The 57,671-nt window shown below is 55.4% G+C and carries 45 protein-coding genes (2 of these 45 only partly in view); 17 read left to right on the forward strand and 28 right to left on the reverse strand.

The genetic code is table 11. From position 1 onward, the window contains the following. The 4 genes in view from pqiB to rlmKL are tightly spaced (at most 14 nt apart) and all read right to left on the reverse strand, a layout consistent with a single transcriptional unit that may run on beyond the window. Positions 1-1,490, reverse strand: the 5' portion of a protein-coding gene (gene pqiB / locus ROR01S_RS20225; RefSeq protein ID WP_004860144.1) for an intermembrane transport protein PqiB. Its footprint begins 148 nt before the window's first position; 1,490 of the gene's 1,638 nt are visible here — the first part of the coding sequence; its start codon is at positions 1,488-1,490; its stop codon lies beyond the left edge, outside the window. Next, entirely contained in the window at positions 1,480-2,748 is a 1,269-nt protein-coding gene (gene pqiA, locus ROR01S_RS20230; protein WP_064359831.1) for a membrane integrity-associated transporter subunit PqiA, read from the reverse strand. Before pqiA ends, pqiB begins: the two co-directional genes overlap by 11 nt. A 14-nt stretch (positions 2,749-2,762) precedes the next feature. Beyond that, complete coding sequence (locus ROR01S_RS20235) at positions 2,763-4,670, reverse strand: ABC transporter ATP-binding protein (RefSeq protein WP_004860139.1); 1,908 nt, start codon at positions 4,668-4,670, stop codon at positions 2,763-2,765. A gap of 12 nt (positions 4,671-4,682) precedes the next feature. Further along, positions 4,683-6,788 carry a bifunctional 23S rRNA (guanine(2069)-N(7))-methyltransferase RlmK/23S rRNA (guanine(2445)-N(2))-methyltransferase RlmL gene (gene rlmKL / locus ROR01S_RS20240; RefSeq protein WP_015584713.1) on the reverse strand — a complete coding sequence of 702 codons (2,106 nt, stop codon included), beginning with the start codon at positions 6,786-6,788 and terminating at the stop codon, positions 4,683-4,685. Positions 6,789-6,886: 98 nt separating this feature from the next. Here rlmKL and ROR01S_RS20245 point away from each other — a divergent pair, with 98 nt between their 5' ends. Beyond that, the gene (locus ROR01S_RS20245; protein WP_004860135.1) at positions 6,887-7,996 is read left to right on the forward strand and encodes a YcbX family protein; all 1,110 of its coding nucleotides are present in this window, start codon (positions 6,887-6,889) and stop codon (positions 7,994-7,996) included. A gap of 6 nt (positions 7,997-8,002) precedes the next feature. Here ROR01S_RS20245 and zapC read toward each other — a convergent pair whose 3' ends face one another. Then, entirely contained in the window at positions 8,003-8,545 is a 543-nt protein-coding gene (zapC, locus tag ROR01S_RS20250; protein ID WP_004860132.1) for a cell division protein ZapC, read from the reverse strand. 167 nt (positions 8,546-8,712) lie between these two features. Beyond that, positions 8,713-9,723, reverse strand: a complete 1,011-nt coding sequence (pyrD, locus tag ROR01S_RS20255) for a quinone-dependent dihydroorotate dehydrogenase (protein WP_004860131.1) — start codon at positions 9,721-9,723, stop codon at positions 8,713-8,715. Positions 9,724-9,973: 250 nt separating this feature from the next. Between pyrD and ssuE the strand changes: the two genes are divergently transcribed. From ssuE to ssuB, 5 genes are read left to right on the forward strand one after another with little or no spacing between them, the layout of a single operon-like run. Beyond that, positions 9,974-10,549, forward strand: a complete 576-nt coding sequence (gene ssuE / locus ROR01S_RS20260) for an NADPH-dependent FMN reductase (protein ID WP_004860128.1) — start codon at positions 9,974-9,976, stop codon at positions 10,547-10,549. Further along, positions 10,542-11,504 (forward strand): sulfonate ABC transporter substrate-binding protein, encoded by a 963-nt coding sequence (locus tag ROR01S_RS20265; protein ID WP_004860126.1) that lies wholly within the window; start codon positions 10,542-10,544, stop codon positions 11,502-11,504. Before ssuE ends, ROR01S_RS20265 begins: the two co-directional genes overlap by 8 nt. Continuing rightward, positions 11,501-12,646, forward strand: coding sequence for an FMNH2-dependent alkanesulfonate monooxygenase (gene ssuD, locus ROR01S_RS20270; protein ID WP_064359832.1), 1,146 nt, complete (start codon positions 11,501-11,503; stop codon positions 12,644-12,646). Before ROR01S_RS20265 ends, ssuD begins: the two co-directional genes overlap by 4 nt. A 10-nt stretch (positions 12,647-12,656) precedes the next feature. Then, a complete protein-coding gene (gene ssuC / locus ROR01S_RS20275; protein WP_004860122.1) occupies positions 12,657-13,448 on the forward strand; it encodes an aliphatic sulfonate ABC transporter permease SsuC in 792 nt (263 codons plus the stop codon). Next, a complete protein-coding gene (ssuB, locus tag ROR01S_RS20280) occupies positions 13,445-14,218 on the forward strand; it encodes an aliphatic sulfonates ABC transporter ATP-binding protein (protein WP_004860120.1) in 774 nt (257 codons plus the stop codon). Before ssuC ends, ssuB begins: the two co-directional genes overlap by 4 nt. 110 nt (positions 14,219-14,328) lie before the next feature. Here ssuB and pepN read toward each other — a convergent pair whose 3' ends face one another. After that, positions 14,329-16,944 (reverse strand): aminopeptidase N, encoded by a 2,616-nt coding sequence (pepN, locus tag ROR01S_RS20285; protein ID WP_004860118.1) that lies wholly within the window; start codon positions 16,942-16,944, stop codon positions 14,329-14,331. Positions 16,945-17,274: 330 nt separating this feature from the next. Between pepN and pncB the strand changes: the two genes are divergently transcribed. From pncB to aspC, 4 genes are all read left to right on the forward strand, one after another. Then, complete coding sequence (pncB, locus tag ROR01S_RS20290; protein ID WP_004860115.1) at positions 17,275-18,477, forward strand: nicotinate phosphoribosyltransferase; 1,203 nt, start codon at positions 17,275-17,277, stop codon at positions 18,475-18,477. A gap of 177 nt (positions 18,478-18,654) precedes the next feature. Continuing rightward, positions 18,655-20,055, forward strand: coding sequence for an asparagine--tRNA ligase (gene asnS / locus ROR01S_RS20295; protein WP_004860113.1), 1,401 nt, complete (start codon positions 18,655-18,657; stop codon positions 20,053-20,055). Positions 20,056-20,646: 591 nt separating this feature from the next. Continuing rightward, entirely contained in the window at positions 20,647-21,729 is a 1,083-nt protein-coding gene (locus ROR01S_RS20300; protein ID WP_004860110.1) for a porin, read from the forward strand. A gap of 183 nt (positions 21,730-21,912) precedes the next feature. Continuing rightward, positions 21,913-23,103 carry an aspartate transaminase gene (gene aspC / locus ROR01S_RS20305; protein WP_004860107.1) on the forward strand — a complete coding sequence of 397 codons (1,191 nt, stop codon included), beginning with the start codon at positions 21,913-21,915 and terminating at the stop codon, positions 23,101-23,103. 65 nt (positions 23,104-23,168) lie between these two features. On the opposite strand, the gene ROR01S_RS20310 is transcribed toward aspC, so the two are convergent. The 7 genes from ROR01S_RS20310 to cmoM all read right to left on the reverse strand — a co-directional run bounded on the left by ROR01S_RS20310 (position 23,169) and on the right by cmoM (position 33,775). After that, the gene (locus ROR01S_RS20310) at positions 23,169-23,816 is read right to left on the reverse strand and encodes an MBL fold metallo-hydrolase (protein ID WP_004860106.1); all 648 of its coding nucleotides are present in this window, start codon (positions 23,814-23,816) and stop codon (positions 23,169-23,171) included. Between the two features lie 13 nt (positions 23,817-23,829). Next, positions 23,830-24,381 (reverse strand): peptidoglycan L,D-endopeptidase MepK, encoded by a 552-nt coding sequence (gene mepK, locus ROR01S_RS20315; protein ID WP_015584788.1) that lies wholly within the window; start codon positions 24,379-24,381, stop codon positions 23,830-23,832. A gap of 180 nt (positions 24,382-24,561) precedes the next feature. Beyond that, positions 24,562-26,352, reverse strand: a complete 1,791-nt coding sequence (gene ldtD / locus ROR01S_RS20320; protein ID WP_044349110.1) for a L,D-transpeptidase — start codon at positions 26,350-26,352, stop codon at positions 24,562-24,564. 184 nt (positions 26,353-26,536) lie between these two features. Further along, on the reverse strand, positions 26,537-30,985 hold the full coding sequence (mukB, locus tag ROR01S_RS20325; protein ID WP_004860100.1) for a chromosome partition protein MukB: 4,449 nt from the start codon (positions 30,983-30,985) through the stop codon (positions 26,537-26,539). After that, on the reverse strand, positions 30,985-31,689 hold the full coding sequence (mukE, locus tag ROR01S_RS20330) for a chromosome partition protein MukE (RefSeq protein WP_004860098.1): 705 nt from the start codon (positions 31,687-31,689) through the stop codon (positions 30,985-30,987). The genes mukB and mukE overlap by 1 nt, the downstream gene beginning before the upstream one ends. Next, positions 31,670-32,992 (reverse strand): chromosome partition protein MukF, encoded by a 1,323-nt coding sequence (mukF, locus tag ROR01S_RS20335; protein ID WP_004860096.1) that lies wholly within the window; start codon positions 32,990-32,992, stop codon positions 31,670-31,672. Before mukF ends, mukE begins: the two co-directional genes overlap by 20 nt. Positions 32,993-32,995: 3 nt before the next feature. Then, entirely contained in the window at positions 32,996-33,775 is a 780-nt protein-coding gene (gene cmoM, locus ROR01S_RS20340) for a tRNA uridine 5-oxyacetic acid(34) methyltransferase CmoM (protein WP_032695666.1), read from the reverse strand. A 121-nt stretch (positions 33,776-33,896) separates the two neighbouring features. Between cmoM and elyC the strand changes: the two genes are divergently transcribed. Further along, the gene (gene elyC / locus ROR01S_RS20345; RefSeq protein WP_064359833.1) at positions 33,897-34,676 is read left to right on the forward strand and encodes an envelope biogenesis factor ElyC; all 780 of its coding nucleotides are present in this window, start codon (positions 33,897-33,899) and stop codon (positions 34,674-34,676) included. On the opposite strand, the gene ROR01S_RS20350 is transcribed toward elyC, so the two are convergent. From ROR01S_RS20350 to ROR01S_RS20410, 13 genes are all read right to left on the reverse strand, one after another. Next, positions 34,653-35,546 (reverse strand): YcbJ family phosphotransferase, encoded by an 894-nt coding sequence (locus tag ROR01S_RS20350; RefSeq protein WP_015584791.1) that lies wholly within the window; start codon positions 35,544-35,546, stop codon positions 34,653-34,655. The genes elyC and ROR01S_RS20350 overlap by 24 nt on opposite strands. 141 nt (positions 35,547-35,687) lie before the next feature. After that, positions 35,688-36,434 (reverse strand): 3-deoxy-manno-octulosonate cytidylyltransferase, encoded by a 747-nt coding sequence (gene kdsB, locus ROR01S_RS20355; RefSeq protein WP_004860088.1) that lies wholly within the window; start codon positions 36,432-36,434, stop codon positions 35,688-35,690. Next, positions 36,431-36,613, reverse strand: coding sequence for a Trm112 family protein (locus tag ROR01S_RS20360; RefSeq protein ID WP_004860086.1), 183 nt, complete (start codon positions 36,611-36,613; stop codon positions 36,431-36,433). The genes kdsB and ROR01S_RS20360 overlap by 4 nt, the downstream gene beginning before the upstream one ends. 101 nt (positions 36,614-36,714) lie before the next feature. Continuing rightward, a complete protein-coding gene (locus tag ROR01S_RS20365; RefSeq protein ID WP_064359834.1) occupies positions 36,715-37,944 on the reverse strand; it encodes a winged helix-turn-helix domain-containing protein in 1,230 nt (409 codons plus the stop codon). A 55-nt stretch (positions 37,945-37,999) separates the two neighbouring features. Next, positions 38,000-38,980 (reverse strand): tetraacyldisaccharide 4'-kinase, encoded by a 981-nt coding sequence (gene lpxK, locus ROR01S_RS20370; RefSeq protein ID WP_048023150.1) that lies wholly within the window; start codon positions 38,978-38,980, stop codon positions 38,000-38,002. After that, positions 38,977-40,725 (reverse strand): lipid A ABC transporter ATP-binding protein/permease MsbA, encoded by a 1,749-nt coding sequence (gene msbA / locus ROR01S_RS20375; RefSeq protein ID WP_004860079.1) that lies wholly within the window; start codon positions 40,723-40,725, stop codon positions 38,977-38,979. Before msbA ends, lpxK begins: the two co-directional genes overlap by 4 nt. A 36-nt stretch (positions 40,726-40,761) precedes the next feature. Next, on the reverse strand, positions 40,762-43,026 hold the full coding sequence (locus ROR01S_RS20380; RefSeq protein WP_064359835.1) for a ComEC family protein: 2,265 nt from the start codon (positions 43,024-43,026) through the stop codon (positions 40,762-40,764). A gap of 209 nt (positions 43,027-43,235) precedes the next feature. After that, a complete protein-coding gene (gene ihfB, locus ROR01S_RS20385; RefSeq protein ID WP_004100704.1) occupies positions 43,236-43,523 on the reverse strand; it encodes an integration host factor subunit beta in 288 nt (95 codons plus the stop codon). Between the two features lie 151 nt (positions 43,524-43,674). Further along, on the reverse strand, positions 43,675-45,348 hold the full coding sequence (gene rpsA / locus ROR01S_RS20390; RefSeq protein WP_004860074.1) for a 30S ribosomal protein S1: 1,674 nt from the start codon (positions 45,346-45,348) through the stop codon (positions 43,675-43,677). Between the two features lie 136 nt (positions 45,349-45,484). Continuing rightward, positions 45,485-46,168 carry a (d)CMP kinase gene (gene cmk, locus ROR01S_RS20395; RefSeq protein ID WP_004860072.1) on the reverse strand — a complete coding sequence of 228 codons (684 nt, stop codon included), beginning with the start codon at positions 46,166-46,168 and terminating at the stop codon, positions 45,485-45,487. Between the two features lie 204 nt (positions 46,169-46,372). After that, complete coding sequence (gene aroA, locus ROR01S_RS20400) at positions 46,373-47,674, reverse strand: 3-phosphoshikimate 1-carboxyvinyltransferase (RefSeq protein ID WP_064359836.1); 1,302 nt, start codon at positions 47,672-47,674, stop codon at positions 46,373-46,375. A gap of 72 nt (positions 47,675-47,746) precedes the next feature. Next, a complete protein-coding gene (serC, locus tag ROR01S_RS20405; RefSeq protein ID WP_004860069.1) occupies positions 47,747-48,835 on the reverse strand; it encodes a 3-phosphoserine/phosphohydroxythreonine transaminase in 1,089 nt (362 codons plus the stop codon). A gap of 187 nt (positions 48,836-49,022) precedes the next feature. Further along, the gene (locus tag ROR01S_RS20410; RefSeq protein ID WP_064359837.1) at positions 49,023-49,715 is read right to left on the reverse strand and encodes a DUF421 domain-containing protein; all 693 of its coding nucleotides are present in this window, start codon (positions 49,713-49,715) and stop codon (positions 49,023-49,025) included. 115 nt (positions 49,716-49,830) lie between these two features. Here ROR01S_RS20410 and ycaO point away from each other — a divergent pair, with 115 nt between their 5' ends. The 4 genes from ycaO to pflA all read left to right on the forward strand — a co-directional run bounded on the left by ycaO (position 49,831) and on the right by pflA (position 56,109). Continuing rightward, the gene (ycaO, locus tag ROR01S_RS20415) at positions 49,831-51,591 is read left to right on the forward strand and encodes a 30S ribosomal protein S12 methylthiotransferase accessory factor YcaO (RefSeq protein WP_004860065.1); all 1,761 of its coding nucleotides are present in this window, start codon (positions 49,831-49,833) and stop codon (positions 51,589-51,591) included. A 385-nt stretch (positions 51,592-51,976) separates the two neighbouring features. Then, the gene (focA, locus tag ROR01S_RS20420; protein WP_004860063.1) at positions 51,977-52,834 is read left to right on the forward strand and encodes a formate transporter FocA; all 858 of its coding nucleotides are present in this window, start codon (positions 51,977-51,979) and stop codon (positions 52,832-52,834) included. A 51-nt stretch (positions 52,835-52,885) separates the two neighbouring features. Continuing rightward, positions 52,886-55,168, forward strand: a complete 2,283-nt coding sequence (gene pflB / locus ROR01S_RS20425) for a formate C-acetyltransferase (RefSeq protein WP_004860061.1) — start codon at positions 52,886-52,888, stop codon at positions 55,166-55,168. Positions 55,169-55,368: 200 nt separating this feature from the next. After that, entirely contained in the window at positions 55,369-56,109 is a 741-nt protein-coding gene (gene pflA / locus ROR01S_RS20430; protein ID WP_004860059.1) for a pyruvate formate lyase 1-activating protein, read from the forward strand. 89 nt (positions 56,110-56,198) lie between these two features. Here the strand turns inward: pflA and ROR01S_RS20435 are convergent, their stop codons facing one another. After that, positions 56,199-57,047 (reverse strand): MurR/RpiR family transcriptional regulator, encoded by an 849-nt coding sequence (locus tag ROR01S_RS20435; RefSeq protein ID WP_064359838.1) that lies wholly within the window; start codon positions 57,045-57,047, stop codon positions 56,199-56,201. Between the two features lie 122 nt (positions 57,048-57,169). Between ROR01S_RS20435 and ROR01S_RS20440 the strand changes: the two genes are divergently transcribed. After that, positions 57,170-57,445 carry a PTS sugar transporter subunit IIB gene (locus ROR01S_RS20440; protein ID WP_015584798.1) on the forward strand — a complete coding sequence of 92 codons (276 nt, stop codon included), beginning with the start codon at positions 57,170-57,172 and terminating at the stop codon, positions 57,443-57,445. Between the two features lie 17 nt (positions 57,446-57,462). Beyond that, on the forward strand, positions 57,463-57,671 hold the 5' end (the start) of the coding sequence (gene ulaA, locus ROR01S_RS20445) for a PTS ascorbate transporter subunit IIC (RefSeq protein WP_015584799.1). 1,057 nt of this gene lie beyond the right edge of the window; 209 of the gene's 1,266 nt are visible here — the first part of the coding sequence; it begins with the start codon at positions 57,463-57,465; its stop codon lies beyond the right edge, outside the window.

The raw sequence follows: 57,671 nt of genomic DNA on the forward strand, positions 1-57,671 counted from the left end.
GCCGCCGAGCCTGGCTGGAAGCCCTGCATACTGCGGTTCAGTTCGCGCAGCGTATTCTGCATATCGCCAGGAAGCTGCTGCATTGACGGGCTTGCCGCTATCTTGTTCAGGCTATCCAGCGTGGTCTGAACATGCTGCATCGTTTTTTCACTTTGCGCCAGCGTGGTGGTCGCTTGTTCCAACAGCGGATTTATCGGCAGGTTGTTAATCTTATCCAGCGCTTCCATCAGGCGCTGCTGGATCTGCGCCAGACCACCGCTGATTGTTGGAATGATCGGATAGGATCCAAACTCCTGAATCTTGCCGCGCGGAGGCGCCTTCGGATAGAAGTCGAGATCGATATACAGCGCACCGGTCACCAGGTTCCCTGTTTTCAGCGATCCCCGCAGGCCACGATTAATCAGATCATCAATATGCGTACGGATATTTGGATCGCCGCCGAGCTGACTGATCAGCCGTTCTGGTTCAATACGAACCTCTACCGGGATACGATAGTCTTCATTCAGGTGCTGATACAGTCCTGGAATAAAGAACGGCACTTTACCGACGGTACCCAGGCGGATTCCACGGAACTCGACCGGAGCCCCCGGCTGCAGTCCGCGCACCGAGTCTTTAAAGAACATGACGTAATCAATATGCTGGGTAAAGACGGAATCCTGAATGCTCTTCTGATCGTCAAACAGATGGTAACCCGTTTTGTTCGCCACCGGCTCGCCCATATCCAGACCTTCCGGGATATCAAAGCTGACGCCGCCGCCGAACAGGGTCGCCAGCGATCCCATCTCCACGCGCATCCCGGATGAGGAGAGATCGACCGCAATACCGCTGTCTTTCCAGAAGCGGACGTTGGTTGTTACCAGACGATCGTTGGGCGCATTGATAAACAGCTGATAGGTGATGCTGCGCTTTTGGGCATCAAAGGAGCTGGTTTCCACCGATCCAACGCGATAGCCACGGAAGAGTACCGGATCGCCAGGCGACAGCTGACCCGCTTTATTACTCTCCAGCAGAATACGGATCCCTTTTGCATCCGGCGAAGCCAGCGGCGGAGAGTCCAGCAGCGGGAAACGGGCGGGCTCCCCGCCTTTCGTCCCCGGCTGCAGTTCAATATATGCTCCGGACAACAGCGTACCGAGTCCGCTGATCCCTTCACGTCCTACCTGCGGTTTGACGACCCAAAAAACGGAATCTTCATGCAACAGTTTCTTCATGCCGGCGTTCAGCCGGGCTTTAATCTCTACGTGGGTCAGATCGTCGGTCAACGTGGCGCTCTCGACGACCCCCACATCCACGCTGCGGCTTTTAATCCGGGTTTTCCCGCCTTCAATCCCTTCAGCGTTGGTGGTGATCAGCGTCACTTCCGGCCCTTGATGGCTGTAGTGATAAAAAAGAATCCACGCGCCGATTAGCACAGTGACGATGGGGAAGATCCACACGGGTGACCAGTTCTTCACCTTTTGCACTTTCGCTTCTCCGCTCTTATTTTCCATGCTGCTGCATTTCCTCATGGCTTGAATCTGGTTCACGGTCCCACAACAAACGAGGGTCAAAGGTCATGGCTGAGAACATTGTCATGACAACAACGAGCGCAAACATCACCGCCCCTATCGCAGGATAGATACTCATCAACCCTCCCATGCGCACCAGCGCCGAGAGCACAGCGATGACAAAAACATCAATCATTGACCAGCGGCCAACAAACTCCACAATTTCGTAAATCAGGTGCATGCGCTCCGAGTCGCGCTGTCCATTACCGTTAGCGTTCCAGCACAGCCAGGCAATGGCGAGCATTTTCAGCGTCGGCACCATAATACTGGCGATAAATATCACCAGCGCCACCGGGTACGAGCCTTCACTCCACAGCAGGATCACCCCCGCCATGATCGTTGACGGCAATTTATCGCCCAGTAAATCGGTAATCATGATCGGCATGATATTGGCGGGCAGATAAAGGACGCATGAGGTCAGCAGCAGGGCCAGCGTCCACTGCAGGCTATGCTTGCGTCGCGCGGTACCTTTTGTCTGACAGCGGGGACAAACGGCTTCATCAGCGGGCAAAACCGCGGTACAGCACGAACATGAACGTAGCCCCTGGCGGATCCCCGTCACGCCGATCTTCAGCGGCTGCGTCACCGCCGGCATCGGGACAATATCGTCCCACAACCAGCGCCGGTCTACGCACTGCAGCGCACGCAGCTGCAGCATGCAGAACAAACACCAGGGAACAAAGCTTAAGCCGACGCCGATATCACCGTATGCCATCAGCTTGACGAAGCTCACCAGCACCCCGGCGAGGAAAATCTCCGCCATTCCCCAGGTTTTAAGGTGAAACAGAATGCGCGCCAGAAACGCCTTTAGCGCGCGCGGCATATGAATGCGGTTGACCAGCAGCAGAATGGTGACCAGACAAAAAGCGGGCACCAGCTGTACGAAGAGTAAAAAGAAGGTGCCGAGGCTGGCGTAATCTTCGCTAAACAGCACGCCGGGGATTTCCAGCAGCTTGATTTCGCTGCTGAGACCGCTCACCTTCATATCCACAAAGGGAAACAGATTGGCCAACAGCAGCATAAACAACGCCACCAGCGCATAGGCTGTAGGACGCTGCCGGGGCGCGTCCCACGAAGTTGTCAGCGTCGTGCCGCAGCGCGGACACACGGCTTTCTGGCGATGCTCCAGCTGCGGCAAAGCCACCAGCAAATCACATTGTGGGCACAGGATATGCCGCGCAGCATGATGATGATCGCACATGAAAACTCCTCAGCTTATGCGCCGTTTTTTAATCCTTCGAGATATTCCCAGCGTTCAAAGGCAGTTTCCAGCGCCTGTTCCGCCTCGGCCAGCTGCGCCAGCACCTGCTGCGTATGATCATGGGACTGGCCAAAGAAAGAAGGATCGGCAACCTGTTCCTGCAGGGTTTGCAGTTGGGTTTCCAGTTCTTCGAGCCGTTGTGGCAACTGTTCCAGTTCGCGCTGCAGGTTATAGCTTAGTTTGCCTGATGCTCGTTTGACACTTTCTGCTTTCGGTTGAGCAACCTCTACCGCTTTTTTGCTAATCTGCTGCTTTTGCGCCAGATACTGCGCTTGCTGGCCGCGGGCGTCGTGATAGCCGCCGACATATTGCCCGATGCGCCCTTCCCCTTCGAAGATCCAGCACTCGGTAACGGTATTATCGACGAATTGACGGTCGTGGCTGACCAGCATCACGGTGCCCTGATAACCGTCCACCAGCTCTTCCAGCAGTTCGAGGGTTTCGACATCCAGATCGTTGGTCGGTTCATCGAGGATCAGCAGGTTGCTGGGCTTGAGGAACAGACGCGCCAGCAGCAGGCGGTTACGCTCACCGCCGGAGAGCGCGCGCACCGGTGTCATCGCGCGCTTCGGATGGAACATGAAGTCCTGCAGGTAGCCCAGAACGTGGCGCGGCTTACCGTTGACCATCACTTCCTGCTTGCCTTCCGCAAGGTTGTCCATCACCGTTTTATCCGGGTCAAGCTCCGCGCGGTGCTGGTCGAAGTAGGCCACTTCCAGCTTGGTCCCGACGTGAATACGTCCGCTATCCGCTTTCAGCTGACCAAGCATCAATTTCAGCAGCGTGGTTTTCCCACAGCCGTTCGGGCCAATCAGGGCAATTTTGTCACCGCGCTGGATCTGGGCGCTGAAATCCTTAATCAGGACCTTGCCATCAACCTGGTAGTTGACGTTCTCCATTTCGAAGACAATCTTACCCGAGCGAGCAGCCTCTTCGACCTGCATCTTCGCGCTACCCATCACTTCACGGCGCTCGCCACGTTCGCGGCGCATGGCTTTCAGTGCCCGCACACGCCCTTCGTTACGGGTACGACGCGCTTTGATCCCCTGACGGATCCACACCTCTTCCTGCGCCAGCTTACGATCGAATTCCGCATTCTGGAGCTCTTCCACGCGCAGCGCTTCTTCTTTATCCAGCAGATACTGATCGTAGTTCCCCGGGTAGGTCACCAGCTTGCCGCGATCGAGATCGACAATCCGCGTCGCCATGTTGCGAATAAAGGAACGGTCGTGCGAGATGAAAATAATGGTCCCTTTGAAGGTCTTGAGGAAACCTTCCAGCCAGTCAATGGTTTCAATATCCAGGTGGTTGGTCGGTTCATCGAGCAGCAGCACGCGCGGCCCGCTGACCAGGGCGCGGCCGAGAGCCGCTTTACGCAGCCAGCCGCCGGAGAGCGAGGAGAGCTCGGCGTTGGCATCGAGATTAAGCTGCTCCAGCACTTCGTTAATACGGCTGTCGAGCTGCCACAGCCCTAAATTGTCCAGCTGCTCCTGCAGACGCGCCAGTTCATTCAGGTTCTTGTCGCTCGGGTCGGTCATCACCAACTGCGAAACATCGTGATAGCCTTTGAGATAGGCCGCCTGCTCGGCGATGCCTTCGGCAACGAAATCATAGACGGTTCCGCTCACATTACGCGGCGGATCCTGCTGCAGTCGCGCGACCACCAGATCCAGCTCATAAATAATGCGCCCGTCATCCAGCCCCTGCTCCCGGTTAAGGATTTTCATCAGGGTGGATTTGCCCGCGCCGTTGCGCCCGACCAGACAGACGCGTTCGTTATCTTCGATATGCAACTCGGCATTATCCAGCAGCGGAGAGTCGCTGAAGGAGAGCCAGGCACCATGCATACTAATTAATGACATTCTTTATTCCTTTCAGGCTGCAGTAATCAGCCAGCAGTTGTGGATCTGACGGTTACGGGCGAAATCCTGAGACAGCGTTTTTTGGGTAATTTCTTGCGCTTTCAGCCCCAGCTGCGCCAGCCCGTCATGATCCATACGGAAACCGCGTTTGTTATTCGAGAACATAATCGTGCCGCCTTTACGCAGCAGACGTTTGAGATCCGTCATCAGACGCAGGTGGTCGCGCTGCACGTCGAAGGCATCTTCCATGCGTTTTGAGTTAGAGAACGTCGGCGGATCGATAAAGATCAGATCGAACTGCTCATCGCTCTCGCGCAGCCAGCCCAGCACGTCAGCCTGCATCAGGCGATGCGCGCGCCCGGTTAAGCCGTTGAGGCGCAAGTTACGTTCGGCCCATTCGAGATAAGTTCGCGACATATCGACGGTGGTCGTTGAACGCGCCCCGCCGAGGCCTGCATGAACGCTGGCGCTGCCGGTGTAGGCGAAAAGGTTGAGGAAGTCTTTCCCTTTGCTCATCTGGCCCAGCATGCGACGCGCAATACGGTGGTCAAGGAACAGACCGGTATCCAGATAGTCGGTCAGGTTGACCCACAGACGCGCGTTATACTCCTGAACCTCGAGGAAATCGCCCTTCTCGGCCATTTTCTGATACTGGTTTTTCCCTTTCTGCCGCTCGCGGGTTTTCAACACCAGCTTATTCGGCGCAATGCCAAGCACGGAGATCGTTGCGGCGATAATATCGAACAGACGCTGACGCGCTTTATGCGCATCAACCGTTTTCGGCGGCGCATACTCCTGTACCACAACCCACTCGCCGTAGCGGTCGATCGCGACGTTATACTCCGGCAGATCGGCATCATACAGCCGGTAACACTCGATCCCTTCCTGACGCGCCCATTTCTCGTATTTCTTCAGATTTTTGCGCAGGCGGTTAGCGAAATCTTCCGCCAGGGAGACCGCGCCGCTGCCGTCGTTTTCCGCCAGATGGTAATTCTTCTGTACGCAGTCCAGCGGGCCGTTCTTGGCTTTAAACTGCTTGTCCGCACGCAATTGCAGGCAGCTCAGAAGCTCCGGCGAAGCGCTGAACAGCGACAGATTCCAGCCGCCAAACTGGGTTTTCATCGTCCGACCAAGCAGGCTATGCAGGGCAATCAGCGCCGGCTCGCTTTCAAGACGTTCGCCGTACGGCGGGTTGCTGATAACGGTCCCGTACGGGCCTTTTGGCAGCGGATTGCTGAGTTGGGCAACATCTTTCGCTTCAAATGTAATCAGTTCGCCGACGCCCGCGCGACGGGCGTTGCTGCGCGCGCGTTCAATGACGCGGGCATCGACATCAGAGCCATAGAAACGCGACTCATAGGCCGCCAGCCCTTTACGTGCGCGGGTCTGTGCTTCGGCCTTCACCTCTTTCCAGACCGCGTCATCGTGCTGCAGCCAGCCGTTGAAGCCCCAGTGACCGCGATGCAGACCCGGTGCGCGGTCGGTCGCCAGCATAGCGGCTTCAATCAGCAGCGTACCGGAGCCGCACATAGGATCGAGCAGCGGCGTTCCCGGAACCCAGCCAGAGCGCATGACGATCGCCGAAGCTAGCGTCTCTTTGATCGGCGCCATGCCGGTGCCGTCGCGGTAGCCGCGCAGGTGCAGACCTTCGCCGCTGAGATCGAGTGAAATGTGCGCCGTCTCTTTATTCAGCCAGACATTAATCCGCAGATCGGGGTTTTCACGATCGACGTTTGGCCGCGGCAGATTTTTACGCGTGAAGCTATCGACGATCGCATCTTTAACCTTTAACGCCCCGTACTGACTGTTGCGAATCTCATCGTTCAGCCCGCTAAAATGGACGGCGAAGGTGGCGTCAGGGGTGAAAATCTCCGTCCATGGAATGGCCTGCACACCGAGGTACAGATCCAGGTCGCTATACACGCTACACTGGCCCAGCGGCAGCATGATGCGCGAAGCCAGTCGGCTCCACATCAGGCTTTGATACAACAGGCGCGTATCCCCCTGAAAATGGACCCCGCCCTGGACAACCTGGCAGTCCACCGCGCCAAGTGCTTCCAGTTCAGTTTTTAACAGCTCTTCAAGGCCACGAGCCGTACTGGCAAACAGAGAATTCATATCGTCACTTTTACTAAAAGAAAATTGTTGCGCATTATAGCCAATATGCGCCCCATGTCATAAAGTTAAAGGCTTATTTTTAAGCCCAGAGGCAGCGCATGATAACGCTATCGCGACTTTTTATTCATCCCGTCAAATCCATGCGTGGAATTGGTCTGACGCACGCGTTTGCCGATATCAGCGGCCTGGCCTTCGATCGCGCCTTTATGGTGACGGAAACCGATGGCACCTTTATTACTGCCCGCCAGTTTCCGCAGATGGTGAAGTTTACGCCATCCCCGCTGCACGACGGTATTCATCTGACGGCGGTAGACGGCAGCAGCGCGATAGTGCGCTTCAGCGATTTTTCAGCGCAGGGTGCGCCTACCGAGGTATGGGGGAATCACTTCACCGCGCTGATTGCTCCGCCATCGGTCAACCAGTGGCTCAGCGGTTTCTTTAACCGCGATGTTCAGCTCCGCTGGTTAGGCCCTCACCTCACCCGGCGGGTGAAGCGCCATGATGCCGTCCCACTCACCTTCGCCGATGGTTTCCCCTATCTGCTGGCTAACGAAGCCTCACTGCGCGATCTGCAACAACGCTGTCGGGCCAGCGTGCGAATGGAGCAGTTTCGCCCTAATCTGGTGGTGACCGGCGCGGCGGCCTGGGAAGAGGATACCTGGAAAGTGATTCGCATTGGTGACGTGGTTTTTGATGTCGCCAAACCATGTAGCCGCTGCGTGCTGACGACCGTCAGTCCGGAACGGGGGCAAAAGCATCCCTCCGGTGAACCGCTGGCCACGCTGCAGCAGTTCCGCACCGCGCTGGATAACGGCGATGTCGATTTTGGGCAAAACCTGATTGCCCGCAACAGCGGCGTCGTGCGCGTGGGCGATGAAGTGGAAGTGCTGACTCGCGGCCCGGCAAAAGCCTACGGCGCAGGCGAGAGCGACGATACGCCGGCGGTTGTCGCACAGCCGGATGCGGTCATTGAAATTGAATGGCAGGGGCAGCGGTTTAGCGGCAATAATCAGCAGGTATTGCTGGAGCAGCTGGAGCAAAAAGGCATTCGCATCCCCTACTCTTGTCGGGCTGGGATTTGCGGCAGCTGCCGCATCAGACTGGAAGAAGGCGAGGTCAGCCCGTTGAAGAAAAACGCGGTCGCTGGCGATGGTACGATTCTGTGCTGTAGCTGTATACCGAAAACGGCCTTACGGCTGGCGCCTTAGCGCGTTTTAGACCGCCTGACCCAGGCTGTAGCTGGTCATACCCTGCGCCGGTTGCAGCCTGTCATTCATGATTTTAATCACATCCCCCAGCTGCATGACTCGCCCGGCGACCGTCACGCCCGGCTGCGCCAACAGACAGAGCGCGGCATTTTCACCCGGTTCAACCACCAGCAGATTAACCTGCTGTCCGCTATCGCTGAGCCAGGCGCTGGCGGCATCGCCGGTGGCGGGCTGCCAGGAGACCTCATGCGTTGTGAAGTGCCAGCTTTTTGGCATCTGCGGTTTCAGGAAGCGAATGGCGACCAGCGCGTTGAGAACTAATTCCGCGCGCTGCTCTTTAGATAACTCGATATCGCGACATTTTTCTTCAAAAGAGAAATACAGCGCGGCATCGTCAACACAGAATCCGGAAGGTGAGAAGGCGTCGGGCGTCAACATTCGACGTGCAAACCGCGAACGGAACAACATACCATTGGCCAAATCGAGCATCATACGATCGTGCTCTTCATCGTAATACCAACGCCAGTTATCGTCAGGTTTAATTCGCATCGTTCCCCCGTCCTCTTTCCCGTGCATCTCTTATGCAATAGCATCCTGCAGCAGAATAATTTCCAAAATTAAGAAAAGACTAAAATGTCTAAATAAGCAACAATGAAGGAATATAAAACAACCAGGGCCGGAAATAAAGCCCTGGGGGGGATCAGAGGGGGAAAAGATTAGATATGGGTAACAATTTCTTTAATCAGCGGAGGGCCTTTAAAAATAAATCCGGAATAAATCTGGACAAGGCTGGCACCGGCGGCGATTTTTTCCCGTGCCGCGATCACCGAGTCAATCCCTCCGACTCCGATAATGGGCAAACGACCATTTAATTCTGTCGCCAGCATACGGATAATTTCCGTACTCTTTAATTGCAACGGACGACCGCTGAGACCACCGGTTTCATCACAGAATTTCATTCCCTGGACCAGCGAACGATCGAGGGTAGTATTGGTGGCAATGACGCCATCAATATTATGACGAACTAAACTATCGGCCACCTGGATCAATTCCTCAAGAGAAAGATCCGGCGCGATCTTCACAGCGACTGGAACATATTTCTGATGCTTTTGCTGCAGCTCAAGCTGCTTATTTTTAATACCAGAGAGTAAATCATCCAGGGCATCGCCGTATTGTAAGGTGCGCAGGCCCGGGGTATTCGGTGAAGAGATATTAATGGCGATATACCCGGCATACGGATAGACTTTTTCCATACAAATCAGATAATCATCTTTACCCTGCTCAACCGGCGTATCTTTATTCTTACCGATATTAATACCGAGAATACCGTCAAAATGCGCCTTTTTAACGTTCTCAACCAGGTTATCAACACCGTGGTTATTAAAGCCCATGCGGTTGATCAAACCTTCGGCATCCACCAGACGGAAGATCCTCGGCTTGTCGTTCCCCGGCTGCGGACGCGGCGTTACGGTACCAATTTCAATGGAGCCAAAACCCATGGCGCCGAGCGCATCAATGCACTCGCCGTTCTTGTCCAGCCCAGCGGCCAGACCCAGCGGATTTTTAAACGTGAGACCCATGCAGGTGACCGGTTTGGACGGTACCTTCTGACGGACCAGCATTTCCAGCGGCGTACCTGATACACGGCGTAATTGTTGAAAAGTAACTTCATGAGCGCGCTCAGGATCGAGCTGAAAAAGGGCTTTACGAACGAAGGGGTAGTACATGAACTCTCCTGGATTCCCGGTGTGCAAACCGGGGGCGTATTATGTTCGATCGACGCCTGAAAGGGAATTGACCTACGACAAAAAATCTCGCATCCAACGCAAACGTTTACTTTTCTCCCCGGCGTTATGCAATTTCTGACAAAACTAGGGTGGAAAAATCATTTAGGGAAATAAATCGGCTCTGTCACACTGCCATTAAATGTTATCAATTATAGATAAATGCAAACATTTGGTTATAAGGAGAGAGAAGATGCGTGTCATTACACTTGCGGGCAGTCCGCGTTACCCTTCCCGTTCCAGCGCGCTTCTGGAATATGCCAGAGAGACGCTCTCCGCGGCAGATGTTGAAGTCTGCCACTGGCATCTGCAAAATTTTGCTCCGGAAGACCTGCTGTATGCTCGCTTCGATAACCCGGCATTACATACGCTGAATGAACAGCTGGCAGGCGCCGACGGGCTTATCATCGCAACCCCGGTCTATAAAGCCTCTTTTTCCGGCGCGCTGAAGACGCTGCTCGACCTGCTCCCGGAACGGGCGCTGGAGGGAAAAATCGTCCTGCCTCTGGCGACCGGCGGCACGATCGCCCACATGCTGGCGGTGGATTATGCGCTGAAGCCGGTGCTCAACGCCCTGAAAGCGCAGGAGATTCTGCACGGAGTGTTTGCCGACGATAGCCAGGTCACCGACTATCAACATAAACCGCAGTTTACCCCTAATCTGCAGGGGCGGCTCGATCTGGCGCTGGAGACCTTCTGGCAGGCGCTGCATCGCCCGACCAGCCGCGCTCCCGCGCTCAAGACCCTCCGCGGGGTGGAACATGCATAACCTTTTCAGAACTCTCGCGCTGGGCGGGTTGCTGACGCTATCGGCCCTGAGCCATGCCGCACAATCCGCGCCGGACGCGCTGCGCATCGGCTACCAAAAAGGCAGCGTCAGTATGGTGCTGGCTAAAAGCCATCAGCTGCTGGAAAAGCGCTACCCGAACACCAACATCTCCTGGGTAGAATTTCCCGCCGGTCCGCAAATGCTTGAAGCGCTAAACGTCGGCAGTATCGATCTGGGGAGTACCGGCGATATCCCACCGATTTTCGCCCAGGCCGCCGGAGCCGATCTGGTTTACGTCGGCGCGGAACCGCCGAAGCCAAAAGCGGAAGTGATTCTGGTTGCGGAAAATAGCCCGATCAAAACCGTCGCTGAACTGAAGGGTCGCAAAGTCGCGTTTCAGAAAGGCTCCAGCTCCCACAACCTGCTGCTAAGGGCATTGCAGCAGGCGGGACTGAAATTCAGCGATATTCAGCCCGTTTATCTTGCCCCCGCGGACGCCCGCGCGGCGTTTCAACAGGGCAATGTTGATGCCTGGGCTATCTGGGATCCCTACTATTCAGCCGCTCTGCAACAAGCGAGCGCCCGGGTGCTTAAAGACGGAACCGATCTGAAACAAACCGGCTCTTTCTATCTGGCTTCGCGCCCCTATGCAGAAAAGAACGGCGCCTTTATTAGCGGCGTGCTCGATACATTCAGCCAGGCGGATGCCCTGACGCTGAGCCAACGCCCGCAGAGCATTACCCTGCTGGCAAAAACGATGGGACTCCCTGAAGCGGTGATCGCCAGCTATCTGGATCATCGGCCGCCGACCACCATCACTCCGGTCAGTAGCGAAACCGCAGCCCGGCAGCAGCAAACCGCCGATCTGTTCTACGAGAATAAGCTGGTGCCGAAAAAAGTCGACATCCGTACCCGCATCTGGCTGCCCGCAACCGCACAAGGAGCAAAATCATGAGTCTGAATATGTTCTGGTTTTTACCGACCCACGGTGATGGTCGCTACCTGGGGACTGAGGAGGGCGCCCGCCCGGTTGATTACGGCTACCTGCAGCAAATTGCGCAAACCGCGGATCGCCTCGGTTTTACCGGCGTCCTGATCCCGACCGGACGTTCCTGTGAAGATGCGTGGCTGGTTGCTGCTTCGATGATTCCCGTCACCCAGCGTCTGAAATTTCTTGTCGCCCTGCGCCCGAGCGTGACCTCCCCGACTGTCGCCGCCCGCCAGGCCGCGACGCTCGACCGCCTGTCTAACGGCCGGGCGTTGTTTAACCTGGTGACCGGCAGCGATCCGCAGGAGCTCGCCGGCGACGGGGTTTTCCTCGACCATACCGAACGTTACGAAGCCTCTGCTGAATTTACTCATATCTGGCGCCGCCTGATGGAAGGTGAAACCGTGACCTTCAATGGAAAACATCAGCGGGTACGCGGCGCGAAGCTGCTATTCCCTCCCCTGCAGCAGCCGCGCCCGCCGCTCTACTTTGGCGGGTCGTCCGACGTGGCGCAGGATCTCGCCGCCGAGCAGGTCGATCTCTATCTCACCTGGGGAGAGCCCCCGGAGCAGGTTGCGGAAAAAATCGCCCAGGTGCGTGAAAAAGCCGCCCGCCACGGTCGCACGGTCCGTTTCGGTATTCGTCTGCATGTGATTGTCCGGGAAACCAATGAAGAGGCCTGGGAAGCGGCCGAAAGCCTCATCTCGCATCTTGATGACGATACCATTGCCCGGGCGCAGGCCGCCTTTGCCAAAACCGATTCCGTCGGACAGCGGCGGATGGCCGCGTTGCACAACGGTCGGCGCGACAAGCTTGAAATCAGCCCTAACCTGTGGGCCGGCGTCGGACTGGCACGCGGAGGGGCGGGAACCGCTCTGGTCGGCGATGCGGCTACCGTGGCCGAACGAATCAATGAATATGCGGCGCTGGGTATCGATAGCTTCATCTTCTCCGGCTATCCGCATCTTGAAGAGGCTTATCGCGTCGGCGAACTGCTGTTCCCGCTGCTGGATGTCACTATCCCGTCGATTCCGCAACCGCAACCTCTGGGTCTGCAGGGCGAGGCGGTGGCAAACGAGTTTATTCCGCGCAAAGTCGCACAAAGCTAAGGAGCACGCCATGGCTACGTCTGCGCAAAAGCTGCTGCTGCGGGTTGCCCCCTGGCTTCTGCCGGTGGGGACCGTCATCATCTGGCAGCTCGCCTCTTCCGTGGGCTGGTTATCCACCCGCATCCTTCCCTCTCCGGAGGGGGTGCTCAAGGCCTTCTGGACGCTTTCCGCCAGCGGCGAACTGTGGCAACACCTGGCCATCAGTTCGTGGCGTGCTCTGCTGGGCTTCGCCATCGGCGGTTCCATCGGGCTGGTGCTGGGCCTGATCAGCGGTCTGTCGCGTTGGGGGGAGCGTCTGCTGGATACCTCGATTCAGATGCTGCGTAACGTCCCGCATCTGGCGTTGATTCCGCTGGTTATTTTATGGTTCGGCATTGATGAAAGCGCCAAAATCTTCCTCGTCGCGCTGGGGACCATGTTCCCGATCTACATCAATACCTGGCACGGCATCCGCAATATCGATCGCGGGCTGGTGGAAATGGCGCGTAGCTATGGCCTGTCCGGCTTCGCCCTGTTCCGCCATGTGATTCTGCCGGGAGCCCTGCCCTCAATAATGGTCGGCATCCGCTTCGCCCTCGGGCTGATGTGGTTAACGCTGATTGTCGCCGAAACCATCTCCGCTAACGCCGGCATCGGCTATCTGGCGATGAATGCGCGGGAGTTTTTACAAACGGATGTGGTGGTCGTCGCCATTATTCTTTACGCCATTCTTGGCAAACTGGCCGACTTCAGCGCGCAGCTGCTGGAACGCGTCTGGCTACGCTGGAACCCGGCTTATCATCTTCAGGAGGCCAACGCATGACCACTGCCCGTCTGAACCCAGGGATCCCGCTGTTGCTTAACGGCGTGACCAAACGCTACGGCGAAAATACCATTCTTAACGCACTGGATTTACATATTCCGACCGGGCAGTTTGTCGCGGTGGTCGGGCGCAGCGGCGGCGGCAAAAGTACCCTGCTGCGTCTGCTGGCCGGGCTCGAAAAACCCAATGGTGGCGAGCTGCTGGCCGGCTCAACGCCGCTGGCGCAGGTCCAGGAAGACAGTCGCATGATGTTCCAGGACTCGCGGCTGCTGCCGTGGAAAACGGTGATAGACAACGTCGGTCTTGGGCTGAAGGGGCAATGGCGTGATGCCGCCCTGCAGGCGCTGGCCAGCGTTGGCCTGGAAAACCGCGCCGGCGACTGGCCAGCAGCCCTCTCCGGCGGACAAAAACAGCGCGTTGCGCTGGCCCGCGCGCTGATTCATCGTCCTCGCCTGCTGCTTCTCGATGAACCGCTGGGCGCGCTGGATGCGTTAACCCGGCTGGAGATGCAGGATCTGATCGTCTCGCTGTGGGAAGAATACGGTTTTACCGTACTGCTGGTCACACACGATGTGAGTGAGGCGGTGGCCATGGCGGACCGGGTGCTGTTGATTGAAGAAGGGAAAATTGGCCTCGATGTCGCCGTCGATATTCCGCGGCCGCGGCGGACCGGATCGGCCAGGCTGGCTGAACTGGAAGCCGAGGTACTGAACCGAGTCATGAAACGTGGCAAGAGCGAATCGGCGCCGCGCTTATTGAGCCACGGTTAATCCCGCCCGAAGATCGCCCCGGCGACGCTGCAGCTGTCGGGGCGACGGTCTGAGGTTGTGAATAGCCCGGATAAGGCGCATCCGCGCCGTTATCCGGGAGTCCTGCCCCGTTACGCCAGCGCCTTACTGATTTTTTCGAACAGATCCCCGGAGAGATTCTCCAGACCTTTCAGCTGTTCCAGCGCCGCGCGCATCAGCGCCTGGCGTTTAGCATCGTAGCGTTTCAGCCGAATCAACGGCTCAATCAACCGGGACGCCACCTGCGGGTTGCGGCTGTTGAGCTCGGTCAGCATCTCCACCATGAACTGATAGCCACTGCCATCTTCGGCGTGGAATGCCGCCGGGTTACTGCCGGCAAACGCGCCAATCAGCGAGCGTACGCGGTTCGGGTTGCTCATACTAAACGAGCGGTGATTCAGCAGACCGCGTACCGTCTCCAGAACATTGTCCGCCGGGCTGGTGGACTGCAGGATAAACCATTTATCCATTACCAGGCCGTCCTGGTGCCATTTGTCATCATACTCCTGCATCAGCGCATCACGGCAAGGCAGCTGCGCGGCAACCGCGGCCGACAGGGCAGCCAGCGCATCGGTCATGTTGTCGGCCTGATGATACTGGGCGACGACCAGCTTATCCGCCAGCTCAACGTCGCCAAACGCCAGATAGCGCAGGCAGGTATTGCGCAGTGAACGCTTGCCGATATCGGCGTGTTCCACACGATAGCTCGCCAGCTTGTTGACGTTGTAAACCGCGAGGAACTCGTCCGCCAGCTCTTTTGCAAGCGTGCGGGTCAACGCTTCACGGACCGCCGCAATGGCGATCGGATCGATGATCGCAAACAGCTCAGCGATTTCATTGGCGGAAGGCAACGTCAGAATTTCAGCCGCCAGCGCCGGATCGATCTTCTCATCCAGCAAAATCGCGCGGAACGCGTCGGCAACGTGAACCGGCAGCGACAGCGGCTGGCCCTGCTGATGGCGGTTGACGTTCAGCTTGATGTAGGTTGCCAGCAGGCTCTGCGCAGCATCCCAGCGGGAGAAGTCGTTGCGCGCGTGGCGCATCAGGAAGGTGAGCTGCTGGTCGCTCCATTTATATTCCAGCTTCACCGGGGCGGAAAACTCGCACAGCAGCGCCGGTACCGGCTGGAAGTAGACGTTGTCGAAGACAAAAGTCTGCTCGGCCTGGGTCACATTGAGCACGTGATGCACCGGGTGGCCCCCTTTCTGCAGCGGGATCACCTTCCCTTCGTTATCATACAGTTCGATATCAAACGGAATATGCAGCGGCTGTTTCTCCGGCTGTTCCGCGGTCGGCGGCGTACGCTGGCTGATGGTTAAGGTGTACTGTTCGGTTTCCGGGTTGTAGTCATCATGGACGCTCACCACCGGCGTGCCGGACTGGCTGTACCAGCGACGGAAATGCGACAGGTCGACGTTAGAGGCATCTTCCATCGCCTGGACAAAATCATCGCAGGTGGCGGCGCTGCCGTCGTGGCGTTCGAAGTACAGCTGCATACCTTTCTGGAAATTCTCTTCGCCCAGCAGCGTATGGAGCATGCGGATCACTTCCGCCCCCTTCTCATACACCGTCAGGGTATAGAAGTTATTCATCTCGATGACGCTATCCGGGCGAATCGGATGGGCCATCGGGCTGGCATCCTCAGCGAACTGCAGACCGCGCATGGTACGCACGTTGTTAATCCGGTTCACCGCACGCGAACCGAGATCGGAGCTGAACTCCTGATCGCGGAACACGGTCAGCCCTTCTTTCAGGCTCAGCTGGAACCAGTCGCGGCAGGTCACGCGGTTTCCGGTCCAGTTATGAAAGTATTCGTGGCCGATGACGCGTTCAATATCGAGATAATCTTTATCGGTGGCGGTATCGGTGCGGGCCAGTACGTATTTGGAGTTAAAGACGTTCAGTCCTTTGTTCTCCATCGCTCCCATATTAAAGAAGTCGACGGCGACAATCATATAGATGTCGAGATCGTACTCGAGACCAAAACGGGTTTCGTCCCATTTCATCGAGTTCTTCAGCGAGGTCATCGCCCACGGCGCGCGGTCGAGATTGCCGCGGTCAACGAACAGCTCCAGCGCGACTTCTCGCCCGGAACGGGTTTTAAAGGTATCGCGCAATACGTCGAAGTCGCCGGCCACCAGCGCAAAGAGATAGCACGGTTTCGGGAACGGGTCCTGCCACTGGATCCAGTGACGACCATTTTCCAGCTCGCCCTGCGCCACGCGGTTGCCGTTGGAGAGCAGGTACGGATATTTCGTTTTGTCGGCGATAATTTTGGTGGTGAAGCGGGCCAGCACATCCGGACGATCCAGATACCAGGTAATGTGACGGAAACCTTCCGCCTCGCACTGGGTGCACAGGGCTTCGCCAGACTGATAGAGACCTTCCAGGGCAGTATTCGCCGCCGGGCTGATTTCATTGACGATGGTCAGGGTGAAATGTTCCGGCAATCCGCCAATCACCAGCTGGTTATTTTCTTCTTTATAGTTGCTCCACGGCTGGCCATCCACCTGCAGGGAGACCAACGTCAGGTCTTCACCATCCAGACGCAACGGCACATCGGACGCCGCCGCGTGACGGGAGACTTTGCTCTCAGCCGTAACCACGGTTTTCTCGGCATCCAGGTCAAAGGTCAAATCGATATCGCTAATGAGATAATCCGGCGCACGGTAGTCGTGGCGGTATTTGGCTTGGGGCTGTTGTGTCATAAAAAACCTTTAGCATGTTCCATAAAGTGTCAAACCCAGTCTATTCCTGTTGTGTAGATCGCGCTATGCAGAATCTTCATCTTTTCAACGCTAAACACGAAAATTGCTACATATTGATAACACAAGAGGCACGAAATGCGCTCGACCGGGTGCAAAGCTTGTGGTGTGATCCCTGTTCAATATATTAAACTAGGCCTCGCAAATGACCGCCAGCGTCGCCATCGACCGTCACTGCGGGACAGAGTCGGGTAATAAAGGTATACTCCGCCTCCTTTTTTCTGCTTCGGTTTTTGATGGAAACGCTCCAGTGAGAGGACGCTACTGCGCACCATGACACAATTCACTTCTCCTGTACTGCACTCGCTGCTCGATACGGACGCCTACAAGCTGCACATGCAGCAGGCTGTCTTCCACCGCTACGGCGATGTACACGTTGCGGCGGAGTTCCGCTGCCGCGGGGACGATCTGCTCGGTATCTACGCCGACGCAATTCGCGAGCAGGTTGAAACCATGCGCGACCTGAAGCTGCAGGACGATGAATATCACTGGTTGTCTACCCTGCCGTTCTTTTCTCAGGATTATCTCGACTGGCTACGCGACTTCCGTTACGACCCGGGCCAGGTCACCGTCAACAATGAAAACGGCAAGTTAAATATTCGCCTGTCCGGCCCGTGGCGTGAAGTCATCATGTGGGAAGTTCCGCTGCTGGCGGTGATTAGCGAGCTGGTCCATCATTACCGCTCGCCGGAAATCAGCGTCGATTTAGCGCTGGAAACCCTCGAACACAAGCTGGCTGATTTTGCACAAATCACCGCCGGCCTCGATCTCAGCCACTTCCGTCTGATGGACTTCGGCACCCGTCGTCGCTTCTCGCGTGAAGTGCAGCAGGCCATCGTCGAACGCCTGCAGCAGGAGCCGTGGTTTATCGGTACCAGCAACTACGATCTGGCTCGCCGGCTTCATCTGACGCCAATGGGCACCCAGGCGCATGAATGGTTCCAGGCGCATCAGCAAATCAGCCCCAGTTTAGCCAACAGCCAGCGCGCGGCGCTGGCAGCCTGGCTGGAAGAGTATCCTGACAAACTCGGTATCGCTCTCACCGACTGCATTACCATGGATGCTTTCCTGCGCGATTTCGGCCCGGAATTTGCCAGCCGCTACCAGGGGCTGCGCCACGATTCCGGCGACCCTGTCGAGTGGGGCGAAAAAGCCATCGCCCATTACCAGAAGCTGGGGATCGACCCCATGAGTAAAGTGCTGGTCTTTTCCGATAACCTCGATCTGGCAAAAGCCGTCGATCTCTATCGCCACTTCTCTTCGCGGGTCAATCTGAGCTTCGGCATTGGCACGCGTTTAACCTGCGACATCCCACAGGTTAAACCGCTAAACATCGTGATAAAGCTGGTGGAATGTAACGGTAAACCGGTCGCGAAACTCTCCGACAGCCCGGGGAAAACCATCTGTCACGACAAGGCTTTTGTCCGGGCACTGCGTAAAGCCTTTGACCTTCCGCCGGTGAAAAAGGCCAGTTAATCACCACATTAATCATCGCAAGGAGCCGTTCTGGCTCCTTGTTCTTTATTTATTTCCGAAAACTCCCCTTGATGGTGCGAAATCTGCTTGTCTGATGGAAGATGACAGGTAACATAGATATCCCCCATTATCGGGGGATACAGATTTTTTTATTGGACTACGAATAGAGAGACTATTATGAGCGTTGTGCCTGTAGCCGACGTACTCCAGGGCCGTGTTGCCGTTGACAGCGAAGTCACCGTGCGCGGATGGGTACGTACCCGCCGAGATTCAAAAGCTGGCTTTTCCTTCCTGGCCGTCTATGACGGTTCCTGCTTTGATCCTGTACAGGCCGTTATTAATAATTCTCTGCCCAATTACAATCAGGAAGTGCTGCGCCTGACCACCGGCTGCTCGGTCGTCATTACGGGTAAAATCGTGGCATCTCAGGGCCAGGGTCAAAGTTTTGAAATCCAGGCCAGCCACGTTGAAGTGACAGGTTGGGTAGAAGATCCGGATACCTATCCGATGGCCGCTAAGCGTCACAGCATCGAGTATCTGCGTGAAGTTGCGCACCTGCGTCCACGTACCAACCTGATTGGCGCGGTCGCTCGCGTACGTCATACCCTGGCACAAGCGCTGCATCGCTTCTTTGACGAGCAGGGCTTCTTCTGGGTTTCCACGCCGCTGATTACCGCTTCCGATACCGAGGGCGCGGGTGAAATGTTCCGTGTCTCCACGCTGGATCTGGAAAACCTGCCGCGTAACGATCAGGGCAAAGTAGATTTCGATAAAGACTTCTTCGGTAAAGAGTCGTTCCTGACCGTATCCGGCCAGTTGAACGGTGAGACCTATGCCTGCGCGCTGTCTAAAATCTACACCTTTGGCCCAACCTTCCGTGCCGAAAACTCCAACACCAGCCGCCACCTTGCGGAATTCTGGATGCTGGAACCGGAGGTCGCGTTTGCCAACCTGAACGACGTTGCAGGCCTGGCGGAAGCCATGCTGAAATACGTCTTTAAGGCGGTACTGGAAGAACGAGCGGACGATATGAAGTTCTTCGCCGAGCGCGTGGATAAAGAAGCCGTTTCCCGTCTGGAGCGCTTTATTGATGCCGACTTCGCTCAGGTCGATTACACCGACGCCGTCACCATTCTGGAAAACTGCGGTAAGCAGTTTGAAAACCCGGTTTACTGGGGCGTGGACCTCTCTTCCGAGCACGAGCGCTACCTGGCTGAAGAACACTTCAAAGCGCCGGTGGTCGTGAAAAACTATCCGAAAGACATTAAGGCGTTCTATATGCGCCTTAATGAAGACGGTAAAACCGTCGCCGCCATGGACGTTCTGGCGCCTGGCATCGGTGAAATCATCGGGGGTTCCCAGCGTGAAGAGCGCCTGGATGTGCTTGACGCGCGTATGGCGGAGATGGGTCTTAATAAAGAAGACTACTGGTGGTACCGCGACCTGCGTCGTTACGGCACCGTACCGCACTCCGGCTTCGGCCTGGGCTTTGAGCGCCTGATCGCCTATGTCACCGGCGTACAAAACGTGCGTGATGTGATCCCGTTCCCGCGGACTCCGCGCAACGCCACATTCTGATTAATTTTTCTTATCATTGCCGAAGGCCAGCGTAAGCTGGCCTTTTTTTATGTCAGGCTCTGTTAATGAATATCAAGAAATTTAAACATCAACCCTTCCAGTTCACATTTATGTTACTCACTATTACGACTTGTTCCTGCACGCCAAACCGCACCTTATGTTCATTCATCGACGAAATGCCTGATAATTTTGTTCATTTTTTAACCTCACGCAGCACAAGATGTAAAGACAAATGCTGAGCGAAAAAAAAGCGAAATGCAGACATAAAATGCACAAACGGGCCTTTATCTAAATTAATCATAATTAATTCATATAGATATATATAGTCTGTCTGTTTTGCGAGCAAAGTGGAACGGAATTTTGATTGAGTTCACAAAGTTCCAAAAAATACACATTTAGTTACACACTCTTTCGTCTTGTTACTCATATGCGACATTGGTAGCATTTTCCGGCTAGCGAAACGCTGGCGCGGATGGAAAGATGCCTTCAGACACCAAACTATCATCAATAGTTCTGTAAATTTTTATTGACGGAATTTATTGGCGGCAGTGGCAAGTGTTCATATAAAAATATTAATGAGGGTAATAAATAATGATGAAGCGCAATATTCTGGCAGTGGTAATCCCTGCCCTGCTGGTAGCCGGCGCAGCTAACGCTGCAGAAATCTATAACAAAAACGGCAACAAACTGGACTTCTACGGGAAAATGGTTGGTGAGCACGTCTGGACCACCAATGGTGACACCAACAGCAGCGACACCACCTATGCACGTATCGGCCTGAAAGGCGAAACCCAGATCAACGATCAGCTGACCGGTTACGGCCAGTGGGAATACAACATGGATGCGTCCAACGTTGAAGGTTCCCAGGGTACCAAAACTCGTCTGGCCTTCGCGGGTCTGAAAGCGGGTGAATACGGTTCATTCGACTACGGCCGTAACTACGGTGCTATCTACGACGTTGAATCCGCAACCGATATGCTGGTTGAGTGGGGCGGCGACGGTTGGAACTACACCGACAACTTCATGACCGGCCGTACCAACGGCGTAGCAACCTACCGTAACTCTGACTTCTTCGGTCTGGTTGACGGTCTGAGCTTCGCGCTGCAGTACCAGGGTAAAAACGACAGCAGCCGTGCTATCCAGAAACAAAACGGCGACGGCGTCAGCACCTCTGCAACCTATGCATTTGACAACGGTATCGCGCTGTCTGCTGGTTACGCCTCTTCTAACCGTAGCGTCGCGCAGAAAGCTGACGGTAACGGCGACAAAGCTGAAGCGTGGGCAACCTCCGCTAAGTACGATGCAAACAACATCTACGCAGCAGTCATGTACTCTCAGACCTACAACATGACCCCGGAAAACCAGGCGAACTACTTCGCTGGCAAAACTCAGAACTTCGAAGCCGTTGCTCAGTATCAGTTCGACTTCGGTCTGCGTCCGTCCATCGGCTATGTTCAGACTAAAGGTAAAAACCTGCAGGGTCGTACCGGTTTCTCCGGCGGCGATGCTGACCTGGTTAAATACATCGAAGTGGGTACTTGGTACTACTTCAACAAGAACATGAACGTCTACGCAGCATACAAATTCAACCTGCTGGACGACAACAGCTATACCGAAACGGCTAAAGTGTCCACCGATGACCAGGCTGCAGTAGGTATCGTTTACCAGTTCTAATCAGTACACCCCTTCGTGATATGCCTAAAAAGCAGGACTTCGGTCCTGCTTTTCTACATTACTAAGATAAAGATCGTAACTTTCGAAAACCTTCTCGCTTTTTGTCGCAAACGGTTGGCAATTTGTAAATCTCCCGTTACCCTGATAGCGAAATTCCCTCAGTAATCACAATGGAACCTCGTCATGTTTGAGAACATTACTGCCGCCCCTGCCGACCCCATTTTAGGCCTGGCCGATCTGTTTCGTGCCGATGACCGCCCGACTAAAATTAACCTCGGGATTGGTGTTTACAAAGATGAAACGGGTAAAACCCCGGTCCTGACCAGCGTTAAAAAAGCAGAACAGTATCTGCTGGAAAATGAAACCACAAAAAACTATCTGGGTATCGACGGTATTGCGGAATTTGGTCGCTGCACCCAGGAACTGCTGTTCGGTAAAGGAAGCGCAATCATCAGCGATAAGCGCGCACGTACCGCCCAAACCCCAGGCGGCACCGGCGCTCTGCGCGTTGCCGCTGACTTCCTGGCGAAGAACACCGCTGTAAAACGCGTCTGGGTAAGCAACCCGAGCTGGCCGAACCACAAAAGCGTATTTAATTCCGCAGGCCTGGAAGTGCGCGAATACGCCTATTACGATGCGGCCAACCATACCCTCGACTTCGACGGTATGCTGGCAAGCCTCAATGAAGCACAGGCGGGCGACGTGGTTCTGTTCCATGGCTGCTGCCATAACCCAACCGGTATCGATCCTACGCTGGAGCAGTGGCAGCAGCTGGCACAGCTGTCCGTTGAGAAAGGCTGGCTGCCGCTGTTCGACTTCGCCTACCAGGGCTTTGCCCGCGGTCTGGAAGAAGATGCCGAAGGTCTGCGCGCGTTCGTTGCGCTGCATAAAGAGCTGCTGGTTGCGAGCTCCTACTCGAAGAACTTTGGTCTGTACAACGAACGCGTGGGTGCCTGCACGCTGGTTGCGGCGGATGCCGAAACCGTTGACCGCGCTTTCACGCAGATGAAGTCAGCGATTCGTGCGAACTACTCCAACCCGCCTGCTCACGGCGCGTCGGTGGTAGCGACGATCCTCAGCAACGATGCACTGCGTGCTATCTGGGAACAAGAGCTGACCGATATGCGCCAGCGTATTCAGCGTATGCGTCTGCTGTTCGTCAATACCCTGCAGGAAAAAGGGGCCAGCCGCGACTTCTCTTTCATCATCAAGCAAAACGGGATGTTCTCGTTCAGCGGCCTGACCAAAGAGCAGGTGCTGCGTCTGCGTGAAGAGTTCGGGGTCTACGCCGTGGCTTCCGGGCGTATCAACGTCGCCGGTATGACGCCAGACAACATGGCGCCGCTGTGTGAAGCGATTGTCGCCGTGCTGTAATAGCATCGCTGGCAAAAAATAAAGGCCGCTTGCGCGGCCTTTTTTATATTTTCCGTCGGGAAGTATTACCAGACGGGCATTTCATCCTGCAGGAAAGGGTTGTGCTGACGCTCATAGCCCAGCGTCGACATCGGCCCGTGACCGGGAATAAACGTCACATCATCACCCAAAGGCAGTAATTTACGTTTAATCGCATCAATCAGCTGACCGTGGTCGCCGCGCGGGAAGTCGCTGCGCCCAACGCCACCTTTGAAAATGACATCGCCGGAAATCAGCAGCCGGGAAGCCTCATCAAAAAAGACCACGTGCCCTGGCGTATGCCCGGGACAGTGCAGCACCTGCAGAGAAATATTCCCCACGCTGACGACGTCGCCTTCATTGAGCCAGCGGTCCGGCCGCAGGGGCTGGCAATCCTCCAGACCAAACATCCGGCTCTGCGCCGGCAGACCTTCCAGCCAGAACTCATCTTCTTTTTCCGGTCCGATAATCGGCACGCCATAGTGCTGTGCCAGTTCGGCCGCCGCACCAACGTGATCGAGATGGCCGTGGGTGAGCAAAATCTGCATCAGGCTGACGCCTGCTGCCGAGACTTCCTGTTTGATTCGCTCAGCGTCACCGCCGGGATCGACCAGCGCAGCGAGCCGGGTTTGCTCACACCAGATTAAAGAACAGTTCTGAGCGAACGCGGTAACCGGAATAATACGATAGTTCATGATGCTCCTTTCGTTACCAGTGCCTGACCGGACCGGTATCAATATGCACAAAGTTGCTACGTGGATAGTATCCTACACCACCTGCGCCCATAGATAACGCCGCTTTGCGAACATTGCTTAACGAAATGCCTTCTATGTGGAAATCCATTGCCTGTCCCTTGGTGTGATAGCTATGTTTCGCCACACCACGGCTTCGTGCACGGAGCTCATCATTGGTATCAAGGGAACGATAGCCGGAGATAAGCTGAACAGGTTTATTGGTACCAAGTAATCCCTGCAGACGATAGAGTTGATCAAACAAACTCGGATCGATTGGCTTAATTTTATTCGCGCGAAAATCACGGAAAAAATGGTTAAGCCTTGCTAATTCATCCTGAATATAGCCTCTGCCATCGAAAAACTCCGCCTTGAGTGATTCACCAGTATGCAGGTTATTCAACGTCAGAATACGCGGTCGGGGGGTCGAGAGGGTGGCAAATGCCGGCGCAGGCAGAATGGCGGCAGCACCGAGCGCAGCCCCACCTAACGCCAGCAATTTGCGGCGATTAGCGTCAAATTTGTCCATGATAATCAGGTCTACAAGTAAATGAATCGAATATATGCACTTCTGGCGCACGAAAGGCACCTTACCGGGCATTATTGCCAACGTCAAGGTAGCCTAACCCCAGTAAATACGGGCCCTGTAGAGGAACAGGGCCTGTTTTCACTGAGAGTTAGGACAACGAAATTCGTTGAACTACTTCATTTACCTGATTAATTGTTCTGCTTTCGCCAGAATTTGTGCGCCAGATCGCGCGGTGAGATCGTAATTGTAAATATCTGTGCGATATTGCATGCGGCCATCCGCATCGACGAAGGCGGTCAGATAATAGAGATTGACCGGGATGTTCTGGCGGATATTAACATAGCGGGTATCGCCCTGCTTGAGCGCATCAGAAATCCGCGTGTCATTCCAGCCGGCATCCTGCAGCAGCATATTCGCCAGCTCCGAAGCTTTGTTGACCCGCACGCAGCCGGAACTTAAGGCCCGCACGTCTTTCTGGAACAGATTGTGGTTCGGCGTATCGTGCAGATAGATAGCATCGGAGCTGGGCATATTAAACTTGTAGCGCCCCAATGAGTTACGCGCGCCAGGCGCCTGCTGAAAACGGAACGGCAGATTGTTTTCAGTGATCGTCGACCAGTCAACGCGATACGGGTCGATAGCCTCTTTGCTGTTCCAGCCGCGCATCACGGTGTAACCATGCTGCTCAAGATAGCCCGGATCGTTACGCACCTTCGGCAGGATATCTTTGCGCGCCAGCGTCGGCGGTACGTTCCACGGCGGGTTAACCACCACGTTGTTTAGCGCGCTGCTCATCATCGGCGTTTTACGGTCCGGCCGCCCCACAATCACTCGCGATGCCAGCACCTGACTGCCATCCTGGTAATAGACCAGAGAAAAGGCCGGAATATTGACCATAATGCCGGTAGAGAGTTTGCCCGGCAGCAGACGCAGGCGCTGAATGTTCAACGCCAGCACGCCCGCACGCTGAGCCGCTGAGACGTTGAGCCAGTCGCGGGTGGATTGACCAATCACGCCATCGGCGCCCAGCCCCTGCCAGGCCTGGAAGCGCTTAACGCCCTCAACAAGCTGGCGATCGTAGACGCCGCGCGCCGCGGGTTTACTCTTCTTCCCGGCAGACGGACTCACGACATCCCCCGGCAGCGCAATTTTCGCGGAATCATCGAGCATACCGTTGCGCTGTAAAATTTCGCGCAGCGCGCCAATATCGTTACTCCACTCCCCCGGACGCAGCGACGCGTTGCTGGTCAGCTGCGGCCACGGACGGGAGTCGGCCACCAGCGCCAGCAGCGCCCGGTGCATCGCCTCATACTGCGGATGCTTCGGCGCCAGTCCGGCAATAAACGGCACCAGAGAGCCATTATCCAGCGCCAGCTGCCACTGATTAATCACCGACAGCGGCGGGGTCGCCATGGCGTACGGCTTCGTTCCGTACAGCCAGCGGTTCCCCTGCACCGGAATACCGCTGATAAAATGCAGGTATCCCATCATGGCGTCGGAGAGCACGATGTCGCGAGCCATGCCGTTCACCGCCGGATCGGTCAGCAGGCTGACCCAGGTGGTAAATTGCGGCTGAAAACCGGCGATGGCGACCTCAGCCAGCTGCTGCTGGAAAGCCTGAACCGCGTCGCGGTTCTCCCACATCGGCTTCATCTCTCTGGCCGCATAGAGCGACACCAGCGGGTTCATAAACACGGGCTGATAGCCGGCCGGCAGCAGCGCCGTTATCGCGGCGCGGCTTTTTTCTGCGGCACCGGCAGCCAGCGGCTGTTCGCCGGCCATTTTCGCCACCGCCGCGGATTGACCATCGCTCTGGATAAGCGCAGACGACAGTTCTCCCAGCGTCGCAGAACTGTCCGTGGGTACAATTTCAGGCTCTTCGGCCTGGGCATTAAACAGTGGAGCAAATGCAAATGCCAGGCTCAAACTCAGCGCTGACAATTGACGACCATACCGTTTTTTTAGCAACATCCCTTGCCCCCTGTTGTCACATTGCCGCCCGTAAAACCGGGTTTTACTCTCAGTATATAGAGGCGCAAAAGCTTTTGCCTCCCCAAATGTAAAGAAGTTTAAAGATTATAAAGCGTTAACTTAGCGAATCCGATAACAAAAAGGGCGACATCAAGTCGCCCTTTTATCTATCGATCGATGACCGCTAAGAGGCATCCGCCGTTCCAGGCAGCGTTTCCGGCAGCTGGGCGGCAAAACCGCGCAGCCCGACAACGTGGACGTGTTCGTGGTTATTAAACACTTTACGCACTAGCTTGTAGGTGGTGCCTTTTTCCGGGCTGATGTTTTCCGGCGCCGCGATAATCAGCTGCATCTCCAGACGCTCGCACAGCTCGAACAGCGTGGCGATAGAGCGGGCATCGAGACGCGCCGCTTCATCGAGGAACAGCAGACGGCACGGTGACAGGTCTTTGCCGCGCAGGCGACGAGACTCATCTTCCCAGCTCTGCACCACCATCACCAGAATCGACATCCCGGTACCGATAGCTTCCCCGGTGGACAGCGCGCCGGATTCTGCACGCAGCCAGCCGTCGGAGCCGCGGTTAACTTCCACTTCCATCTCCAGATAGTTGCGGTAGTCGAGCAGCTCTTCGCCGATGGTCTGCGGCGTACGTTGTCCCATATCGATCTGCGGGTTCAGGCGCTGATACAGCTTCGCCAGCGCTTCCGAGAAGCTCAGGCGGTTGCTGTTAAACAGATCCTGATGCTGCTCGTGCTGTTCGGACAGCACATCAAGCAGCGTCGAGTGGGTTTCCCGCACGTTGACATTCAAGCGCACGCTGTTGACCTGGCCGAAGGAGACGCTTTGCAGCCCCTGGTTGAGCATACGGATGCGGTTCTGCTCGCGCTGAATCGTTTTGCGAATAATATTGGCCACGCTGCGGGAGCTGATGGCCAGTTTCTGCTCACGGTTGGTCAACTCTTCCGTCAGACGGCTCAGCTCGATTTCCATCTGTTCAATCGCTTCTACCGGGTCGTCGGTGCGGATAATATCCTGACGGATACGCTCGCGCAGATGCTGGTAGACCGCGACAAAGAACTGAATTTTACGTTCAGGACGTTTCGGATCCTCGGAGACACGCAGCACATCGCGCAGATGTTCGTTATCCGCTACGGCCAGACGCAGTGCACCCAGCGCTTTATCCGACATCGAGCGTAGTTCGTCAGCGGAGAGGTAGGCCAGCTCGCGGCGATGCAGACGACGTTCGACCCCGTTATCTTTCACCAGCCGCATAACCGCACACCAGCCCGCCTTGGCGCTCACCACCTGCTCACGCATTTCACAGTAGTCGCGCTCAAGTTTACGCAACCTGCGGGTCAGGTTGTCCATTTCGGCTTCACAGAAGGTCAGCGCTTTTTCCAGCTGATTCCGGCGTGAGCGGTTGTTGCTTAACTGCGTATGCAGCTGATCGCGGCGCGCACGCGCACGCTCTTCCGCGCCGCTGTCGGCACGTACGCCGATATCCTGCAGCTCTTTGTACAGATCGCTGAGCAGCTCTTTTTTGGTATCAAAGGAGCTTTTCAGCGACGCCAGCACCTGATTGTACTGGTTCAGCTGCGCAGAATGGGTACGCATCGCGTCGCGGGCGCGGCTACGTTCAGCCTCCGCCTGCTCCAGGCGCTGGCGCAGTTTTTCATTGAGGTCGCTGTTGCCGTTCAGCATTTCCGCCGAATCAGAATAGCTGAAGTGGGCACGACGCTGAACCACTTCGCTCAGCGCAAACGCCTGTTGACGCGCGTCGCGCTGCATCTGCTGCGCATAGGCATAGTCTTCTTTCAGCTGTTCAAACTGTTCCGGGTCGCTCTGCAGGACTGAAACGATCGGCTCCAGTTTTGCCAGCTGATTGCCGTACTGTTGAATAAAGCGCGCCGCTTCCTGGGCCTCATCCAGCCGTTCCTGGATTTCGTCAACGCGGTCGGCCAGCGTATCGTCCGCCAGCAGGTTAAGGCGCGGCAGCAGGCGGTTGAGGGCGGAAACCCCCTCTTTCGCCTGCTCAAACTGCACCCGGTTCTGCTGGTTGTCGCTTTCATGCGCGTTGAGCGCGCGCTCCAGCTCGCCGCGGCGGCTGTTGAGCTTACGGATCTCTTCTTCCGGATCGTCTTCAAACGCGACGGCCAGATGGCTACCGATAAAGCGACTGAAGGCCTGGTGCTGACGCTGCGTTTTCTGCACGTCGAATGAGAGGGTCGCAAAACGCTCTGACAGATCCTCACGCTCGGCATGCAGACTCTCAATGCGGCTTTCACGCGCGGCGCGGCCAAACAGCGGCAGCGTCGGGAAGCGCGAGTAGCGCCACTGGCGATCGGCCACCTTAACGACAACCGCTTTTTCCAGCTCATCGACGCTGAATACGCTGTCATCGAAGGATTGCGGATCGCCCTCGATCAGATAGAGATCTTCCGGACAATCTTCCAGCCCTTCCAGCTGTTCGGCGATCTGCGCCAGATTGGGTACCACGATCGCGTGACGCGACGGGCCATACAGCGCGGAGAAGTACGGGGCGTCTTCAAGGCTGACATCGTCATAAATTTCCGACAGCAGTACGCCACCAAAACGTTCCGCCAGCGCGTTAAGACGAGGATCTTCAGACCCTCCCGGTTGGCTGAGGCGTTCGATCTCTTCGTCGATAGCGCGTTTACGGGCGCCCACTTCGTCGCGTTCGACGATGGCTTCGCGCTCGCGCTCCAGCAGCTGCTGGAGATATTCAGTGACATCCTGGCTTGATTCAAACTGCTCACCGCTCTGTTCGCAGAGCTGGTTGAGACTGTTTTGCGCGGCCAGCCAGATCGGCGCCCGACGCAGCAGAGACTGAGTGCGCGACTGCAGCTGCTCCAGCTCCTGACGCAGGTTCATGCGCTGTTCGCTGGCAGAAGAGACGCTATCGGATAAGGAGGCGATGCGCGCTTCCAGCTCCTGATGCAGCGCTTCCAGATCGTCAATATCGTAGCGTTTTCCTTGACGCTTGCAGAATTCGCTCAGCTGGCGTTCAGCGTCCTGCTGCTCGCGCAGACGTTGTTCCAGCTCGGTCAGACGGCTGCGCAGCCCTTGTGCCTGCTCGGCGAGGTGACGCTGGTTGACGCCATCGCGCAGCAGCTCGCGCGCTACGTCCCAGGCCTCATTACGCGCCAGCGGGCCATTGATGGCCACCACCAGCTGGTAAGCTTGCTCAAACTGGCCGTGGGCGGTCTGCGCCACGCTCATTTTTTGTTCCAGCGACAGCATTTTTTCCGTCGCTTCTTGCTCTTTGGCCTGGAATGTTTCCAGCCATTGGTCGGCGCTTTCCGGCGTTAAATCCGGTAAATGACACAGCGCCTTCGCACGTTCCAGCGCCTGCAGCGCCTGGTTGTACTGAATCGCGCGGGTCTGCTGCACGTCCAGCGCCTGCTGGTAGTCGGCGAGCTGGCTTTTCAGCTCATCCACTTCCAGTTCAGCGGCCTCTGCGCGAGCTTCGTTCTCTTCCTGCAAATCGGTCGCTTCGGCGACGACTTCATTCTGCTCTTCAAGACGAATCTGCAGTTCATCGAGATCCGCTTCATAACGCTCGATTTTTTCCTGCTGGCGCAGCGCGGTTTGTACCAGATTCAGGTGGTCGCTGGCAGCCTGATAATCGGCTTCCAGATCGCCTTCTGCGCCGTTATGTTCCTGCAGTTCACGAGCCATATCGACGTGCTTATACTGCTCTGCCGCCAGCTGCGCCCGCGAGGTAAAGAGATCGCGACGATACTCCAGCGCTTTATCCAGATGCACGCGACGTTCATTGGCGTGACGCATATAGTCCGCCGCTACATAGTTCGTCGCTTCGCTGATCAGATGTTTAAACAGGTCGCGATCGGACTGGGTGACGCGAATGGCTTCGAGCGTCATGCGGTTTTCGCGCAGCGCGGCTTCCATATCCTGGAATGCTTTACGTACGCCGCTGTTTTCCGGCAGCAGGTAGTCGCGCAGCGAGCGGGTAATAGTGTTGGAGATCCCGCCATACAGCGAGGCTTCAATCAGGCGATAGTATTTGCTGCGGTCGGAGGCCGAACGCAGACGACGCGCGACAACGCCCAGATCGAACATCAGCGAGTGATAATCGGTTATCGAGTTGAACTGCTTGAACTGCACCCCTTCCATCTCTTCAAGCTTATCTTTCAGCTCGTTGAGGCTCAACACGCGCGCCTGGCGCTCGTTAAGGGTTTCCGTCAACAGCTGGGTCGGCTGAATGGACATCGGCAGCCCCTGGATAGCAAACGGCTTGATATCCACTTTACGATCGCGACCGGCGATCTGCTGCAGGCGCACGCCCACGACCACGCGCTGGTGGTGCGAGTTGACCACGTCCAGTACCGAATAACACACCCCGGCCCGCAGCTTCCCGTGCAGACCTTTATCGCGCGAACCGCTGGTGGCCCCCGCTTCGGTGGTGTTGCGGAAGTGCAGCAGAGTCAGGTCCGGAATCAGTGCCGTGACGAAAGCCGCCATGGTGGTCGATTTCCCGGCGCCGTTGCCGCCGGAGAGGGTGGTGACCAGCTCATCCAGATCAAAGGTGCGGGCAAAAAAACCGTTCCAGTTAACCAGCGTCAGCGAGCGAAATTTACCGCGTTCAATCATTACTCTTCCTCCCCGCTATCCGGCTGATTCTCTTCATTCTCGTCATGGAGCCGCAGATGATTTTCCAGCGCCATCGCTTCGCCGTCGCGAATCATGCGCAGCTGCGCCTCACGCGGATCGTCGCCGACGCGAACGTCAGCCCCAAAGCGGAAGACCGACTCGGTGATGCGAAATTTGCTGCTGTCATGGCCCATAAACCAGACCATGCCCAGGCGGCGCAGACGGTTGAGCGACGCGCGCATTTTTTCCTGTAGCTTCTGGCGGTCGAGATCGGATCCGGTAGAGCGGTTGTTCACCAGCTTCAGCAGTTTAGCCTCGTCCGCCAGGGTCAGAAGCTCGTCGTAGAGCTCCTGCTGGGTAAAGATCCCTTCGTTGGCCAGCCGTTCCGGGCTGAGATAGAGGTAGCAAAGAATTTTGCCGACCATCATATCCAGCTCGGAGAGCACCGAGCGCGGGATCAGCGTCGTGGAGCGCGGGCGCAGATAGAAAAACCCTTCCGGCGCGCGAATCAGCTCAACGTTATAACGAGCGTAAAACTCTTCCAGGTAATCCTGGAAATCCATCAAAAAAGCGTGATTATCCAGTTCGTCCAGGCCGATATGACGGCCTGCTCGCAGGGCGCTATCCAGCGCCGGAAATAACGGATTGCCCAACGCCAGCGCCAGTTTAACTGGCATCACTTGTTCAATATTTGTCGATGACATGCGCCTGTACCTTGGCTCCGTAATCATTAATCGGCTGCCATTTTGCCGGCAGTCCGGTGAAATCTGCTTGTGCGACGCCCAGGCGTACCGCCTGATCGACGACGATTCGCGCCACATCAAAATGGCGAGCTCGCGGATACTGCGCCAGATATTCGCGCACCACCAGACCGAGGTCCAGCGGGACGCCTTTGTCTTTGTAAACCACCAGCTGCGCTTCAATCAGCGCGGCGAGCTGCTCGCGAATTTCGTTAAACTCTTCGTATTCCAGATCCGCCGGGAGCTCCCCGGTAACCTCTTCGTCACGCAGCGCCATCTCTTCATCGCGCATATCCAGCAGACGATCGGCGCTGGCGTGAGTCAACGCCCACGGGGCGTCAAAGTAGGTCTGGATCGACTGACGCAGACGCTGGGCGAAGACGCGGTTTTTATCCATATCGATAGCGGTACGGATAAATTTGTGCACGTGGCGATCGTAGCCGATCCACAGGTCAATCGCCTGCTGGCCCCAGCTGACGATACGGTCCAGTTTACTTTGCAGATCGAAGACTAAGCGGTCGACAAAATGCAGGTCGTCGCGTGAAATTGTCGCATCCTGAATTCTCAGCAGGTTAGCCTGCAGCTTATCGCCTGCGGCATCCAGCGTATCCTGCAGCTCGCGCAGTGTGCCGGACGTTTCTGACAGCAGCAGCTCACAGCTGGAGATCGCCGCGCGCCAGTCTTTGTTTAACAGCTGAGCGATATCATCTTTGACCAGCTGCTGCTGTTCATCCATGATGCGCTGCGTCAGATCGATACTGTCGAAAATCTCAGCAACCGAATATTTCAGCGGCGCAAAGACGTTGCGATGCCAGTGAAACTCATCGCCGCCCTCTTCTGCCGAGTCGGCTGCGCGCTTGAGCTCACCGGCGACGATCGACAGCTGCATCGACAGACGCAGAGTGGAAAATTCGCGTTGGCGAATATAGTAGTCGGTAATCCCGATGCCCAACGGCGTCAGGCGATAAATTGCATTGCCTTCCGTGATTTCGCTGGTAAAGCGGTTCAGCAGACGTTGGCGCACCATATCGTTGATCGCATTATTGGCGCGCTGGCTGATGGTTTCGCTGGTCTGCTCAAACGCATCACTGACGTGGCGGAACGCATCCACCAGTTCTCCCTCGGTCATTTCCCCTTCGAGCCGCTCGCCGTTCAGCGTAGCAACCGCCAGCAGAAACGAGAGTCTGTCTACCGGCAGCGAAATAGAAAAATCATTTTTTCTGGCCCAGGCAACCAGTTCGGGGACTGTCTGGGAAAATTCACTCATAGTTTATCCTTGCATCTGCGGCTTAAGCGCTGTGACATGAATGTAGCGACCCAGGCTGATATACGGCTCCTGGCGACAGTAGCGCGTCTCCAGCTCCAGCAGCGCCGCAAAATTGTCGCGCTGTTTGCGTTTTTCACGCAGATAATCATGAAACACCCGCACGCCGGTTTTACCGGTAATGTGCCAGCCCTGCTCTTCCAGCCAGCCATAAACCTGCTGCGGGGAACGCGGATAGTCCGGCGACAGCGTGCGTTTTTTCTTTTTCGGCATGCCGAGTTGTACGTAGTCGAAGTTCCCGACGACCATGTTATGCATCAACAGACCGTTAGCATTGTAGAACATTAACGATAACGCACCGCCGGGCCGTAAAACCGACCACAGCGTTCGCAGCATCTCCTGCGGCTCGGCCACCCACTCCAGCACCGCATGAAACAGTATCAGATCGACTGGGCTTTCCAAATGCTGCGCAATATCCTGAGCGGCGCATTGTACAAAATGCATGTTGTCGATCACACCTTTATCGGCAGCAGCCTGCCGGGCGCGCGCGACCATTTCAGCCGAAAGATCGCATAACGTCACATGGTGGCCCATTTCCGCGACTTTTACCGCCGTTTGCCCTTCGCCACCGCCGGCGTCAAGAACCCGAAGCGGCCCTGGCCCCAGCTGGCTTAACAGCGGTTGCAGATCCTGCCACAGAATGGCCTGACGCAGTTCGCCCTTGGTGGTGCCGTAAATATTGCGCGAAAACTTTTCAGCCATGTCATCGAAATTACGATCTTTCACGGACGGTTCCACCTGCCAACACAAAGCCGCTATTTTGTCATACCCACGCTGAGAATGAAGCGATCTGTTATAAGATCCGGACATAACTTTGGTTATATGGTTAAAAAAGGACCCATCTGGCATGCTTTTTACACTGAAAAAGTATTTAGGCGGCATGATGCTGCCGCTTCCCCTGCTGCTGCTGCTGATGGCGGTCGGAATCGCGTTACTGTGGTTTAGCCGTTTCCAGCGCACCGGCAAGCTCTGCGTCAGCCTCGGCTGGCTGCTGTTGCTATTGTTGAGCCTGCAACCGGTAGCCGATAGTTTGCTCAAACCAATCGAGGATAAATACCCGACGTGGCGCGATGCCGGACGCGTGCAGTACGTCGTCGTACTTGGCGGGGGCTACACCTGGAATCCGGACTGGGCGCCCAGTTCAAATCTCATCAACAACAGCCTGCCGCGGCTGACGGAGGGAATCCGCCTGTGGTATGAGAACCCGGGCGCAAAACTCATCTTTACCGGCGCAGCGGCGAAAACAAATCCCGTCAGCACGGCAGAAGCCGGCGCCAGAGTTGCGGAGAGTCTGGGGATACCGCGCAGCGAAATTATCGTTCTGGATAAACCCAAAGATACCGAAGAAGAAGCCGAAGCGGTGAAACAGGCCATCGGCGATGCGCCGTTCCTGCTGGTGACTTCCGCATCGCATTTACCCCGGGCGATGATTTTCTTCCAGCATGTCGGGCTAAACCCGCTGCCGGCACCCGCCAATCAGCTGGCGATCGCGTCACCGCTCAATCCGTGGGAACAGGCGATCCCTTCCCCCGTCTGGCTGATGCACAGCGATCGCGTCGGCTACGAAGCGCTGGGGCGCATCTGGCAATGGTTAAAAGGCGCCTCAGGCGAGCCAGGGGAGAATTGATTTAGCGGCCAGGTCAAACCGGGCGCGGTCAAAACGCCCGGTATTGACCAGATTATCCACCTCATCCCACAGCAGATAGAGCCAGCGTCGCCACAGGAAAGATTCGGCCACCGGCGCACGGCGCAAATAGTGCCACAGCAGTTGCTCCGCCTGTCCTCCGTCGGACAGGCGAAACAGTTCATATTCTCGCGGCGCCCACAACATCATCCCAGGCCCGACCATCGCCAGCAGCTGATCGCTACGCGCATCCTTCAGCATGCTGCGCAGCGTGAAGCTGCCGTGTACCAGCACGCAGTTATCATTAAAATCTTTCAATAAATCCGGAAGGCACGCGCGGGCGCGGAACAGAATTCGTTTATCCTGCATCGTCAGGCCGGTATCCTGATACAAATTAAGGGTACTCCACAGCATCTCAACCCGCTGGCGATACCAGTGCGGCCACAGGTTTTCCTGGGTGCTGTCCACCATGCCGACGCAGCCGCCGCTATCGTGCCGGTGCCATGCCAGAAGAGCTTCCACGATCTGCTCCTGCAGCTGTTCCCAGCGCGCCGGCGTACGGGCCGGCGCTTCCGCAGAGACTCCGCGCAGCCGCTCAATCAGCAACACGTCCGGGCCAGGATGTTCTTCATGCGTCAACACCCCATAGACCACCGGCATGCGCACGGTACCGCTGCGCGCCAGCATTGAGATTTTCCACGCCAGCTGGCGGGCAATCCCTGGCGTGGTAAAACTTCTCGCCAACAGCGGCAGCGGGTTTCCCTGCGCGTCATAAAGCGACCACAGTGCCGAGGAGGGTTTCTCGCTGATACACTCCACGCGGCTCAGTTTCTCTCCCAGCAGGTGGCTAAGTTCGGTTCGCAGCTGTTCCATCTCTGATTACCCCTGTGAATACTACTGGTTTTATAATGAGCGCCAGCCGCAGGGATGTCATCAGGTGAGATCAAAAATTGAGGGAAAAAGTATGGAAAAATAGCGTGAAGATATCCCCTCACGACGGAGGGGATGAACGGATTAACGCAGCTCTGCGCGCACGCGCTCCAGATCTTCCGGTGTATCGACACCGGTTCCAGGCACAACTTCGGCCACCGCGACATGGATTTTTTCGCCATACCACAGCACCCGCAGCTGCTCCAGCATTTCGATCTGTTCCAGCGGGCTCGGCGACCAGCTGACGTAGCGACGGATAAAGCCGGCACGATAACCGTAAATACCGATATGACGTAGCAGCGTATCGCCGATAGTTTCGCGTGATTGCGCAAAGCGATCGCGATCCCATGGAATGGTGGCGCGGGAGAAGTAGAGCGCATAGCCCTGCGCATCCATCACCACTTTCACGGCATTCGGATTAAATGCTTCCTCAGCGTCGTGAATCGGAACGGCGAGCGTGGCCATACCGCAGGCATTGGCCGCCAGATTGTCCGCCACCTGGCGGACGATCGCCGGCGGGATCATCGGCTCATCGCCCTGGATATTGACGATGATCGTGTCATCACTGAAGCCACACTTTTCAACAACTTCGGCCAGACGCTCGGTGCCGGATTGATGGTCCGCACGCGTCATGCACACTTCGCCGCCGGCAGCTTCGACCGCACGCGCAACATCGTCATGATCCGTCGCGACGATAATGCGATCGGCCCCGGATTCGCGCGCGCGCTCGAGAACATGAACGATCATCGGCTTACCGTTGATATCCTGTAGGGGCTTGCCCGGCAGACGCGTGGAGGCAAAACGTGCAGGAATGATGACCACGAAACTCATGAATGGCTCTCTCCCACGGCTAATGCGCGGGCTTCGGTTTCCAGCAAGACGGGAATGCCTTCACGGAAAGGAAAGGCCAGGCTGTCAATTTTGCAGATCAGCTCTTGCTTATCCTGGCTGTAGTACAGTTTGCCGTTGCAGACAGGACAGGCGATGATTTCTAGTAAACGGTGATCCATGATTCCTCCTGATGGACCGAATAGATTCCGCAGCAGCATATCACATGATGGCAAACTCAGGGATCCGTTTGCGGCAAAGGCTGAGCGGGGTGTGGTCTTGTTCAGGCCGGGGAAATCTCCCAGCCCTGCTGACGGTCGGAGAAAAGCCCCGGCGGCAGACGACCGAAGGTGATACGTTGAGCCGACTGCCAGATGGCAAACTCTTCAATCGCCCGGAGCAACCCTTTCTCCAGCCCCGAGGTGACTCTGATCCCCTCTTCCAGCCACAGCGAAAAAACCTCCAGAACCCCGGTTTTCCGATGCACCTTGCTGTCCATTCTGCCCACCAGTTTTCCCTGGTGCAGCAGCGGCAGAACAAAGTAGCCATACTGACGCTTCGGCGCCGGCGTGTAGCACTCGAGGCGATAGCTGAAATTGAAGAGTTGCTCAGCGCGTTTACGGTCCCAGACTACCGGGTCAAATGGCGAGAGTACCGCGCTATGGCTGGCGGCGAGTTTACCGCCGGGCGCCGATTCCAGCTGCCCGAGCGCTTCGTGGTGGAGCCACATGTCGCCCAGTTCCTCGACCTTCACCGGAACCACCGTGCCCTCCTCCTGCCAGCTCGCCAGCAGCGTCGGCAAAGCGGGCTGGCGGAGACGATAGTAATCAGCCAGCCACTGGGGGCGAAAAATGCCGAGGCTCCGGGCACTGTTGCGCAGCATTAACGCCTCCGCCTGCGGCTGCGTCAGCGCATCGCGCTCATCGTCCCAGTGCGGCATGACGCGATGCGTCAGGTCGTACACCCGCTGGAAGTTACGCCGCTCCACCACCATCACTTTACCTGCGGTAAACAGGCCTTCCAGATGGCGCTTGTGCGGTTTCCACTCCCACCAGCCGCTGGCGCCTTTGCGCGGATGTTCAAAGTCGGCCGAACGAACCGGACCATTCTGCGCGATATGCTCCAGCAGCAGCCGAATATCGTCAGCATGTTCCGTCATCCACGCCTTGTGATACTTCCAGCCCATATTATCGGGCGTCAGCATACGGTGGCGCACCAGAGCAAAGTCGCTACGGGGCAGAAAACAGGCTTCATGAGCCCAGTATTCCATCAGCTCCCCGCTGCGCAGGGCGTCCTCCAGCCAGCTTTGCGGATAGCTGCCAAGACGGCTAAAAAGCACAAGATAAGGGCTGCGGGCAACGACGTTGATGGTATCGATTTGCAGCAATGACATCTGCTGAATAGTTGACAGAATATCGCTGGCGCGGGCACGTCGCCGGGGCTTCTTCAGCAATCCCTGCGCCGCAAGATGGAGATGACGGGCTTCTTTAAGCGACAGTTGTAGTACCGACATGCAGGTTCTCCGTAAAGGACTCCGGCACAGCGTTATTGAAGCGAACGTGGCAGAACTAACGTTGCGCCAGCGTCACCAGTTCCGTCAGCAGCTGCTGTGCGCGTTCATCCGTCATTATGGCGTCGACAGGTAAATACCACCAGTTTGCTTCGGCAAACCCACGACATTTCACCGCATCTTTCTCGGTCATCAGCAGCGTTTGCTGTGGATTCACAAGGGCGGAAACGCTCGTCTGAGTCAATGCCTGGTGATCGGCAAGCGCGACGGTTTTTACCGGCAGGACGCCGCAGCTTTCCAGCGTGGCGAAAAAGCGCGGCGGATGACCGATCCCGGCCATGGCAACGACATTATCGAAAGAAGCCACGTCACGCCGTTCGCCGCTGCGTAAATTTACCGCCAGTCCGGGTCGCAGCTGCATGGGAATTTCCCCCGCCTGCGCGATGCCGCCGTTAACAATGATGGCGTCGACGCTGCGTAAACGTGACGCGCGTTCACGCATCGGCCCGGCCGGTAGCCACCAGCCATTGCCAAAACGGCGCTCGCCATCAATTACCACAATTTCTTTGTCCCGCGCCAGCTTGTAGTGCTGCAGGCCATCATCGGTGATAATGAGCTGCAAATCATGTGCATGAAGCAGCGCCTGCACCGCCTCACGACGCGCTGGCGAGACCGCAACCGGCGCGCCGGTGCGTTGAAAAATGAGTACCGGTTCATCGCCGGCTTCCGCGGTACTGGTGTCATTGCTGAGCAGTAACGGATAGCTCGCCGCTTTCCCGCCATAACCGCGGGAAACGACGCCAACGCGGATACCGCGCTGCTGGAGCTGTTCCACCAGCCAGATGACCACCGGCGTTTTGCCGTTGCCTCCGGCGGTGAGATTCCCCACCACCGCCACCGGAACCGGCGCTCGCCAGGCTTTCTTCAGCCCCAGCCGATAGCTGAGGCGGATCAGCCCACTCACCAGGCCATAGAGCCAGGAGAGCGGCAGCAAGAGTCGCCATACGGGCGACTCACCGGACCAGATACGCGCAATCATTGGCCAAACTGCATCTTATGTAGCTGGGCGTACACGCCGCGGTGTTCCAGCAGATCGGCATGGCTACCGCGCTCGACAATGCGGCCATCTTCCACCACCACAATTTCATCGGCTTGTTCGATGGTGGAAAGACGGTGGGCAATCACCAGCGAAGTGCGGTTTTTCTGCAGTTCGTCGAGGGCGGCCTGGATCGCGCGTTCAGACTCGGTATCCAGCGCCGATGTTGCTTCGTCCAGAATCAGAATCGGGCTGTTACGCAGCAGCGCACGCGCGATGGCAATACGCTGACGCTGACCGCCGGAGAGCAGTACGCCGTTCTCACCGATAACGGTATCGAGGCCATTATCCATTTTGCTGATAAAGTCCATCGCGTAGGCCATACGCGCCGCTTCTTCGATCTGCTCACGGCTGTACTCTTCCGTGCGCGCATAGGCAATGTTGTTGGCCACGGTATCGTTGAACAGATGAACGTTTTGCGACACCAGCGCCACCTGATCGCGCAGGGATGCCAGAGTGTATTCACGCAGATCGTGGCCATCCAGCAAAATCTGGCCGTTATCGATATCGTAAAAGCGCGTAATCAGGCTGGCGATGGTCGATTTACCCGACCCCGAACGCCCGACCAGGGCGACCGTTTTACCTTCCTGGATGTTGAGGTTGATATTTCGCAGCGCCGGCGTTTCACGGCCCGGATAGGTAAAGGTGACATCTTTGAATTCCAGGTTGCCCTTCGCCCGCTCGATAACCAGCTTGCCTTCGTCTTTTTCCTGTTCGGAATCAAGAATCGCAAACAGCGTCTGGCAGGCGGCCATCCCGCGCTGGAACTGAGCATTGACGTTAGTCAGCGACTTCAGCGGGCGCATCAACGCGATCATCGAGGAGAAGACGACGGTGATGGTACCGGCAGTTAACGTTTCCATGACGCTCGGGAAGCTGGCGGCATAGAGAACAAATGCCAGCGCCAGTGACGCAATCAGCTGAATAACCGGGTCAGAAATAGACGACGCAGAGACCATTTTCATCCCCTGCAAGCGCATTTTGTTGCTGACCTTATCAAAACGTTTGGTTTCTACCGCCTGACCGCCAAACATCAGCACTTCTTTATGCCCTTTCAGCATCTGCTCTGCGCTGGTGGTCACCTGCCCCATGGTGTTTTGCATATTCTTGCTGATATTACGAAAACGCTTCGATACCACGCGAATCGCCATCGAGACGATGGGGGCCAGGACGATCAGAATCAGCGACAGCTGCCAGCTGTAATAGAACATCATCACAAACAGACCGATGATCGAGGCGCCTTCGCGCACGACGGTAATCAAGGCGCTGGAAGAGGATGACGCCACCTGTTCGGAATCATAGGTAATGCGTGACAGCAAGGTACCCGTGGACTGTTTATCAAAGAAGGAGACGGGCATCCCCATCATATGGCTGAACAGACGGCGGCGCATTGTCATGACGACTTTGCCTGAAACCCACGAGATACAGTAGCTCGAAATATAGCTGGTGACGCCACGCAGTAACATCAACCCAATCACGACCAGCGGCATCCATAGCAGCACTGAGCGATCCGTTTTACCAAAACCATCATCCAGTAACGGTTTAAGAAGCGATAGCATGAAGGTATCACTAGCGGCGTTAAAGACTAACGCAACTGCCGCGACGATCAGTCCGGTTTTAAATGGCGCAATAAGCGGCCAGAGGCGGCGGAAGGTCTGCCACGTGGAGAGATCTTTATCATTCTGCATTCAATAAACCAGCTTATGTTGAAATAGCCGCATATTCTACCCGTTATCCACGGTCTCGCCAAACCACTGATGATACCAACGCGGTAAAAGTTGATCTCGTAAGCTTTGGATTTGCCAACCTTCTGGAGAAAAAATAACCGTAATTTGTCCCTGATGCGGCGTATCGAGCCATCGATAGCCCTGCTGACGGTAGTGCTGCACCACTTTAGCCGCAGGCATACGCCAGGCATTATATCGCGAGGCCGAAGCCAGCGCCGCCGCGCCGCCGACCCGCTGCAATAAGGCAAGCGCAGAAGAGGTATGACTCCCGTGGTGCGGAACCTGGATAAGTGTAGACGCAAGATGCTGCCAGTAGTGGCTCAGCATGGCCCGTTCTGCCGGAATTTCAATATCTCCGGTCAGTAGAATGCTCTGCTTGCCGTCATCAATACGGACCACGCAGGAGCGGTTATTGCCCGTCAGGCTGGAATCCGGCAGCGGCCACAGCACGCGAAAAGTTAATCCACGCCATCGCCAGCTTTCGCCTCGCCGACAGGGAAGATGCCCCCGCCAGCCTAGCGGACTGCGGATCCAGAGCTCGGGCCAGGCCTTCAGCAGCGAATTGAGACCGCCGCGGTGGTCAAGGTGTTCATGGCTCAACACAACGCCCTCCGGGCGCAGGTGATGCCAGCGTAGCCAGGGAATAATAATCTGCTGACCGCTATCACCATCGGGCCAGGCCAGCCCGGTATCATAGAGGATTGCCGCCCCCTCGCGCTCAATGACCATAGCCAGCCCCTGCCCGACGTCCAGCATCGTGACCCGCCATTCATCTTTCGCTCCGTGGCGCCAGAAGGGCCAGCTCAGCAGCAGCGTGCTGCTAAGACAAAGCGCCGGTAGCGAACGCCAGGCATGAAAACGCCACACCAGCAGTATCAGCCAGGGCAACGCGCTGAGCCCCGCCCAGCGAAAATCCAGACTGAGCCAGCCCTGCGGCAGCAGATGCAAAAACCAGAATAATGCTGCCAGCAGGCGGTCAGCCAGCCACCACGCCGCCATTTCAACCACGACAGGTCCGCTGAGATGCAGCAGCATCGCCAGCAGAATCGTGGGAACAACCGCAAAGGTGACCAACGGTACGGCTATCAGATTTGCTACCCAGGCGGTCAGGCTGATGCCGTGGAAAAGGAGAATCTGAATTGGCAATAGCAGAAACATCAGCCCAAGCTGCAGATGGCCTAAAGCAAGCCCTTCGCGCCACGGCCAGCGCCACGTATGCCGCTGCAGCGGCACCAGCTGATACCAGAAAATCAGCGTTGCGACGGCGAAGATGGACAGCCACAGACTATCAGACAACACCGCCAGCGGATCGGCGAATAAGATAGCGCCAATACAACAGAGCCAGATTTGCCAGGACGACCAGCGTCTGGCAGATAGCCGTAGGCCCACCACGCAGCTCAGGGCTACGCAGGTCCGCAGCGCAGGCGGCTGCATACCGGTCAGCCAGGCATAAAATAGCGCGCAGCCCAGACCGATAAGTAACGGCATTCTCCAGCCAATCCATCGGCACGGGAAAAAGAATTGCAGCCCCCGAACCACCAGTCCACCGAGTATGGCGCCTAACGCAATATGCAACCCTGAAATCGCCATCAGGTGTGAGGTACCGGTCTCCTGCATCAGACGTTTGATATCCCGCGGTACAACCAGTCTCTCGCCCATCCCGAGCCCGAGTATCACCGACTGCCAGGGAAAAGCGTCGAGAGTACGTTCCAGCGATGCCAGATAGCGAGCGCGGTAGCTGCACGTCAGGTCTGATGCTTCGGCCGACGTAAAGCGCCCGGTTAGCGAACGATGTTGCGCCAGGGCAAAACGCTGGCCGTCAAAGCCCCCTACGTTGAGCTGACTATGGACCGGGCGAAGACGGACGGTCATCTTCCAGCGCTGCCCGGCACACGGCAGGTCGGGCAGCGCATTACCATAAAGAGTTACCCCTGGCGCCGGCCATAGCCTCTGCCCGTTGAAACGGAGAATATTTCCCTGGTAGGTGGTCTCACCTTCGACGGCCGTTAGCTTAATTTCAATCTGCCGGTTGCCACCGGGTAGCACCTGCATCGGCCACAGCACCTGACGCGCGCTCAGCACACCCCAGGCAAAAAACAGCATGGTCAACGCCAGGTAACGCAATGGCCTCCAGCGGTAAAGCGACATCAGGATCGCGCCGCCGATAATGACCTGAACGGCGAGCGGTGTGGGCAGTTCTGGCAAGAACAGCAGTGGGCAGATCCCGACAACCACGCACCCGGCAAGCTGTGATAAACGCATGTCCCCTCCCTGTTGACGGAGAGTATCGCGTGAAAGCTAAAGGTCGTCAGCGGTCGGCGGCCGGGTATGGATTTCGGCTTCCGCAAAACCTACGGGGTTGCAGCAAAACGAAGATGTTGCTGTGAGGCGGGGCAAACCGGAGGCATAAAAAAAGCACCGCAAAGGTGCTTTTTTTATCATCGGAGTACGTTGTCGCGGCTGTGCGAAACTTACTCTTCGTAAATATTGGCGCGGTCGCGTAATTCTTTCCCAGGCTTAAAGTGCGGAACGTACTTACCTTCCAGTTCGACTTTATCGCCAGTCTTCGGGTTACGCCCGGTGCGAGGTGCTCGATAATGCAAAGAGAAGCTGCCGAAACCGCGGATTTCAATGCGCTCACCTTGAGCAAGCGTTGAGGCCATATGTTCCAGCATTTCTTTAACAGCATCTTCGACCGCTTTCGCAGGAATGTGAGATTGCTGGCTGGCAAGTCTTTCTATCAATTCTGACTTGGTCATTATTCCTCCGGTTTCCTTCAAGGCAAAATTAGCTAACTGCTTTAAACAAGGGCGGCCGTAGCCGCCCTTTGTGCTTGATTACAGGACGAATCCTGCAATCTGTCAAGTAAACTCGTCGTAATTCAGGTTGTTGTAACCTGAATGACTAAGATTACTCGCCTTTAGCTGCTTTGAAAGCTTCAGCCATTGCGTTGTTAGAGAAGTTTGCATCTTCCTGTTTGTTAACAGTTGCGATTGCATCTTTCTCATCAGCTTCGTCTTTAGCACGAACAGACAGGCTGATTGCACGGTTTTTACGATCAACGCCGGTGAATTTAGCTTCAACGTCGTCGCCAACGCTCAGAACCAGAGTTGCATCTTCAACGCGGTCACGGGAAGCTTCAGAAGCGCGCAGGTAACCTTCAACGCCGTCAGCCAGTTCTACGGTTGCGCCTTTAGCGTCAACTGCAGTGACTTTACCGTTTACGATTGCGCCTTTCTTGTTCAGTGCAACCCAGTTGTTGAACGGATCTTCTGCGAGCTGTTTAACGCCCAGAGAGATACGCTCACGCTCTGCGTCAACCTGCAGAACAACTGCTGCGATTTCGTCGCCTTTTTTGTATTCACGAACTGCTTCTTCGCCTGCAACGTTCCAGGAGATGTCAGACAGGTGAACCAGGCCGTCGATGCCGCCGTCCAGGCCGATGAAGATACCGAAGTCAGTGATAGACTTGATTTTACCTTCAACACGGTCGCCCTTGTTGTGGGTTTCCGCAAACTGCTGCCACGGGTTGTTTTTGCACTGCTTCAGACCCAGGGAGATACGACGACGTTCTTCGTCGATATCCAGAACCATAACTTCCACTACGTCGCCAACGTTAACAACTTTGGACGGGTGGATGTTTTTATTGGTCCAATCCATTTCGGAAACGTGAACCAGGCCTTCAACGCCTTCTTCGATTTCAACGAAGCAGCCGTAGTCGGTCAGGTTGGTCACGCGACCGGTCAGTTTGGTACCTTCCGGATAACGCTTAGCGATAGCTACCCACGGATCTTCGCCCAGCTGTTTCAGGCCCAGAGATACACGAGTACGCTCGCGGTCGAACTTCAGCACTTTAACAGTGATTTCGTCGCCAACGTTTACGATTTCGCTCGGGTGCTTAACGCGTTTCCACGCCATGTCGGTGATGTGCAGCAGGCCGTCAACGCCGCCCAGATCAACGAATGCGCCGTAGTCAGTGAGGTTCTTAACGATACCTTTGACTTCCATGCCTTCCTGCAGGTTTTCCAGCAGCTGATCGCGTTCTGCGCTGTTTTCGGATTCGATAACGGCACGACGGGATACAACAACGTTGTTACGCTTCTGGTCCAGCTTGATTACTTTGAACTCAAGCTCTTTGCCTTCCAGGTGCAGAGTGTCGCGAACCGGACGAACGTCAACCAGGGAACCCGGCAGGAACGCGCGAATACCATTCAGCTCAACAGTGAAGCCACCTTTAACTTTGCCGTTGATAACACCGACTACAGTTTCAGCTTCTTCGTAAGCTTTTTCCAGCGTGATCCAAGCTTCGTGACGTTTAGCTTTTTCACGGGACAGCAGGGTTTCACCGAAGCCGTCTTCTACTGCATCCAGAGCAACGTCAACTTCGTCACCGACCTGGATTTCCAGCTCGCCCTGGGCGTTTTTGAACTGCTCTGCCGGAATGGCAGACTCAGATTTCAGACCAGCGTCAACCAGTACGATATCTTTGTCGATAGCAACAACAACACCACGAACGATGGAACCCGGACGGGTTTCGATTGTTTTTAAGGATTCTTCAAATAGTTGAGCAAAAGATTCAGTCATGTTTAATCTTCAGGTTTCATATTTAACGTCCACCTGGCTCCGTGCCGGATGGGGTTGTTTAACATACCCGCTAACACTCCATTGCTGCGGGGGTACTGCTATAATTCTGAGGCCGTTTCGCTTCACCGCTTCGCGGTCAGGCGACTGCCAGTTTTTCGCGCGCATAGTGTAGCGCTTTTTCAATAACTTGCTCAATGTTTAGTTCAGTAGAATCGAGAACTAAAGCATCGGCGGCCGGGACAAGCGGCGCGACGCTGCGATTACGGTCGCGATCGTCACGTTCTTTTATCTCGGACAAAAGACGTTCAAAGTTAACACTAAAGCCCTTTTCCTGCAACTGCAGCATACGGCGATGGGCGCGCTCTTGTGCCGAAGCATCAAGGAAAATCTTCACTGGCGCATCGGGAAACACGACGGTTCCCATATCGCGTCCGTCGGCAATCAGGCCAGGCAGTTCACGAAATGCGCGCTGACGACGAAGCAATGCTTCACGCACGCGGGGAAACGCGGCAACTTTCGATGCGGTATTAGCCACTTCCTGAGTACGAATGGCGGCGCTGACGTCTTCGCCTTCAAGAATCACTTCCAGAGTGCCATCGGTGGAGATAAAACGCACGTCCAGGTGCGCCGCCAACGGTACCAGCGCCTCTTCAGATTCGACATCAACATGGTGATGCAGCGCCGCGAGGGCCAGAACACGATAGATGGCCCCGGAATCCAGCAGATGCCAGCCCAGCGCTTCCGCCATTGCCTTGCACAATGTGCCTTTACCCGCACCGCCAGGCCCATCAATGGTGATTACCGGAATATTTGCCGTCATCTTTTTCTCCTTCAGCAAGGCGCATAGAATATAAACGCCGCGCATTATACGCATCTCTACGCCGGAAAGTGAGCATTGCTTGCAAATTACGGACTACCAGAAATGAAACGCAGAAGAATTGCGCAATTATAGCGGGCTGACGGAACGTCAGCCCGGAAGATGACAATATTTTACCTTTTCGGTTTGCTTTTTGCGCAGCGAACGTTACGCCAGCGTGCTGATCCGCGCCAGCTGCTCGAAGTAATCCGGGAAGGTTTTCGCCGTACATTTCGGGTCAAGAATAGTCACCGGCGTATCAGACAACGCCACCAGCGAGAAACACATTGCCATACGGTGATCGTTATAGGTGCCAATCTCGGCAAACTGCAGCGTCAGCGGAGGCGTAATGCGAATGTAATCCTCCCCCTCTTCCACTTCGGCGCCCACTTTACGCAGTTCGGTGGCCATCGCAAACAGACGGTCGGTCTCTTTGACGCGCCAGTTATAGATGTTGCGTAGCGTGGTCGTTCCCCTGGCAAACAGCGCCGCGGTGGCGATAGTCATCGCCGCATCCGGAATATGGTTCATATCCATATCGATAGCATTCAGCTCGCCGCGGGTACAGGCAATATAATCCTCGCCCCAGGTGACGGTCGCCCCCATTTTTTCCAGCACGTCGGCAAAACGAATATCGCCCTGTACGCTGTTGCGGCCGATACCGGTGACTTTTACCGTCCCACCTTTGATGGCGCCGGCAGCGAGGAAATAAGAGGCCGAAGAGGCATCCCCCTCCACCAGGTAATCACCGGGCGACTGGTACTGCTGATTGCCGCTGACAATAAAGCGCTGATAGGCCTGATTCTCGACCTCAACGCCGAATGTTTTCATCAGATGCAGCGTGATGTCGATATATGGGCGGGAAACCAGCTCGCCTTTAATCGCGATGACGGTATCCTGCGGCGCCAGTGGCGCAGCCATCAGCAGCGCGGTGAGGAACTGGCTGGATACGCTGCCGTCCACTTCAACTTCGCCGCCGGTAAAGCCGCCGCGCAGACGCAGAGGCGGATAGTTTTCCTGCTCCAGATAATCAATCTGCGCGCCGCCCTGGCGCAGCGCGTCGACCAGATGGCCAATCGGGCGCTCTTTCATGCGCGGTTCGCCAGTCAACACGATATCGTTGCTGCCCAGACACAGCGCGGCCGCCAGCGGACGCATGGCGGTCCCTGCGTTACCGAGGAACAGCTCCAGCGCACTACCAGCCTGCAGCGCACTACCAGCCTGCAGCGGCCCAGCGTTGCCGGTCACTTCACAGCGGGTGCGGTCAGCAGACAGAACGTAATGAACTCCCAGGGCGCTCAGGGCATTCAGCATATGGCGTACATCGTCGCTGTCCAGCAGGTTGGTCAGCACCGTGGTGCCACGGGCCAAAGCCGCCAGCAGCAAAGCACGGTTAGAGACACTTTTTGACCCAGGCAGGTTCACGGTGCCATCTACTCGCGCAATGGGTTGTAACGTCAGGGATTCCATCAAACTTAACTCTCAAACAAACAGAATAAAAACCCCGCAGACCAGCCGCGGGGATGAAAAACAGGAGGGTGATTAGCCGTGGCGGCGTTCAAAATCCTGCATAAAGTCGGTCAGTGCCTTCACGCCCGCCAGCGGCATCGCGTTATAGATAGAGGCACGCATGCCGCCCACTACGCGGTGGCCTTTCAGTGCATGCAGACCTGCGGCAAAGGACTCTTCAAGGAACAGTTTATCCAGCGCACTGTCGGCCAGCTGGAACGGGACGTTCATACGGGAACGGTTAGCCGCTGCCACATCGTTACGATAGAAGCTGCTGCGGTCGATCGCACCATACAGCAAATCGGCTTTTTGCTGATTGATTTTGTCCATTGCCGCGACGCCGCCCTGCTCTTTCAGCCACTTGAACACCAGACCGGCCAGGTACCAGGCGAACGTCGGCGGGGTGTTAAACATGGAGTCGTTAGCATCCAGTACGGTGTAGTCGAGAATTGACGGGCAGGCGATACTGGCTTTACCCAGCAGGTCTTCACGTACAATCACCAGCGTCAGACCCGCCGGGCCGATATTTTTCTGTGCGCCCGCATAGATAACGCCGTAACGGCTGACATCAATCGGGGCAGAGAGAATGGTGGAGGAGAAATCCGCCGCAACCACGACGTCGTCCGCAAAATTCGGCGTTTCATCAATCGCAATGCCGTCGATGGTTTCATTCGGACAGTAGTGCAGATAGGCCGCGCCTGGCGTCAACTGCCATTCGCTCATCGGCTTAACTCCGCGCAGGCCGTCAACCGTGATTTTCGCGTCAATGGCGTTCGGCGAACAATATTTTTTCGCTTCTTTAATCGCGCTTGCCGCCCAGTAGCCGGCATCAACATAGTCAGCGGTGGTTTTATCACCCAGCAGGTTCAGCGGAACGCCCGCGAACTGACCGCGACCACCGCCGTGGCAGAATAAAACTTTGTAGTTGGAGGGGATATTGAGCAGATCGCGAAAATCCTGTTCAGCCGCCTCAGCCACCTGGATAAACTCTTTACCACGGTGACTGATTTCCATGACCGACGTACCCAGGCCATGCCAGTCACACAGCTCCTGCTGTGCCAGTTTGAGAACTTCCGCCGGCAGCATTGCCGGGCCCGAACTAAAGTTATAGACCTGAGCCATTTCCCCTCACCACGTTGCTATGTTGTCTGCCCGCGAACCATCGCGGGCATAAGTTATTCCTGTGGCTATCGGTTTTATCATTCAGTGACACGCACCGCAACGAGTAAAACTAAGCAGCCACGAAATGTGGCTGTCGTCACACAAAAGAATCTGCCGGCTTGACGTCATAAAACCGACATAATTGCTGTCAGGTGACTCTTTTCGCCCTGCTGGCCTGCGACCATTCTGCATTTGCGCAGCGGGGACATAATTGTTTATCCCCGGCGAGGAGCTTAAGAACTGCGCTACACCGTACGCAGGCATATTCATCGTCGCGCGGAATGGTAGCGAAGCTTGCGTTATGGGGAGGAGGTAAAATAGACAGACCGGCTTTGACGTCTCGATCCGCATAGTAGTAGAGACTAATTTGCCCGTTGGTTTCCAGAATAGCCAACCGGACCTGTCCCAGCTGTTCGACGCCGTTGATCCGCAGCTCCATAAAAAACTCGAATTCGGTCATGTTTTCCGCCTGTAAATTTTTCCAGGCCAGTTCCCCCTGTTCGATGACCGGGATCGGTTTGCCCTCAAGCAGGTTCTCCAGCTTCTCGCTTTTGCCCATCAGCCACATGATCAGCCGGTAGAGCAACGCCAGGGTAACAAAGACCACCAGCACCGGCAGCATCGGGACATCGTCATAGAAAGCGACATCCCCTGCCGCGGATCCAAGGGTCAGGATAATGAGGACTTCGAACAGCGACATCTGCCGCACGCCGCGTCGGCCGGTGATTTTGAGAAAGATAAATACCAGGACAAAGGTGTACACGCTCCTCAGCGCCACCTCAGCCAAAAAGTCCACTGGCACTTTATCCAGCGCCATACGATGCCAATCAAATGCCTTCATGGTTAACGCCTGCACAGTTATCGGGTGTCAGTAAGGATAGCCAGACGATGGAGATAGCGCCGGTCATCTAAAAGCCGTATCATTGCGCGCTTTACGTACGATAAAAGTGATCGCCATGACTCAAACGTTTATTCCCGGCAAAGATGCCGCCCTGGAAGATTCCATCGCCCGCTTCCAGCAGAAATTGCTCGACCTCGGATTTGATATTGAAGAGGCCTCATGGCTGAATCCCGTACCGCACGTGTGGTCAGTACATATCCGTGATAAAGAGTGCTCGCTGTGTTTCACCAACGGCAAAGGGGCAACCAAAAAAGCGGCGCTGGCCTCGGCTCTTGGTGAATATTTCGAGCGTCTGTCCACCAACTACTTTTTTGCTGACTTTTGGCTGGGCGAAACCATCGCTAACGGACCATTCGTCCACTATCCAAATGAGAAATGGTTCCCGCTGACCGAAGACGATGAAGTGCCGGAAGGTCTGCTGGATCCTCGTCTGCGCGCATTTTACGATCCTGACGATCAGTTGACCGCCAGCATGCTGGTCGATCTGCAGTCGGGCAACGACGAACGCGGCGTTTGCGGCCTGCCGTTCACCCGCCAGTCCGATGGCGAAACCGTCTATATCCCGATGAATATCGTCGGCAACCTGTATGTCTCTAACGGGATGTCCGCAGGCAACACGGCGAACGAAGCGCGCGTTCAGGCACTGTCGGAAGTCTTCGAGCGTCACATTAAAAACCGCATCATCGCTGAGAGCATCAGCCTGCCAGAAATTCCGGCAGAGGTCATGGCGCGTTATCCAGGTGTGGTGGAGTCCATCAATAAGCTGGAAGCCGAAGGTTTCCCGATCTTTGCTTACGATGGCTCGCTGGGCGGCAAATACCCGGTTATCTGCGTGGTGTTGTTTAACCCGACCAACGGAACCTGCTTCGCCTCTTTCGGCGCGCATCCGGACTTCGGCGTCGCTCTCGAACGTACCGTCACCGAGCTGCTGCAAGGCCGTAGCCTGAAAGATCTCGATGTCTTTACGCCACCAACCTTCGATGACGAAGAAGTCGCTGAACACGCCAATCTTGAAACCCACTTTATTGATTCCAGCGGTCTGATCTCCTGGGATATGTTCAAACAGGATGCTGACTATCCGTTCGTCGACTGGAGCTTCTCCGGCACCACGGAAGAAGAGTTCGCCACCCTGATGGCCATCTTTAAAGAAGAAGATAAAGAAGTTTACATCGCCGATTATGAGCACCTGAGCGTCTACGCCTGCCGCATCATCGTTCCGGGAATGTCAGACATTTACCCGGCGGAAGATCTGTGGCTGGCCAATAACAGCATGGGCAGCCATCTGCGCGAAACCCTTCTCTCCCTGCCGGGCAGTGAATGGGAAAAAGAAGATTATCTGGCGCTGATCGAACAACTGGATGATGAAGGGAATGACGACTTCACCCGCGTACGCGAGCTGCTGGGCCTGGCGACGGGCAAAGACAACGGCTGGTATACGCTGCGTATTGGCGAACTGAAAGCGATGCTGGCGCTGGCCGGTGGCGATCTGGAGCAGGCCTTGATCTGGACGGAATGGACCATTGAATTCAATGCGTCTATCTTCAGTGCGGAACGCGCAAATTACTACCGCTGCCTGCAGACGCTGCTGCTGCTCAGTCAGGAAGAAGAACGCCAGCCTCTGCAGTACCTGAATGCCTTTATCCGTATGTACGGCGCCGATGCGGTAGAAGCTGCCAGCGCGGCGATGAGCGGTGAAGCGCCGTTCTATGGCCTGCAGGCCGTAGATAGCGATCTCCAGGCTTTCCCGGCCCATCAGTCTTTACTGAAAGCCTATGAAAAACTGCAGCGGGCAAAAGCGGCATTCTGGGCTAAATAAGGCTTCATTTTACTGCCAGCCGCATTATTTACGGGGTCGATAAAGACCCCGTTTTTCATCGCTAAGTAGACCCGCGGCTAATTTGTAGTTGCAACGTTAATTTACAGTAAACTTTTTTTACGCATCACTTTAGGATTGTTAATTTTAATAAAAAATACCCCATTTTAATTAACCGTCCACAGCGGCCCAAAATGAAAAAAATCAACATAAGTTGTAAATTTTAAAATTTATTTTTTTCATTTAAAACAATCATTTATTCCCATAATAAGTCAAAACCACACATATCCAGGGCTTATAGTTCCGGTGGGATATGATCTACATCAATTTCCCTTCTATAATGCTTTGTTAGTATCTCACCGCCAACTTTTATAAAGAGAGAGTTAGTGTGAAAGCTGACAACCCTTTTGATCTTTTACTCCCTGCAGCCATGGCGAAAGTCGCCGAAGAAGCAGGTGTCTACAAAGCGACAAAGCACCCGATGAAGACGTTTTATCTGGCGATTACCGCTGGTGTTTTCATTTCCATTGCTTTTGTCTTCTATATTACGGCGACAACCGGCACTGCCGCGATGCCTTTCGGAATTGCTAAACTGATCGGGGGGATCTGCTTTTCACTCGGCCTGATTCTTTGCGTCATCTGCGGTGCCGACCTGTTTACCTCCACCGTACTTATCGTCGTGGCGAAAGCCAGCGGACGAATTACCTGGGGTCAACTGGCAAGAAACTGGCTCAACGTCTATGTTGGTAACCTGATAGGTGCACTGCTGTTTGTATTGCTGATGTGGTTATCTGGCGAGTATATGACCGCCAACGGTGCATGGGGCCTGAACGTCCTGCAAACCGCCGACCACAAAATGCACCATACATTTATTGAAGCCGTGTGTCTGGGTATCCTGGCTAACCTGATGGTCTGTCTGGCGGTGTGGATGAGCTACTCCGGTCGCAGCCTGATGGATAAAGCCATGATTATGGTTTTACCGGTGGCGATGTTTGTTGCCAGCGGCTTTGAGCACAGTATCGCTAACATGTTTATGATCCCGCTGGGTATCGTAATTCGCGACTTTGCAACCCCGGAATTCTGGACCGCGATTGGTTCTGCTCCGGAAAATTTCTCTCACCTGACCGTGATGAACTTCATTACTGATAACCTGATTCCGGTAACTATCGGGAACATTATCGGCGGTGGTCTGCTGGTTGGGTTGACATACTGGGTCATTTACCTGCGTGGCGACGACCATCACTAAGGGCCGTTTCAGGCAGTAAATAAAAAATCCACTTAAGAAGGTAGGTGTTACATGTCCGAGCTTAATGAAAAGTTAGCCACAGCCTGGGAAGGTTTCGCGAAAGGTGACTGGCAGAAAGAAGTCAACGTACGTGACTTTATCCAGAAAAACTATACCCCGTATGAAGGCGACGAGTCCTTCCTGGCTGGCGCAACTGAAGCGACAACCAAGCTGTGGGACAACGTTATGGAAGGTGTTAAACAGGAAAACCGCACTCACGCGCCTGTTGACTTCGACACTTCCCTTGCATCCACCATCACGTCTCATGACGCGGGCTACATCAACAAAGCTCTTGAGAAAATCGTTGGTCTGCAGACTGAAAAGCCTCTGAAACGTGCGATTATCCCGTTCGGCGGCATCAAAATGGTTGAAGGTTCCTGCAAAGCGTACGATCGCGAACTGGACCCGATGCTGAAAAAAATCTTCACCGAATACCGTAAAACCCATAACCAGGGTGTATTCGATGTGTACACCAAAGACATTCTGAACTGCCGTAAGTCTGGCGTTCTGACTGGTCTGCCGGATGCGTATGGCCGTGGCCGTATCATCGGTGACTACCGTCGCGTTGCGCTGTACGGTATCGACTTCCTGATGAAAGACAAATACGCACAGTTCCTGTCTCTGCAGTCTGACCTGGAAAACGGCGTAAACCTGGAAGCGACTATCCGTCTGCGTGAAGAGATCTCTGAACAGCACCGCGCCCTGGGTCAGATCAAAGAAATGGCAGCGAAATACGGCTGCGATATCTCAGGTCCGGCAACCAACGCGCAGGAAGCTATCCAGTGGACCTACTTCGGCTACCTGGCCGCGGTTAAGTCTCAGAACGGTGCAGCAATGTCCTTCGGTCGCGTATCCACCTTCCTGGATGCTTACATCGAACGTGACCTGAAAGCAGGCAAAATCACTGAACAAGACGCTCAGGAAATGATTGACCACCTGGTCATGAAACTGCGTATGGTTCGCTTCCTGCGTACTCCGGAATATGATGAACTGTTCTCCGGCGACCCGATTTGGGCAACTGAATCCATCGGTGGTATGGGCGTTGACGGCCGTACCCTGGTCACCAAAAACAGCTTCCGCTTCCTGAACACCCTGTACACCATGGGTCCTTCTCCGGAGCCGAACATCACCGTTCTGTGGTCTGAAAAACTGCCGCTGAACTTCAAGAAATTCGCCGCTAAAGTGTCTATCGATACCTCTTCTCTGCAGTACGAGAACGATGACCTGATGCGTCCGGACTTCAACAACGACGACTACGCTATCGCATGCTGCGTAAGCCCGATGGTTGTTGGTAAGCAAATGCAGTTCTTCGGTGCTCGTGCTAACCTCGCGAAAACTATGCTGTACGCTATCAACGGCGGCGTTGATGAAAAACTGAAAATGCAGGTTGGTCCGAAATCTGAACCAATCAAAGGCGACGTTCTGAACTTCGACGAAGTGATGGAGCGTATGGATCACTTCATGGACTGGCTGGCTAAGCAGTATGTCACCGCCCTGAACATTATCCATTACATGCACGACAAGTACAGCTACGAAGCCTCTCTGATGGCGCTGCACGACCGTGACGTCATTCGTACCATGGCATGCGGTATTGCTGGCCTGTCCGTTGCGGCTGACTCCCTGTCTGCTATCAAATATGCGAAAGTTAAACCGATTCGTGACGAAGACGGCCTGGCCGTTGACTTCGAAATCGAAGGTGAATACCCGCAGTTCGGTAACAACGATTCTCGCGTTGATGACATGGCGGTTGACCTGGTAGAACGTTTCATGAAGAAAATTCAGAAACTCACTACCTATCGTAACGCTATCCCGACTCAGTCCGTTCTGACCATCACCTCTAACGTGGTTTATGGTAAGAAAACAGGTAATACCCCTGACGGTCGTCGTGCTGGCGCGCCGTTCGGACCAGGTGCTAACCCAATGCACGGCCGTGACCAGAAAGGTGCTGTTGCCTCTCTGACCTCCGTTGCTAAACTGCCGTTTGCTTACGCGAAAGATGGTATTTCTTACACCTTCTCTATCGTGCCGAACGCGCTGGGTAAAGACGACGAAGTGCGTAAAACCAACCTTGCAGGCCTGATGGATGGTTACTTCCACCACGAAGCGTCAATCGAGGGCGGTCAGCACCTGAACGTCAACGTCATGAACCGCGAAATGCTGCTCGACGCGATGGAAAACCCGGAAAAATATCCGCAGCTGACCATCCGTGTATCTGGCTATGCAGTACGTTTTAACTCCCTGACTAAAGAACAGCAGCAGGACGTTATCACTCGTACCTTCACTCAGACCATGTAATGGTTGTGACTGAAATCGCGATTTAAAAAGCGTACAATAAAGGCTCCACGTAAGTGGGGCCTTTTTAGCACCTCTCGTACTACAGTCTCTTTTGCCCGCTATCTATACTGCATGGATAACAGCCAAAACAGACTTAACACAGCCGGTTTGAGCTGTGCATCACAGGCCCCGGACGGGCCGAATCTGGAGATATCACCGCAATGTCAACTATTGGTCGTATTCACTCCTTTGAATCCTGCGGCACCGTCGATGGCCCCGGGATCCGCTTTATCACCTTCTTCCAGGGCTGCCTGATGCGCTGCCTGTATTGCCACAACCGTGACACCTGGGATACCCACGGCGGCACCGAAGTCACCGTCGAAAGCCTGATGAAAGAGGTTGTAACCTATCGCCACTTTATGAACGCTTCCGGCGGCGGCGTGACCGCGTCCGGCGGTGAGGCCATTTTGCAGGCCGAGTTCGTGCGCGACTGGTTCCGCGCCTGCCGCAAAGAAGGCATTCATACCTGCCTCGATACCAACGGCTTTGTTCGTCGCTACGACCCGGTTATTGACGAGCTGCTTGAAGTAACCGATCTGGTCATGCTCGACCTCAAACAGATGAATGATGAGATCCATCAGAATCTGGTTGGCGTGTCTAACCACCGTACGCTGGAGTTTGCCCGCTACTTATCGAATAAAAACATCAAAGTCTGGATTCGTTACGTGGTGGTTCCCGGCTGGTCTGACGATGATGATTCCGCGCACCGCCTCGGCGAGTTTACCCGCGATATGGGCAATGTCGAAAAAATCGAACTGCTGCCCTATCACGAGTTAGGCAAGCACAAATGGGTAGCGATGGGTGAAGAGTACAAGCTGGATGGCGTACATCCGCCTAAGAAAGAGACCATGGATCGGGTCAAAGGCATTCTCGAGCAGTATGGCCATAAGGTCATGTACTAAGCCGACGGGCGGCGTGGCCGGCTAAGCAGAATTTTCCCCGGATAACGACGCAGAACGTCTTATCCGGGTGGAAAACGCTTCGGCAAGCATTACGACATAAAGTATTGCGACAGCTTATTCGCCACGCTTTCAATCGAGAAAATGCGTTTCTGATGCGCCTTACGATATTCCGCATAGCGCTCATCCTGCTCCTCCAGCGCGCGAAGCATTCGATCGGCAACCATCATTGCCCCCGCAATTTCGGCAAATCCTGATTCACCTTCTCCCTGTAAAGCCACCGCGGCCTGCAGGTTCCAGTCCGATAAACGGGCCAGCGGCGTAAACGTGCCGCGGGTCAGCGACAATATTTTCACCCCCTGCTGCTTCGCCAGCGTCAAAGCCTGGATCATATCCGCCGAGGCCTGTTCGGTATGCACGACGATAATTCCCGTCTTTTGCCGATCGGTTGCTATCGGGATCGCCGCCGGATAAGAGCGATCGACGAAGCTGGCAACTTTGCCCATGTTGATTAAATTCATTTGCAGAAACAGGGCAACGGGCACCGCCGTACCCACCGCATAAATAGCGATGTTATTCAGCGCATTCAGCCACACCGCTGCGTTTTGCAGCTCCTGAGCATCGATAATGGTATTGCTATCGCGAATGCTCGCCAGCACCGGCGCAATATCGTCGTCATCGCCGGCTTCCGGGCGGGCAGCCCCCTGCTCAACCGCCAGCGCCGTTCTGAAATCGGAAAAACCTTTAAATCCAAACGCCCGACAAAAACGGGTGATGCTGCCTTCGCTGGTAGCCACAGAGTCGGCCAGTTCTGAAATCGTATGCCGCATCACAAAATCAGGATTTTCCGCAATAAAACGGCCCACTTTCTCCAGTATCGGGCTGAGTTCTGAAGACCCATTTCGTATGTTTATCAACAGGTTGTTATCTATCTGGCTCATTTTTTGCCTTTCTTGCTCAAAATGCAAACACAGTCACATCTTTCGTTTCGCGCTAAAGATAATAATTATTATCTCACACAAACAAATAAAAATAATTATTTTTACAAACAGGAGAACATCTCATGAAAGGTCTCATCGTCTGTCGCACCGGTATGGGCAGTTCCTTAATGCTCAAAATAAAAGCACAAAAAATCATCGATAAACACGGCTGGGATATCGAGCTGGAACACGACGTCCTCTCCGGGTTACGAACCTGGCGAGATATTGATTTCGTGATCACGATGCGCGATCTCACCGAGGAAGTCGAAGCTGCCGGATTTAACGCTATCGGTATCACCGACCTGATGAACAGTGAAGAAATGGAATCAGCGCTTATCCGCGTAATCCAGCACAACTAACCTCTCCCGGAGGCAATATGGATTTCCTCAGATTTATTGTATTCGACATTCTGGGCGTCACCCCACTTTTAGTTGGTTTTATCGCATTAATTGGCTTATTGATCCAACGAAAGCCCATTGAAAAAGTGCTCTCCGGGACTTTCAAAACCATTGTCGGCTTTCTGGTTTTTGCCGGCGGGGCCGGGCTGGCCGTGACCTCTCTCGGCAATTTTCAGACATTATTTAG

Source organism: Klebsiella ornithinolytica NBRC 105727 = ATCC 31898, from assembly GCF_001598295.1.
GTDB classification, from domain to species: Bacteria; Pseudomonadota; Gammaproteobacteria; order Enterobacterales; family Enterobacteriaceae; genus Klebsiella; species Klebsiella ornithinolytica.

Bases quoted from the DNA above. Each gene is read 5' to 3' on its own strand.
- ROR01S_RS20440 (WP_015584798.1), top strand. From the start codon at position 57,170: ATGAAAGGTCTCATCGTCTGTCGCACCGGTATGGGCAGTTCCTTAATG.
- elyC (WP_064359833.1), top strand. From the start codon at position 33,897: ATGCTTTTTACACTGAAAAAGTATTTAGGCGGCATGATGCTGCCGCTT.
- aspC (WP_004860107.1), top strand. From the start codon at position 21,913: ATGTTTGAGAACATTACTGCCGCCCCTGCCGACCCCATTTTAGGCCTG.
- pflA (WP_004860059.1), top strand. From the start codon at position 55,369: ATGTCAACTATTGGTCGTATTCACTCCTTTGAATCCTGCGGCACCGTC.
- ssuE (WP_004860128.1), top strand. From the start codon at position 9,974: ATGCGTGTCATTACACTTGCGGGCAGTCCGCGTTACCCTTCCCGTTCC.
- lpxK (WP_048023150.1), bottom strand. From the start codon at position 38,980: ATGATTGCGCGTATCTGGTCCGGTGAGTCGCCCGTATGGCGACTCTTG.
- msbA (WP_004860079.1), bottom strand. From the start codon at position 40,725: ATGCAGAATGATAAAGATCTCTCCACGTGGCAGACCTTCCGCCGCCTC.
- ROR01S_RS20350 (WP_015584791.1), bottom strand. From the start codon at position 35,546: ATGGAACAGCTGCGAACCGAACTTAGCCACCTGCTGGGAGAGAAACTG.
- ROR01S_RS20380 (WP_064359835.1), bottom strand. From the start codon at position 43,026: ATGCGTTTATCACAGCTTGCCGGGTGCGTGGTTGTCGGGATCTGCCCA.
- rpsA (WP_004860074.1), bottom strand. From the start codon at position 45,348: ATGACTGAATCTTTTGCTCAACTATTTGAAGAATCCTTAAAAACAATC.
- asnS (WP_004860113.1), top strand. From the start codon at position 18,655: ATGAGCGTTGTGCCTGTAGCCGACGTACTCCAGGGCCGTGTTGCCGTT.
- cmk (WP_004860072.1), bottom strand. From the start codon at position 46,168: ATGACGGCAAATATTCCGGTAATCACCATTGATGGGCCTGGCGGTGCG.
- ROR01S_RS20310 (WP_004860106.1), bottom strand. From the start codon at position 23,816: ATGAACTATCGTATTATTCCGGTTACCGCGTTCGCTCAGAACTGTTCT.
- pncB (WP_004860115.1), top strand. From the start codon at position 17,275: ATGACACAATTCACTTCTCCTGTACTGCACTCGCTGCTCGATACGGAC.
- kdsB (WP_004860088.1), bottom strand. From the start codon at position 36,434: ATGAGTTTCGTGGTCATCATTCCTGCACGTTTTGCCTCCACGCGTCTG.
- ycaO (WP_004860065.1), top strand. From the start codon at position 49,831: ATGACTCAAACGTTTATTCCCGGCAAAGATGCCGCCCTGGAAGATTCC.
- ROR01S_RS20235 (WP_004860139.1), bottom strand. From the start codon at position 4,670: ATGTCATTAATTAGTATGCATGGTGCCTGGCTCTCCTTCAGCGACTCT.
- pflB (WP_004860061.1), top strand. From the start codon at position 52,886: ATGTCCGAGCTTAATGAAAAGTTAGCCACAGCCTGGGAAGGTTTCGCG.
- zapC (WP_004860132.1), bottom strand. From the start codon at position 8,545: ATGCGAATTAAACCTGACGATAACTGGCGTTGGTATTACGATGAAGAG.
- ROR01S_RS20300 (WP_004860110.1), top strand. From the start codon at position 20,647: ATGATGAAGCGCAATATTCTGGCAGTGGTAATCCCTGCCCTGCTGGTA.
- ROR01S_RS20360 (WP_004860086.1), bottom strand. From the start codon at position 36,613: ATGGATCACCGTTTACTAGAAATCATCGCCTGTCCTGTCTGCAACGGC.
- ldtD (WP_044349110.1), bottom strand. From the start codon at position 26,352: ATGTTGCTAAAAAAACGGTATGGTCGTCAATTGTCAGCGCTGAGTTTG.
- mukE (WP_004860098.1), bottom strand. From the start codon at position 31,689: ATGTCATCGACAAATATTGAACAAGTGATGCCAGTTAAACTGGCGCTG.
- ROR01S_RS20435 (WP_064359838.1), bottom strand. From the start codon at position 57,047: ATGAGCCAGATAGATAACAACCTGTTGATAAACATACGAAATGGGTCT.
- ROR01S_RS20365 (WP_064359834.1), bottom strand. From the start codon at position 37,944: ATGTCGGTACTACAACTGTCGCTTAAAGAAGCCCGTCATCTCCATCTT.
- ssuD (WP_064359832.1), top strand. From the start codon at position 11,501: ATGAGTCTGAATATGTTCTGGTTTTTACCGACCCACGGTGATGGTCGC.
- ssuB (WP_004860120.1), top strand. From the start codon at position 13,445: ATGACCACTGCCCGTCTGAACCCAGGGATCCCGCTGTTGCTTAACGGC.
- mukB (WP_004860100.1), bottom strand. From the start codon at position 30,985: ATGATTGAACGCGGTAAATTTCGCTCGCTGACGCTGGTTAACTGGAAC.
- ssuC (WP_004860122.1), top strand. From the start codon at position 12,657: ATGGCTACGTCTGCGCAAAAGCTGCTGCTGCGGGTTGCCCCCTGGCTT.
- pqiA (WP_064359831.1), bottom strand. From the start codon at position 2,748: ATGTGCGATCATCATCATGCTGCGCGGCATATCCTGTGCCCACAATGT.
- serC (WP_004860069.1), bottom strand. From the start codon at position 48,835: ATGGCTCAGGTCTATAACTTTAGTTCGGGCCCGGCAATGCTGCCGGCG.
- ROR01S_RS20410 (WP_064359837.1), bottom strand. From the start codon at position 49,715: ATGAAGGCATTTGATTGGCATCGTATGGCGCTGGATAAAGTGCCAGTG.
- ihfB (WP_004100704.1), bottom strand. From the start codon at position 43,523: ATGACCAAGTCAGAATTGATAGAAAGACTTGCCAGCCAGCAATCTCAC.
- aroA (WP_064359836.1), bottom strand. From the start codon at position 47,674: ATGGAATCCCTGACGTTACAACCCATTGCGCGAGTAGATGGCACCGTG.
- mukF (WP_004860096.1), bottom strand. From the start codon at position 32,992: ATGAGTGAATTTTCCCAGACAGTCCCCGAACTGGTTGCCTGGGCCAGA.
- rlmKL (WP_015584713.1), bottom strand. From the start codon at position 6,788: ATGAATTCTCTGTTTGCCAGTACGGCTCGTGGCCTTGAAGAGCTGTTA.
- pyrD (WP_004860131.1), bottom strand. From the start codon at position 9,723: ATGTACTACCCCTTCGTTCGTAAAGCCCTTTTTCAGCTCGATCCTGAG.
- ROR01S_RS20265 (WP_004860126.1), top strand. From the start codon at position 10,542: ATGCATAACCTTTTCAGAACTCTCGCGCTGGGCGGGTTGCTGACGCTA.
- mepK (WP_015584788.1), bottom strand. From the start codon at position 24,381: ATGGACAAATTTGACGCTAATCGCCGCAAATTGCTGGCGTTAGGTGGG.
- ROR01S_RS20245 (WP_004860135.1), top strand. From the start codon at position 6,887: ATGATAACGCTATCGCGACTTTTTATTCATCCCGTCAAATCCATGCGT.
- pepN (WP_004860118.1), bottom strand. From the start codon at position 16,944: ATGACACAACAGCCCCAAGCCAAATACCGCCACGACTACCGTGCGCCG.